This is a genomic window from Amycolatopsis sp. NPDC026612 (assembly GCF_040638285.1).
Classification (GTDB): domain Bacteria; phylum Actinomycetota; class Actinomycetes; order Mycobacteriales; family Pseudonocardiaceae; genus Amycolatopsis.
In genome coordinates, this window is sequence record NZ_JBEZYB010000001.1 from 108,830 (window position 1) to 164,272 (window position 55,443).

General features: G+C 69.6%; 59 protein-coding genes and 3 tRNA genes (2 of these 62 only partly in view). 43 read left to right on the top strand and 19 right to left on the bottom strand.

The window, feature by feature from the left end; genetic code table 11:
- Positions 1-900: the 3' portion of an alginate lyase family protein gene (locus AB0F15_RS00610; RefSeq protein WP_360263018.1), read on the top strand. The gene continues 405 nt to the left of window position 1, outside the view; the window shows 900 of its 1,305 coding nt (coding positions 406-1,305); the start codon falls outside the window, past its left edge; it ends in the stop codon at positions 898-900.
- Between the two features lie 50 nt (positions 901-950).
- On the opposite strand, the gene AB0F15_RS00615 is transcribed toward AB0F15_RS00610, so the two are convergent.
- The 3 genes from AB0F15_RS00615 to AB0F15_RS00625 form a co-directional block, all read right to left on the bottom strand.
- Positions 951-1,667 carry a trypsin-like serine protease gene (locus AB0F15_RS00615; RefSeq protein ID WP_360263021.1) on the bottom strand — a complete coding sequence of 239 codons (717 nt, stop codon included), beginning with the start codon at positions 1,665-1,667 and terminating at the stop codon, positions 951-953.
- A 118-nt stretch (positions 1,668-1,785) separates the two neighbouring features.
- Entirely contained in the window at positions 1,786-2,157 is a 372-nt protein-coding gene (locus tag AB0F15_RS00620) for a hypothetical protein (protein ID WP_360263833.1), read from the bottom strand.
- Positions 2,158-2,179: 22 nt separating this feature from the next.
- Complete coding sequence (locus AB0F15_RS00625; RefSeq protein WP_360263024.1) at positions 2,180-2,545, bottom strand: hypothetical protein; 366 nt, start codon at positions 2,543-2,545, stop codon at positions 2,180-2,182.
- A 445-nt stretch (positions 2,546-2,990) separates the two neighbouring features.
- Here AB0F15_RS00625 and lanKC point away from each other — a divergent pair, with 445 nt between their 5' ends.
- Positions 2,991-5,576: a class III lanthionine synthetase LanKC gene (gene lanKC / locus AB0F15_RS00630; RefSeq protein ID WP_360263027.1), complete on the top strand. Its 2,586-nt coding sequence runs from the start codon at positions 2,991-2,993 to the stop codon at positions 5,574-5,576.
- A gap of 571 nt (positions 5,577-6,147) precedes the next feature.
- On the opposite strand, the gene AB0F15_RS00635 is transcribed toward lanKC, so the two are convergent.
- A complete protein-coding gene (locus AB0F15_RS00635) occupies positions 6,148-6,561 on the bottom strand; it encodes a thioesterase family protein (protein WP_360263030.1) in 414 nt (137 codons plus the stop codon).
- A complete protein-coding gene (locus tag AB0F15_RS00640; protein ID WP_360263032.1) occupies positions 6,555-7,835 on the bottom strand; it encodes a hydroxyacid-oxoacid transhydrogenase in 1,281 nt (426 codons plus the stop codon). The genes AB0F15_RS00635 and AB0F15_RS00640 overlap by 7 nt, the downstream gene beginning before the upstream one ends.
- 135 nt (positions 7,836-7,970) lie before the next feature.
- On the opposite strand from AB0F15_RS00640, the gene AB0F15_RS00645 reads away from it, so the two are divergent.
- The 10 genes from AB0F15_RS00645 to AB0F15_RS00690 all read left to right on the top strand — a co-directional run bounded on the left by AB0F15_RS00645 (position 7,971) and on the right by AB0F15_RS00690 (position 19,519).
- Positions 7,971-9,629, top strand: coding sequence for a thiamine pyrophosphate-dependent enzyme (locus AB0F15_RS00645; protein WP_360263835.1), 1,659 nt, complete (start codon positions 7,971-7,973; stop codon positions 9,627-9,629).
- A gap of 213 nt (positions 9,630-9,842) precedes the next feature.
- Positions 9,843-10,016: a hypothetical protein gene (locus AB0F15_RS00650; RefSeq protein WP_360263035.1), complete on the top strand. Its 174-nt coding sequence runs from the start codon at positions 9,843-9,845 to the stop codon at positions 10,014-10,016.
- A 205-nt stretch (positions 10,017-10,221) separates the two neighbouring features.
- Positions 10,222-10,425 carry a cold-shock protein gene (locus AB0F15_RS00655; RefSeq protein WP_013222289.1) on the top strand — a complete coding sequence of 68 codons (204 nt, stop codon included), beginning with the start codon at positions 10,222-10,224 and terminating at the stop codon, positions 10,423-10,425.
- 93 nt (positions 10,426-10,518) lie between these two features.
- Entirely contained in the window at positions 10,519-10,644 is a 126-nt protein-coding gene (locus tag AB0F15_RS00660) for a hypothetical protein (RefSeq protein ID WP_360263038.1), read from the top strand.
- Positions 10,645-10,850: 206 nt separating this feature from the next.
- Positions 10,851-11,885: an NAD(+)/NADH kinase gene (locus tag AB0F15_RS00665; protein WP_360263041.1), complete on the top strand. Its 1,035-nt coding sequence runs from the start codon at positions 10,851-10,853 to the stop codon at positions 11,883-11,885.
- The gene (locus AB0F15_RS00670) at positions 11,882-12,724 is read left to right on the top strand and encodes a thiamine pyrophosphate-dependent dehydrogenase E1 component subunit alpha (protein ID WP_360263044.1); all 843 of its coding nucleotides are present in this window, start codon (positions 11,882-11,884) and stop codon (positions 12,722-12,724) included. The genes AB0F15_RS00665 and AB0F15_RS00670 overlap by 4 nt, the downstream gene beginning before the upstream one ends.
- Positions 12,725-12,819: 95 nt before the next feature.
- Positions 12,820-14,082 (top strand): GAF domain-containing protein, encoded by a 1,263-nt coding sequence (locus tag AB0F15_RS00675; RefSeq protein ID WP_360263047.1) that lies wholly within the window; start codon positions 12,820-12,822, stop codon positions 14,080-14,082.
- A 340-nt stretch (positions 14,083-14,422) separates the two neighbouring features.
- Entirely contained in the window at positions 14,423-15,841 is a 1,419-nt protein-coding gene (locus tag AB0F15_RS00680; protein WP_360263050.1) for a hypothetical protein, read from the top strand.
- Entirely contained in the window at positions 15,838-16,812 is a 975-nt protein-coding gene (locus AB0F15_RS00685; protein ID WP_360263052.1) for a glutamate ABC transporter substrate-binding protein, read from the top strand. Before AB0F15_RS00680 ends, AB0F15_RS00685 begins: the two co-directional genes overlap by 4 nt.
- A gap of 55 nt (positions 16,813-16,867) precedes the next feature.
- Positions 16,868-19,519 (top strand): tetratricopeptide repeat protein, encoded by a 2,652-nt coding sequence (locus AB0F15_RS00690; protein ID WP_360263055.1) that lies wholly within the window; start codon positions 16,868-16,870, stop codon positions 19,517-19,519.
- Here AB0F15_RS00690 and AB0F15_RS00695 read toward each other — a convergent pair whose 3' ends face one another.
- A complete protein-coding gene (locus AB0F15_RS00695; protein ID WP_360263058.1) occupies positions 19,520-20,113 on the bottom strand; it encodes a PaaI family thioesterase in 594 nt (197 codons plus the stop codon).
- A 237-nt stretch (positions 20,114-20,350) separates the two neighbouring features.
- Between AB0F15_RS00695 and AB0F15_RS00700 the strand changes: the two genes are divergently transcribed.
- Complete coding sequence (locus tag AB0F15_RS00700) at positions 20,351-21,688, top strand: MFS transporter (RefSeq protein WP_360263837.1); 1,338 nt, start codon at positions 20,351-20,353, stop codon at positions 21,686-21,688.
- A gap of 71 nt (positions 21,689-21,759) precedes the next feature.
- On the opposite strand, the gene AB0F15_RS00705 is transcribed toward AB0F15_RS00700, so the two are convergent.
- The 4 genes from AB0F15_RS00705 to AB0F15_RS00720 all read right to left on the bottom strand — a co-directional run bounded on the left by AB0F15_RS00705 (position 21,760) and on the right by AB0F15_RS00720 (position 24,482).
- Positions 21,760-22,236 carry a hypothetical protein gene (locus AB0F15_RS00705; RefSeq protein WP_360263061.1) on the bottom strand — a complete coding sequence of 159 codons (477 nt, stop codon included), beginning with the start codon at positions 22,234-22,236 and terminating at the stop codon, positions 21,760-21,762.
- Between the two features lie 5 nt (positions 22,237-22,241).
- Positions 22,242-22,796 carry a SigE family RNA polymerase sigma factor gene (locus tag AB0F15_RS00710; RefSeq protein WP_360263064.1) on the bottom strand — a complete coding sequence of 185 codons (555 nt, stop codon included), beginning with the start codon at positions 22,794-22,796 and terminating at the stop codon, positions 22,242-22,244.
- 4 nt (positions 22,797-22,800) lie between these two features.
- A complete protein-coding gene (locus AB0F15_RS00715) occupies positions 22,801-23,115 on the bottom strand; it encodes a hypothetical protein (protein WP_360263066.1) in 315 nt (104 codons plus the stop codon).
- Positions 23,116-23,282: 167 nt separating this feature from the next.
- Entirely contained in the window at positions 23,283-24,482 is a 1,200-nt protein-coding gene (locus AB0F15_RS00720) for an Ig-like domain-containing protein (RefSeq protein WP_360263069.1), read from the bottom strand.
- A gap of 468 nt (positions 24,483-24,950) precedes the next feature.
- On the opposite strand from AB0F15_RS00720, the gene AB0F15_RS00725 reads away from it, so the two are divergent.
- Positions 24,951-25,154: a cold-shock protein gene (locus AB0F15_RS00725; RefSeq protein ID WP_003097368.1), complete on the top strand. Its 204-nt coding sequence runs from the start codon at positions 24,951-24,953 to the stop codon at positions 25,152-25,154.
- Positions 25,155-25,268: 114 nt separating this feature from the next.
- On the opposite strand, the gene AB0F15_RS00730 is transcribed toward AB0F15_RS00725, so the two are convergent.
- Positions 25,269-25,709: a hypothetical protein gene (locus AB0F15_RS00730; RefSeq protein WP_360263072.1), complete on the bottom strand. Its 441-nt coding sequence runs from the start codon at positions 25,707-25,709 to the stop codon at positions 25,269-25,271.
- A 722-nt stretch (positions 25,710-26,431) separates the two neighbouring features.
- On the opposite strand from AB0F15_RS00730, the gene AB0F15_RS00735 reads away from it, so the two are divergent.
- From AB0F15_RS00735 to AB0F15_RS00770, 8 genes are all read left to right on the top strand, one after another.
- Entirely contained in the window at positions 26,432-26,686 is a 255-nt protein-coding gene (locus AB0F15_RS00735) for a hypothetical protein (RefSeq protein WP_360263074.1), read from the top strand.
- A gap of 168 nt (positions 26,687-26,854) precedes the next feature.
- Entirely contained in the window at positions 26,855-27,649 is a 795-nt protein-coding gene (locus tag AB0F15_RS00740; protein ID WP_360263076.1) for a hypothetical protein, read from the top strand.
- A 99-nt stretch (positions 27,650-27,748) separates the two neighbouring features.
- Positions 27,749-27,821, top strand: a tRNA-Glu gene (locus AB0F15_RS00745).
- Positions 27,822-27,842: 21 nt separating this feature from the next.
- Positions 27,843-27,916, top strand: a tRNA-Asp gene (locus AB0F15_RS00750).
- Between the two features lie 31 nt (positions 27,917-27,947).
- Positions 27,948-28,021 (top strand) — tRNA-Phe (locus AB0F15_RS00755).
- Positions 28,022-28,857: 836 nt separating this feature from the next.
- Entirely contained in the window at positions 28,858-29,343 is a 486-nt protein-coding gene (locus tag AB0F15_RS00760; RefSeq protein WP_360263078.1) for a hypothetical protein, read from the top strand.
- A complete protein-coding gene (locus AB0F15_RS00765; RefSeq protein ID WP_360263080.1) occupies positions 29,340-30,158 on the top strand; it encodes a hypothetical protein in 819 nt (272 codons plus the stop codon). The genes AB0F15_RS00760 and AB0F15_RS00765 overlap by 4 nt, the downstream gene beginning before the upstream one ends.
- Positions 30,159-30,335: 177 nt before the next feature.
- On the top strand, positions 30,336-30,719 hold the full coding sequence (locus tag AB0F15_RS00770) for an SCO5389 family protein (protein WP_360263082.1): 384 nt from the start codon (positions 30,336-30,338) through the stop codon (positions 30,717-30,719).
- 62 nt (positions 30,720-30,781) lie between these two features.
- Here the strand turns inward: AB0F15_RS00770 and AB0F15_RS00775 are convergent, their stop codons facing one another.
- Positions 30,782-31,531, bottom strand: a complete 750-nt coding sequence (locus AB0F15_RS00775; protein WP_360263084.1) for a GntR family transcriptional regulator — start codon at positions 31,529-31,531, stop codon at positions 30,782-30,784.
- 138 nt (positions 31,532-31,669) lie between these two features.
- Between AB0F15_RS00775 and AB0F15_RS00780 the strand changes: the two genes are divergently transcribed.
- The 9 genes from AB0F15_RS00780 (at position 31,670) to AB0F15_RS00820 (ending at position 38,834) form a co-directional block, all read left to right on the top strand.
- Complete coding sequence (locus AB0F15_RS00780) at positions 31,670-32,131, top strand: hypothetical protein (protein ID WP_360263087.1); 462 nt, start codon at positions 31,670-31,672, stop codon at positions 32,129-32,131.
- 288 nt (positions 32,132-32,419) lie between these two features.
- Positions 32,420-32,695, top strand: a complete 276-nt coding sequence (locus AB0F15_RS00785) for a hypothetical protein (RefSeq protein WP_360263090.1) — start codon at positions 32,420-32,422, stop codon at positions 32,693-32,695.
- Complete coding sequence (locus AB0F15_RS00790; RefSeq protein WP_360263093.1) at positions 32,679-32,927, top strand: AMED_5909 family protein; 249 nt, start codon at positions 32,679-32,681, stop codon at positions 32,925-32,927. The genes AB0F15_RS00785 and AB0F15_RS00790 overlap by 17 nt, the downstream gene beginning before the upstream one ends.
- 337 nt (positions 32,928-33,264) lie before the next feature.
- Complete coding sequence (locus tag AB0F15_RS00795) at positions 33,265-34,833, top strand: FtsK/SpoIIIE domain-containing protein (protein ID WP_360263096.1); 1,569 nt, start codon at positions 33,265-33,267, stop codon at positions 34,831-34,833.
- A complete protein-coding gene (locus AB0F15_RS00800) occupies positions 34,830-35,219 on the top strand; it encodes a hypothetical protein (RefSeq protein WP_360263098.1) in 390 nt (129 codons plus the stop codon). The genes AB0F15_RS00795 and AB0F15_RS00800 overlap by 4 nt, the downstream gene beginning before the upstream one ends.
- Positions 35,219-36,844, top strand: coding sequence for a replication initiator (locus tag AB0F15_RS00805; RefSeq protein WP_360263101.1), 1,626 nt, complete (start codon positions 35,219-35,221; stop codon positions 36,842-36,844). Before AB0F15_RS00800 ends, AB0F15_RS00805 begins: the two co-directional genes overlap by 1 nt.
- 20 nt (positions 36,845-36,864) lie before the next feature.
- A complete protein-coding gene (locus tag AB0F15_RS00810) occupies positions 36,865-37,077 on the top strand; it encodes a helix-turn-helix domain-containing protein (RefSeq protein ID WP_360263104.1) in 213 nt (70 codons plus the stop codon).
- On the top strand, positions 37,077-38,210 hold the full coding sequence (locus tag AB0F15_RS00815) for a site-specific integrase (RefSeq protein WP_360263107.1): 1,134 nt from the start codon (positions 37,077-37,079) through the stop codon (positions 38,208-38,210). The genes AB0F15_RS00810 and AB0F15_RS00815 overlap by 1 nt, the downstream gene beginning before the upstream one ends.
- Positions 38,211-38,231: 21 nt before the next feature.
- Positions 38,232-38,834, top strand: a complete 603-nt coding sequence (locus tag AB0F15_RS00820; protein ID WP_360263110.1) for a class I SAM-dependent methyltransferase — start codon at positions 38,232-38,234, stop codon at positions 38,832-38,834.
- Positions 38,835-39,037: 203 nt separating this feature from the next.
- Here the strand turns inward: AB0F15_RS00820 and AB0F15_RS00825 are convergent, their stop codons facing one another.
- A complete protein-coding gene (locus AB0F15_RS00825; protein ID WP_360263113.1) occupies positions 39,038-39,361 on the bottom strand; it encodes a hypothetical protein in 324 nt (107 codons plus the stop codon).
- Between the two features lie 55 nt (positions 39,362-39,416).
- On the opposite strand from AB0F15_RS00825, the gene AB0F15_RS00830 reads away from it, so the two are divergent.
- From AB0F15_RS00830 to AB0F15_RS00845, 4 genes are read left to right on the top strand one after another with little or no spacing between them, the layout of a single operon-like run.
- Positions 39,417-39,818: a methyltransferase domain-containing protein gene (locus AB0F15_RS00830; RefSeq protein ID WP_360263115.1), complete on the top strand. Its 402-nt coding sequence runs from the start codon at positions 39,417-39,419 to the stop codon at positions 39,816-39,818.
- A gap of 24 nt (positions 39,819-39,842) precedes the next feature.
- Positions 39,843-39,965: a hypothetical protein gene (locus tag AB0F15_RS00835; protein ID WP_360263118.1), complete on the top strand. Its 123-nt coding sequence runs from the start codon at positions 39,843-39,845 to the stop codon at positions 39,963-39,965.
- Between the two features lie 49 nt (positions 39,966-40,014).
- Positions 40,015-40,365 (top strand): YciI family protein, encoded by a 351-nt coding sequence (locus AB0F15_RS00840; protein ID WP_360263120.1) that lies wholly within the window; start codon positions 40,015-40,017, stop codon positions 40,363-40,365.
- Positions 40,366-40,399: 34 nt separating this feature from the next.
- Positions 40,400-41,188: an arylamine N-acetyltransferase gene (locus AB0F15_RS00845; RefSeq protein WP_360263123.1), complete on the top strand. Its 789-nt coding sequence runs from the start codon at positions 40,400-40,402 to the stop codon at positions 41,186-41,188.
- On the opposite strand, the gene AB0F15_RS00850 is transcribed toward AB0F15_RS00845, so the two are convergent.
- Entirely contained in the window at positions 41,182-43,503 is a 2,322-nt protein-coding gene (locus AB0F15_RS00850) for an EAL domain-containing protein (protein WP_360263125.1), read from the bottom strand. The genes AB0F15_RS00845 and AB0F15_RS00850 overlap by 7 nt on opposite strands.
- A gap of 40 nt (positions 43,504-43,543) precedes the next feature.
- On the bottom strand, positions 43,544-44,296 hold the full coding sequence (locus tag AB0F15_RS00855) for a rhomboid-like protein (RefSeq protein ID WP_360263128.1): 753 nt from the start codon (positions 44,294-44,296) through the stop codon (positions 43,544-43,546).
- A 168-nt stretch (positions 44,297-44,464) separates the two neighbouring features.
- Here AB0F15_RS00855 and AB0F15_RS00860 point away from each other — a divergent pair, with 168 nt between their 5' ends.
- Positions 44,465-44,998, top strand: coding sequence for a hypothetical protein (locus AB0F15_RS00860; protein WP_360263131.1), 534 nt, complete (start codon positions 44,465-44,467; stop codon positions 44,996-44,998).
- Here the strand turns inward: AB0F15_RS00860 and AB0F15_RS00865 are convergent, their stop codons facing one another.
- Positions 44,999-45,445, bottom strand: a complete 447-nt coding sequence (locus tag AB0F15_RS00865; RefSeq protein WP_360263133.1) for a pyridoxamine 5'-phosphate oxidase family protein — start codon at positions 45,443-45,445, stop codon at positions 44,999-45,001.
- A gap of 87 nt (positions 45,446-45,532) precedes the next feature.
- Between AB0F15_RS00865 and AB0F15_RS00870 the strand changes: the two genes are divergently transcribed.
- A complete protein-coding gene (locus tag AB0F15_RS00870; RefSeq protein WP_360263136.1) occupies positions 45,533-46,108 on the top strand; it encodes a TetR/AcrR family transcriptional regulator in 576 nt (191 codons plus the stop codon).
- Here AB0F15_RS00870 and AB0F15_RS00875 read toward each other — a convergent pair.
- Positions 46,059-47,390: a nucleobase:cation symporter-2 family protein gene (locus AB0F15_RS00875; protein WP_360263139.1), complete on the bottom strand. Its 1,332-nt coding sequence runs from the start codon at positions 47,388-47,390 to the stop codon at positions 46,059-46,061. The two genes, AB0F15_RS00870 and AB0F15_RS00875, sit on opposite strands and share 50 nt — an antisense overlap.
- Positions 47,391-47,523: 133 nt before the next feature.
- Here AB0F15_RS00875 and AB0F15_RS00880 point away from each other — a divergent pair, with 133 nt between their 5' ends.
- From AB0F15_RS00880 to AB0F15_RS00905, 6 genes are all read left to right on the top strand, one after another.
- Positions 47,524-48,663, top strand: coding sequence for a 5-methyltetrahydropteroyltriglutamate--homocysteine S-methyltransferase (locus tag AB0F15_RS00880; RefSeq protein ID WP_360263141.1), 1,140 nt, complete (start codon positions 47,524-47,526; stop codon positions 48,661-48,663).
- A gap of 91 nt (positions 48,664-48,754) precedes the next feature.
- On the top strand, positions 48,755-49,075 hold the full coding sequence (locus AB0F15_RS00885) for an NIPSNAP family protein (RefSeq protein WP_103354911.1): 321 nt from the start codon (positions 48,755-48,757) through the stop codon (positions 49,073-49,075).
- A complete protein-coding gene (locus AB0F15_RS00890) occupies positions 49,072-49,854 on the top strand; it encodes an IclR family transcriptional regulator (protein ID WP_360263145.1) in 783 nt (260 codons plus the stop codon). Before AB0F15_RS00885 ends, AB0F15_RS00890 begins: the two co-directional genes overlap by 4 nt.
- 58 nt (positions 49,855-49,912) lie before the next feature.
- On the top strand, positions 49,913-51,127 hold the full coding sequence (locus AB0F15_RS00895) for an FAD-dependent oxidoreductase (protein ID WP_360263147.1): 1,215 nt from the start codon (positions 49,913-49,915) through the stop codon (positions 51,125-51,127).
- Positions 51,124-52,299: a 4-hydroxybenzoate 3-monooxygenase gene (locus tag AB0F15_RS00900; RefSeq protein WP_360263150.1), complete on the top strand. Its 1,176-nt coding sequence runs from the start codon at positions 51,124-51,126 to the stop codon at positions 52,297-52,299. Before AB0F15_RS00895 ends, AB0F15_RS00900 begins: the two co-directional genes overlap by 4 nt.
- A 52-nt stretch (positions 52,300-52,351) precedes the next feature.
- Positions 52,352-53,089 carry a Clp protease N-terminal domain-containing protein gene (locus tag AB0F15_RS00905; RefSeq protein WP_360263153.1) on the top strand — a complete coding sequence of 246 codons (738 nt, stop codon included), beginning with the start codon at positions 52,352-52,354 and terminating at the stop codon, positions 53,087-53,089.
- Positions 53,090-53,214: 125 nt separating this feature from the next.
- On the opposite strand, the gene gndA is transcribed toward AB0F15_RS00905, so the two are convergent.
- Together gndA and AB0F15_RS00915 are read right to left on the bottom strand one after the other, a co-directional pair.
- Positions 53,215-54,654 carry an NADP-dependent phosphogluconate dehydrogenase gene (gene gndA / locus AB0F15_RS00910; protein ID WP_360263157.1) on the bottom strand — a complete coding sequence of 480 codons (1,440 nt, stop codon included), beginning with the start codon at positions 54,652-54,654 and terminating at the stop codon, positions 53,215-53,217.
- A gap of 85 nt (positions 54,655-54,739) precedes the next feature.
- Positions 54,740-55,443, bottom strand: the 3' portion of a protein-coding gene (locus AB0F15_RS00915) for an MBL fold metallo-hydrolase (protein WP_360263160.1). The gene runs 217 nt beyond the window's last position; the window shows 704 of its 921 coding nt (coding positions 218-921); its start codon lies beyond the right edge, outside the window; the stop codon is at positions 54,740-54,742.

A 55,443-nucleotide genomic window follows, 5' to 3' on the forward strand; every position in this document is an offset into this window, starting at 1 on the left:
CGCAACCCGATCGTCGACGAGATCACCGACCACGCCTACCGCGGCGAGGCGTTCGCCGCGATCTACCGGCTCGCGCTCGCCTGGTACTACACCGGGGACGCGCGGTACGCCCAGCGCGCGGCCCTCGACCTGCGCACGTGGTTCCTCGACGCGGCCACGAAGATGAACCCGAACATGAACTTCGCCCAGGGCATCCCGTGCAAGGTGGACGGCCGCGGCATCGGCATCATCGAGTTCTCCTACACGCTGAGCCAGGTCGTCGACGCCACCGCCATCCTGGCCACCGGCGCTCCCGGCTGGACGAAGACCGACCAGGCCGACATGACGGGTTGGTACACGCAGTTCCTGGACTGGCTGCGCACCAGCAAGAACGGCACGGACGAAGCGAAGGCCCAGAACAACCACGGCAGCTTCTACGACATGCTCGTCGCTGCGCTCGCCCTCGGCACGGGGCAGCGGGACCTGGCCGCGGCCATCGCGCGGGACGCCGGGCCGCAGCGGATCGCGCCGCAGATCCAGGCCGGTGGCCTGCAACCCCAGGAGACGAGCCGGACGCGCAGCTGGCACTACTCGGCGTTCAACCTGGTCGCCCTGACCCGGCTGGCGCAGATCGGCCAGCACGTCGGCGTCGACCTGTGGCACTACACCGCGCCCAGCGGTGCGACGCTGTTCTCCGCGATCGACTTCCTGATCCCGGGCGCCACGCAGGGGCCGTCCGCCTGGCCGTACCCCGAGCTGGACTTCCGGCAGTACGCGGCCCTCGACGTCCTGCACGCAGCGGCCGACGCGGGCGACAAAGCGGCGCGGACGGCCTTGCCGCGAGTGCCGGTGGAGCCGGGCGGAGATCTCTACCCGGTGCGGCCCGGCGCCGAACAGCTCGACGACATTTCGACGTCCTGACGGCAAAGGGCCCGGCCACGCGGCCGGGCCCTTTCCGGGAGCACCGGGAATCAGACCCCGGCCACCTGGGAAATCCAGCTGCGATAACGCGTGATGTTCGTGTATGCGGTGTTGTTCGACCGGTCGCTGGTCGACGCCACGCCGACCTGGCGGCCGGAAGCGAACATCGGACCGCCGGAGTCGCCGCCGGCGGTGATGCCGTTGACGCGGTTCGCGCACACCGCGACGCCGCCGGTGTGGTCGCTGCAGCCGATCGAGTTCACCCGCACCGTCGCGACCTTCAGGTATCGCGACTGGCAGTTGATCTCGGAGCCGCACTGGCTGGTCGCGCCCCAGCCGTAGACCGAGACGTTCTGGCCGACCGAGACGTCACCGACGCTGCCGAGTGGCGAGTAGGTGGCGTTCACCGAGGTGGTGAGCCGGACGATCGCCAGGTCGGCGGAGCCCGGGTAGCGCGTGATGGTGGAGCCGGTGGCCGTCGTCCCGCCGCTCGACTGGTCCAGGCTGCCGATGCGGAACGTGTAGGTGCCGGAGCTGCTGACGCAGTGCTTGGCGGTGAGGATGTACTGCGGCGCGATGATCGTCGCGGTGCAGTTCTGCTGGCCGTTGACGAACAGCCGGGCCGCCCAGGGGCCGCTCGTGGCGGTGCTGCCGCCGATGATCGACGGCTGGGCTTGCGGGGTGCTGTCGGCGGCCGCCGGACCGCCGAGGCCGACGACGGCCAGTGCGGTGCTCGCGGCGAGCAGGACGAAGTTGCCGAATTTCACGGCGAATGTCCGGAACCGACGAAAGTCGCCGGTCGAATCCGTATTCAATCCCGGAGGTGGACTACGTGCAGTTCCCGTACTGTTCCGCGCTCAACCCGGGGCTCGGGGAGTCCGGCGGTCAGACGGCGATCTTCGCCGGAGCCGTCTTCCGCAGCCAGTACAGTCCGACGACCGGCAGCACGAGCGGGATGAACAGGTAGCCCTCGCCGTAGACCGACCAGACGGTCGGGTGCCGGAAGGCGGCGGCGTCGACGAGGCTCAGCGTGCCGATCGTCAGGACACCCAGCAGTTCGATCGAGCAGGCCGTGAGGGCCACGCGCCACCAGCCGTCGCCCCGGCGGGCCAGCGCGATCGTCGCGACGATGTAGACGGCCGCGGCGAACGCCGACAGCAGGTAGGCGAGCGGGGCTTCGTGGAACTTCGTGCCGATCTGGACGCCGGCTCGCGACGTCGCGGCCAGCGCGAAGATCGCGTACACGGCGACGAGCACCCGTCCGGGGCCGCTGGCCGTCCTACGCTGTTGCTCCACTCCACACCTCGTTCAGTCGCAGCACCATCACCGGGATGGCCAGGCAGGCGATGCCGAGCACCGCGGTGCTCGACCGGCTCCGCTCGGCCAATGCCCAGACGGCGCCGACGGGCAGCACGACCAGGCAGCCGATCAGGTAGGCCAGGTAGGTCGCCAAGCTGCCCGGCCGGTCACCGCCGGCGAGCAGCACGATCCCGATCACCAGCTGCGCGACCAGCAGCAGTTCGAGGACCGCGAGCGCGACCAGGAGCGGGTTGTCCGGAAGCCGGTTTCGAGCCGACTGGACGAAGCTCCAGAGCGCTACGAGCGTGGCAGCCACGGCGACCGTCACGGCGAATCCGAAGACCACCCGTTCCTCCTTCCGGTCCGCCGGTCGTCAACTTACTCCGGGGTACCGGCGGCCCTGCCGGCCGAGGTGCCGCGTGCGTGGCGCGGGCCACTACGGGGTCCGGTGCCGATGGCGCGTCCTACGTGAACAGTGTCTATCGAGAAAATTGATCACGAGTCAGCTTGATGGCATTCTGCCAATTCGACGAAACATTTCAGCCGGATCCGTCGGTGGACCTGCGAGAATGCTGAAAAGATCTTCGTGTTACACCACTATGGTGTGGTAACTCGGCCGCGGAAAATCACCCTGGGTTCGACTACCGACTGGTAAGTGTCCTTTTTGCCTACCTCGGATAGCCCAGTTGAACCGCCGGGTTGGCGGATTGGCGCAGGGCCGTTCGGCATGGGGGAATATTCATCTTCCCAGGGCCGTGGTGTCCGGGGCATCGCACGGAGGGGTATCTCGGATGGACCTGCGCTACGAAGCGTTTTGCTTCGCCGATCCGCTGTTCTACGACGAACAGCAGGAAAACGGCACGCCGGTCGACGATTTTACGGCGGCGTTTCCCACGCCGGACAGCGGCTGGACCACCACCGACCGCGGGCCTTGGCGCACGGTGCACCCCGAGGGTCGTGTTCTCCCCGGCCAGGGCTGGCAGATCCACGTTTCGGCGGGTCTGGACAACGCGGATCGCGTGCTCGCGCAGGTGCGCGAGTGCTGTGTCGAGCACCGGGTCTCCTCCAAGCACCTCCGCTCGGCGGTGACCCTGCTCACGCGAAATTCGAAATACGCGTCCGGCTTCGACGGTGTCGAGCTGGCCACGATTTACCCGGTCGACCACAACGAACTCGAGCAGGTGCTCGCGGACCTGTCGGTGCGGCTCGAGGGCGAACACGGCCCCGGCATTCCCGGTGGCTTGCGGTACGGCGACGGACCCCTCTACGTGCGTTATGGCGGATTCGCCGAACAGTGGGTCGAACACGAGGGCAATCGCGTCTCGGCGATCCGTAAGCCGGACGGCAGGCTGGTGCCGGACAAGCGGGAACCGACGTTCTCTGTGCCCGGCTGGGTGAGAATCCCGCCCTGTATGCAAGGGATCATCTCCGCGCGTCAACGAGGTGCGCCGACCCAGTTTCCCTACCGGACGGCGAGCACCCTGCAGGTCTCGAACGGCGGTGCCAGCTACGTCGCCGCCCTCAGGGCGGGCGGCGATCAGGTCGTCGTCAAGGAGGCCCGCCCGCACGCCGGTCTCGACGAGGCACGGGTCGACGCCGTCGAACGACTGCGTCGCGAGCACGAGGTGCTCGACCGGCTCGCCGGCGTCCCGGGTGTGCCGCGGGTCTTCGAGCGGTTCACCGTCGAGGACCGACACTACCTGGCCCGGGAGTACGTGCCGGGCATCTCGCTGGCCACCTGGCTGACCCGCAACTATCCGCTGACCAGGCACAGCACGACAGCCGTCGACCTCGACACCTACGCTCGGCGCGCGCTGGCCATCATCGCGGGAGTGGAAAAGGCGATCGATGGGGTCCACGCTCGCGGCATCGTCGTAGGCGATCTTCACCCGCGGAACATCCTCATCGACGAAGACCACGAAGACGACGACGGCCGGATTTCCCTGGTCGACTTCGAGACAGCGTTCGACGCCGAGTCCGGCGACCGCCCGGCACCGGGCACGCCCGGCTTCCGTGCTCCGGCCGACCGCACCGGCTTCGAGATCGACCAGTACGCGGTCGCGACGCTCCGGCTGTGGTTGTTCCTGCCGCTCTCCCCGCTGACAGAGCTCGCACCGGCGAACCTGCGCCGGATGGCTGACTTCGTCGAGCGTCGGTTCGCGCTGCCCGAGGGGTACACCGACGCCGCAGTCGCGGTGCTGTTCCCCCGTGAAGGCCCCGCGGCGCCGGAGCAGGAGCAGGCACCGGTCCACACCGCGCTCGACGAGGAGAAACCGGACTGGTCGCTGGTCCGCAAACAGGTCGCCGAAGCCATCCTGGCCAGCGCTAGTCCCGCGCGTCACGATCGGCTGTTCCCGGGCGACATCGAGCAGTTCAGTGTCGGCGGTGCCTGCTTCGGCGTCGGTGCCGCGGGCGTGCTGCACGCTCTCGACGTCGCCGGTGCCGGCCGCTTCCCCGAGTACGAACGCTGGCTGATCGAATCGGTCCGTCGCGACCCGCCGACCCGACCAGGCTTCTACGACGGCAGCTCCGGCGTCGCCTACGTGCTGGAGAACTTCGGGCACCACGACGAGGCGGCCAAGCTGCTGGCGTCGGCCGCGCGGCACGTCGAGCAGACGACCGACCATTCCCTGGAGAGCGGCCTGGCCGGCATCGGGCTGACCATGCTGCACTTCGCGACGGTCCGCCAGGACAACGAGTTCGGCCGCCAGGCGCTGACCGCGGCCGTCCGGCTGGCCGAGGCACTGGAGACCGCGGCGCCGCCGGGGAACTCCGCCCGCGCCGGCCTGCTGTTCGGCTGGTCCGGACCCGCGCTCCTGTTCGTCCGGCTCTTCGAGCGCACCGGCGAGCCGGCCTGGCTGTCGTTCGCCGACCAGGCGCTGTGCCGCGACCTCGAAGAGTGCATCGAGGCCGCCGACGGCTCCCTGCAGGTCCGCGACGGCGCGGCTCACACGTTGCCCTACGCCGGCGTCGGCAGTGCCGGGATCCTCCTGGTCGCCGAGCAGCTGGCGCGGCACCGCCCCGACGCCGAGGCCTGCGAGAGCCTCACCGCCCTGCGCGAGTCGTGCCGCGGCGAGTTCGTCGCTCACCCGGGCCTGCTCAACGGCCGGTGCGGGCTGGCGGTGGCGCTGGGCACGAACCCGGACGCGGAGCAGCCGACCCGCGTGGTGATCGACCAGCACCTGGCCTGGCTGGCCTGGTACGCGGTGCCGTACAAGTGCGGCCTCGCGTTCCCGGGCAGCCGGCTGCTCCGCCTCTCGATGGACGTCAAGACCGGCAGCGCGGGGATCCTCCTTTCTCTCGCAGCGCTCTTTGACGGCAAAGAGGTGTTGCCCTTCCTGGGTGGTACGCCATCCCACCTGGCCACGGGCCGCTGACCGGCACCCACACGACGGCCGGCGAAGTCAGCGAGCCCCCGGTACCAGGGGCTCGCTGACTTCGGTAGGGGTGAGGTCGTCGGCGGGGCGCCTTCCGGCGACGAACCGCAATCCCCAGGACACATGGGGCAGTGGCGCGTCCGCTCGCGGGGCGCCTGCCGGGAGCGGACGCGCGACCACTGTTTGGTCCACTTCTGTGCATGGCTTCCGAGCCCGTGGCAGGGACGCCCTGCCACGGGTTCGGCACCACTCCCGAGCCGTCTGCTCGCCGCTTTGCTGCCGCAACCGGATCGACGCCTAGGCCGCCATCCGTGTTACGAGCGCTCGGGGTGAGGAGACTGCTCGTCCACTGTGGACCGATCTCATGTGCTTTCCAGCTTATCGCCGTCGAGGGGCAGCGGAACCCCTCGATGCGAATCTGTGGACAACTCGCCGATGTTTGCGCGGCCTGTGGACAACTCGAGTCGACCGGCCGGTTCTGTCGCCGTCGTGGTGCATGATCGGAAGCGCACGAAGAACACGGCCTGGAGCCGGCGCTGTCGGAAGGGAGGTGACACCACGGCGGTGCAGGTCATCCGGGTTGCAGTGCTTCCAGTGCCTCGCGCAGTTTGCCGGAGACCGGTGTCGGCCGGCGGGACTCGCGGTCCACGAAGACGTGCACGAAGTGCCCTTCCGCGACCAGGGACTCGTCGGGTGCGTACATCCCGATCTCGTAGCGGACGCTGGACTTCCCGAGGTGCGCCACCCGCAAGCCGACCCGCAGTGAACCAGGAAAGGAAACCGATGCGTGATACCCGCAGTGCGACTCGACGCACAGTCCGATCACCGCCCCGGCTTCGATGTCGAGGCCACCCTGCTCGATGAGCCACGTGTTGATCACGGTGTCCATCAACGAGTAGTGCACGACGTTGTTGACGTGCCCGTAGACGTCGTTGTCCTTCCAGCGCAACGGAACCGTCTGCCAGTGCGGATACCCGTTCACCACAGGGACACCGACTCGCGCAGGATGCCCGAAAGGTCGTCCGCGGACGCCTCGCGGGGCGCGGTGGCCAGCAACCGCTGCTGCTTGAGGGTTCCCTCCATCAGGGAGTCCACATCGGACTCCGTGTAGCCGACGGCACCGATGCCGTCCGGGATGCCGATCTGCCGCATCAGGTCGATCAGCACCGCCGGCAGGTGATCGGCGAAATCGCCGGGCCACTCGAAGTCGGGCGCCAGCAGGCGCGCGACGCGCAGGTGGCGGTCCGGCGCGGCGTCGAAGGTGAAGCGGAACGCGGCGGGCGCGGTCAGCGAGACGGCCATGCCGTGCGGCACCATGGGTTCTTCGCCCGGGTAACCGTCCGGGTGGAAATCCCTGACCTGTCCGGCGATCGGGTAGGCGTTCGCGTGCGGGATGTGCACGCCGGCGTTGCCGAACCCGAGCCCGGCGAACGTCGCGGCCAGCGCCATGGCCTCACGGGCCTTGAGGTCGGAACCGTCGCGCACGGCGGCTGGGAGGGCCCATGACAGCAGGCGCAGCGACTGCTCGGCGAACATGTCGGCCAGGGGGTTGGCGCCGCAGTACGGCACGCGCTGTTCGGGACGCTTGCGCTCGAACTCGGTGTACGGCTTGGCGGTGTAGCTCTCCGCGGCGTGGCACAGGATGTCCATGCCGCTGGCGGCCGTCACCCCGGACGGCTGGCTGACGGTGAGCCGCGGGTCGACGACGGCCAGGGTCGGGCGCAGCCGCAGGTGGCTGATCCCGCTCTTGACGCGCAGCGACAACACGTCCAGGACGCAGACCGTGGTGCTCTCGGAACCGGTGCCGGTGGTGGTGGGCACCGCGACCAGCGGCTTCAGCGGGCGGGCCGGCGCGCGGCCGCCGCCGACGGGCGCGTTGACGTAGTCCATCAGCTCGCCGTCGTTGCTCGTCAGCAGGTTCGCCGCCTTGGCGGTGTCGATGGCGGACCCGCCGCCGACCGCGACGAAGGCGTCGTACGGGCCGGTTCCGCGTGCGAAGTCAACCGCCTTTTGCATGCTGACATCGGTGGGTTCGACGTGTACGCCGTCGAAGACCTCGGTCTCGATGCCGTAGCCCGCGATGCCGTCGGCGATGCGGCGCGGCCAGCCGGTCGCGGCCACCTGCGGGTCGGTCACGACCAGCACGCGGTGTGCGCCGTACTGGGTCAGGTCGTAGCCGATCTCGTCGCTGGCGCCGGTGCCGTACTTCAACGCCGGTGCGCCATAAGTAAAAACAGTTTCACGTTCGGTCGCGGCCAAGTCTGCGGTCCTCGCTCCCTTGATCGGCTACCAGTCAGCCAAAGCGGACATTCAGCCCATCCTTACCGGGTTTCGGCGAAGATCACTTGACTGCACTGAACGGTGCCCGCCTAAGCTCTCCTCATTAGATACCAACTGGGAGCGACCGTCGCCCAGACGGCCGTGCGGATCCTGACCGAGGCGCGTGTCCGCCGCGTGTACGCGGTGGTCGGTGAGTCCTTCCTGGAACTGCTCGACGCCTTGCAGCGCGAGCGGGAGATCACGCTGGTCTCGGCGCGCCACGACGCCGGTGCGGCCTTCATGGCGGAGGCGGAGGGAAAGCTCACCGAACGTCCCGCCGTGCTGCTCGCCAGCCGGGGGCCGAGTGCGGCGAGCCTCGCCATCGGTGTCCAGACGGCGTACCAGGACGAGACGCCGATGGTCGTGCTGCTGGAGACGCCAGCGACCGAGCCGATGCCGTCGTGGTCGGGGGAGCTGCCGACGTCGGACCTCACGGCCATGTTCGAGTCGATCGCCAAGTCGACCGTGCGGGTGACCGACCCGGACGGCGTACCGGCACTGCTGGCGCACGCGCTGACGACGTCGCAGGAAGGACGGCCGGGGCCGGTCGTGCTCGGCGTGCCCTGCGACATCTGGGGGATGCCCTACGACGCGGCAAAGCCGATGGCGCGGGTTCGGCCGCCGGCGTCCGGCACGCTGGGCCGTTCGGCGGATGCCGTGGCGCAATTGGTGGACGAGGCCAAGTACCCCGTGGTCATCGTCGGCGGCCGGGCGCGGGCGGCGCGCGACGAGCTGATCGCGGTGGCCGACGAGCTCGCGCTGCCCGTCTACAACGCCTTCCGGCGGCAGGACGCCTTCCCGGAGAACCACGCCCGCTACGCCGGTCACCTCGGGCTCGGCATCCCGGCCCGGCAGCTGGACGCGCTGGAGCGCGCCGACCTGGTGCTGGCGCTCGGCACCCAGCTCGACGAGGTCACGACGCAGGCTTATCGCTACCCGACGGCGCAGCAGACGCTGGTCATGGTCGGGACCGGCATCGACGTCAGCCCGAAGCGGCGGGGGCTGACGTTCCGCGTCGACTCCGAGGTCGAGCCGTTCCTGCGGGAGCTGCGGGAGGTCGCGTCGCCGCGGACGAGGCGGGCTTCGGCGGCGAACGCGGCCGTCCACACCTTCATGACCCCGCCCGACACCAGCGGGAACACCCGGGTGCACCCGGTCGACGTCGTCCGCGCGCTGCGCAAGCTGGCGCCGGAGGACACCATCGTGACCAGCGACGCGGGCAACTTCGCGCAGTTCATGCACCGCTACTGGTGCTTCACGGCGCCGCGCAGCCAGCTCGGCCCGAGCAACGCCGCGATGGGCTACGCCGTGCCGGCCGCCGTGGCGGCGAAACTGGCCGAGCCGCGGCGGACCGTCGTGGCCATGGTGGGGGACGCCGGGACGCTCATGACGGGCCAGGAGATCGAAACGGCCGTCCGGTACCGGGCGCCGGTGGTGGTGGTCGTCTTCCAGAACGGCGTGCACGGCGCGCTCGCGATGCACCAGGCCCGCACTTACGGCAGGCTCACCGGGGTCTCCATCCCGTTGACCGACTTCGCTTCGTGGGCGCGTGGACTGGGCGCGGCGGGGTACACGGTGGACGATCGCGAAGAGCTCGAGCCCATCATCGCCAGTGCGCTGGTGCGGCAGCGGCCGTGTGTCATCGACGTGCGCACCGATCCCGACGTCGTGACTCCTGACGTGCGGCTTTCGGCCCTGCTCAGCCAGGCGCGCCCGCAACCACCCGCCCAGTAAGGGTTTTGCTCTGTTTCGTTCCGGAAAAGCTGGGAATGTCGTGTGGTAGCAGGTCGTTGGCTCGGGTAACCTGGCGGTGTTCCGGTGGTGGTTCGCCGCTGAACCTTCCCGGCCGGGTCCTGGCGGGAGCCAACCGGTTTCTGTCGGTGCCGCCTGGCACCATCACGGTCATGACCCGCGTGGAAGCGGGCAGGGAACGAGGGGAGTTTCGACGTGACCGATCACCAGCACGCATCCGAACCGGCACGGAAGGCCTCCGGCGTCGTACCCGTGCTGTTCAGCGCGAGTGCGGAAACTCACGACGACGCGGTGGTGGCCGCGGACCGGGACGCGACCTGGCGTTCGCCGTTCTCCAGCGAGGGGCTGCGCCCGGCGAGTGGCGAATAGCTCACCCCGCCCGGGTGAAGAGAGCTTGTCCGCCCCGGTCGAAGTGTGCTTTACTGCTTATGGTCTCGATTTTTGTGTTCGTGTTGAGTCACGCTCGCAGAATTCAGCGGGCGTAGTGTCTCCTCGCCGAGGAAGCAAACCGCTCGGGTGTTGACCCGGGTTGCCGAAGTGGCTTCCTGTTTTTTTGTTACATATGGAGATTTTGATGACTCAGGGCACCGTGAAGTGGTTCAACTCCGAGAAGGGGTTCGGCTTCATCACCCCCGACAACGGTGGCGGCGACGTCTTCGTTCACTACAGCGAGATCCAGGGTAACGGCTTCAAGAGCCTGGAAGAGAACGCTCGCGTCGAGTTCGAGATCGGCCAGGGCCAGAAGGGTCCGCAGGCCACGTCGGTCACCGTGATCTGACTTTGATCTTGGGAAAGGGCCGTCACCCGTTCAGGGTGGCGGCCCTTTTCGTAGGCGGCGCACCATGATCGGGCGCGGTTACACCGTTTCGGGATGAGCTGCGGGCACTGTGCCCAGTCGGTGGCCGAAGAACTCACTGCGCCGGCGGCGGACGATGTCCGCGCCGCGGTCGGGGAAGCGGGCTTCCTCTTCGAGGGTGCGGCCGACCTGATCCCGTAGCCCGGTGCCGGAACCTCGGTCCGGTTGGTTCTTTCCCCGCCTGCCACTCCAGGTTGGACTGTCCACTGGAGATCACTGGGTGGGACGCGCGATGTGATCTGCGTCGCTTCGAGCACGTGCGAATGCACACTGCAACGCCCTGCAACCCTTCCCCTCCCGCCGGATCGCGGCGTCTCCTGGTCTCCGATGACGGATCGGGAGGTCAGGTGGGTGAAACGGTGGCGGGGATCGTCGCGAACCCCGCTTCGGGGCGCGACATCCGCCGGCTGGTCGCGCAGGCGTCGGTGTTCCCCACCTCGGAAAAGGCGAACATGGTCCAGCGGGTGCTGGCGGCGTTCGCCGTCACCGGCCTCGACCGGGCCCTCCTTTCGACCGACCTCGGCGGGATTTCCGCCACGGTCCTGCGCGCGCTCGGCCGCGGCGGCACCTGGCCGAAGGTCGACTTCTGCGAGGACGACCCGCTCACCGGCACCGCCGCGGACACGACGAACGCGGTGCGCCGGATGGTCGAGGCCGGCGCCGGAGTCATCGTCGTCCTCGGTGGGGACGGGACGGCCCGGGTCGCGGCCGCGGCCTGCGATGACGTGCCGCTCCTCGCCCTCTCGACCGGGACCAACAACGCCTTTCCGCAGGTGCGGGAGGCGACCGTGGCCGGCCTGGCCGCGGGGCTGATCGCCACCGGGCAGATCGATCCCGACCTCGTCACCCACCGCGTCAGCGTGCTGGAAGTCGTCACGAAAGCACGCCGGGAGATCGCGCTCGTCGACGTCTGCGTGTCGCTGAGCAGGCACATCGGGGCACGGGCGCTGTGGGACCCGTCGTCGCTCACCGAGCTGTACTGCACCTTCGCCGAGCCGGACGGCATCGGTCTGTCGAGCGTGCCCGGCCAGCTCTGCCCGAGCCCGCGGTCGAGCCCGGACGGTGTCGCGCTCCAGCTCGGACCCGTCGGGGAGACGCCGTACGTCGTGCAGGCGCCGATCGCGCCCGGGCTCGTGCGGCCGGTCGGAGTGCGTGGCTGGGGTCTCCTCCGGCCCGGCGTGCGCGTCGAACTCGCCGCGGCGGGCGGGGTCATCGCGCTCGACGGCGAGCGTGAGCTCGAGCTGAAGACCGGAGAGAGCGCTTTCGTCGAGCTCAAGCCGGACGGGCCGTGGGTCGTCGACGTCCGGGCGGCGATGGCGGAGGCGGCGCGGAAAGGGCTGTTGCGCATCGAAACCGAACTGGGGAAGGAGCGTCGAAGATGACGGACGCCCTGCGGGGTGCGTACCGCGTGATGCGCACCATCCGGGTCTTCGAAGAGCGCCTACGCCAGGAATTCACGACCGGCGAATTCACTACCGGCGAACTCCCGGCGTCCGGACACCGGTACGCCGGCGAAGAGGCCCTGGCCACCGGCGTCTGCCTCCACCTCGACGCCCGTGACGCCATCGCCGGCACCCACCGCCGACACGACCACCGCATCGCCAAGGGCGCCGACGTCAAGGCCGTGCTGGCCGAAATCCACGGCCGCCAGATTGGCTCCAGACACCCCCCCGGCCTCGCGAACGGCGCGCTCGGCGGCGTCCCGATGCTGATCTGTGGCACGGCGCTCGCCGCGAAACAGCAGGACACCGGCGGTGTCGGCGTGGCTTTCCTCGGAGACGACGCGGCCAACCCCGGGACGACGCTGGAGGCGCTGCACCTCGCGTCGGCTTGGCACCTCCCCGTGATTTTCGTCGCGGAGGACATCGGTTACGCCGATCGGGTCGTCGGCTTCGGCGTGCCGGGGGTGATCGTCGACGGAGCCGACTTCTTCGCGGTGCACGAGGTCGCGGGCGAGGCGATCGACCGCGCCCGCGGAGGCGGTGGCCCGACGCTGCTCGAGGTCGGCTTCACCCGCCACCGCGGGCCCGTCGGCGGCGACCACGACTGCCTCCAGCGCTTTCGCGCCCGCGTCACCGGCAGCGGTGAGCTGGCCGAACAGGTCCTCGACGACATCGACGCCGAAGTCGCGAAGCTCATCGAGGAGTCCGTCGCCGAGGCGAAGACCGCGCCGAAATCGGCCTGGTACGACTCGGCGGCCGACGTTTACGTCTCGTACTGACCAGACCGAGACAAACCGACCGCGATGTGCGCCACCTTCCGATCACCGGATCGAAAAGGCAGACTCCGAGGAGGGCACAGCACAAGGAGCGGCAGTTGGGGCAACGAGACCTCGAGGCGGCGTTGCCGGCCGGGGCGGATCCCCGGCGGCACGCGCGTGTCCTCGCACAGGTGCACGAGGCGGCCCTGAGCGGCCAGGCGCTACCCAGCCGTCCGCGGGCCGTCATCGGCGCGTCCTGGCAGCGGATGCGCCGCCTCGGCGTGGATCCGGACGGCCGGGCCGCCGCGCCCGTCCTGACCTTCGAACAGCTGGAAGCGCGCCGCCGCGCCAGCGGGCTGGCCGAGGCACTGCCGATCCTGCGTGGCGGGCTGATCAGCGTCGCCGAGCAGGCCGCGCACATCATGGTGATCGCCGACGCGGGCGGCAAGGTCCTCTGGCGTGACGGCAGCGCCGCGGTCCGGCGCCGCGCCGACGGGCTCGGCTTCGTCGAAGGCGTCGATTGGCAGGAGGAGTCCGTCGGCACGAACGCGATCGGCACCGCGCTGGTCGCGCGCAGTCCGGTGCAGGTGTACTCCGCCGAGCACTACGTCCGGGCCCAGCACTCCTGGACGTGTGCGGCCGCGCCGCTGCACGACCCGCGCGACGGCAGGCTGCTCGGCGTCGTCGACCTCTCCGGATCGGCTTCGACCGTCCACGCGGCGACGTTGGCGCTGGTCGACGCCGTGACGCGGCTCGCGGAAGCCCAGCTGCGCACCACCCACCGCACTGAGCTCGAACGCCTTCGCGGCTTCGCGGTCCCGATCCTCGCGAAGGTCGGTGGCCCCGCGGTGGTCGCCGACGAGCACGGATGGGTCGCCGCGGCCGCCGGGCTCGCGCCGGTCGACCGGATCGTGCTGCCCACCGGCTTCGGACCCGGCCGGGTCTGGCTGCCGGCGTACGGCGGCTGCGCGGTCGAGCCGGTGCCCGGCGGCTGGCTGATCCGGCTGGCCGGGACCGAGGCCGCCCCGCCCACCCGCGTCGTGCTCGACGTCCGGTCGCCGCGCGAGCCCGAGCTCACCGTGGCCAGTGCGGCCGGGATCTGGGCGCACCGGCTCAGCCCGCGCCACGCCGAGGTGCTGTACGTGCTGGCCAGCCACCGCGAGGGCCGGTCGGCGTCCGAACTGTCGGCCGACCTGTTCGGCGACGCCGGCCGCACGGTCACCGTCCGCGCCGAAATGTCCCGGCTGCGGCGCCACTTCGGCGGCATCCTCGGCGCGAAGCCGTACCGCTTCGCCGACGACGTCGAGGTGGTGGTCCGGCGGCCGCCGGACCCCGAAGCCGTGCTCCCGCACTCGCTCGCCCCGGCCATCCGCGGCTGACGTCCCGACGGGGAACGGGTGCTCGGCACGCGCTCGCCGAGCTGTCCGATGTGGACGGTGCGCCGCGCTCGTCCGGCTCGACGCCCGCCACCGCCTCGGTGCTGTCACCTGGACAGGTGATGGCCACCGGTGAGGGCGGCCCGGCCTCCCCGGTGGCACGCCGAGCTCGAGCCCGAAAGCCGGCGGCGGCCGCGTGCCGGCGGCGGCAGGGGGTCGACGCACCGGCGGCCGGAGCCGGTCCGCCGAGATCACGTGCTGGTGACAGCGGGCGGTGCCGGTGGCTGCGCACACGGCGACTCGGCTACCTTCTGCGAGTACGGCTTTCGGGGAGGAATCGGGGATGACCAGCACTGCGACGGCCCCGGGTCCCACGGCGCCCGCGCCGGGACCCCCACCGTCGCCACCGGACGGCCGCGACCGCGCCGGGGGCCGCAGTGGTCTGCTGGGGCTGCTGGACCTGCCGGGCCAGGGGGTTCGCGCGGTCATCCGGTCCGCCGCGACCACTCCCGGCAGGCTCACCGTGATCGCCGTCGGGCTCGTGCTGCTCTCGCTGGTGGCCGGGCTGGCCGCGACGCTGTCGGTGCAGAACCGCGACGACACGATCAGCGGCGTCATCGACCACCGCGAGCCCCTCGCCGCCGCGGCGCAGCAGGTCTACCGCTCGCTGTCCGACGCCGACGCGACCGCCGCCAGCGCGTTCCTCTCCATCGGCACCGAACCGCCCGAACTCCGCCAGCGCTACGAGCGTGACATCGCCGAAGCCGGCGCCGCGCTCGCCAAGGCCGCGTCCGATGCCTCGGACGTCGCCGACGCGGCCGCTCCGGTCGACGTCCTCAACCAGTCGCTGCCCGTCTACACCGGGCTCGTCGAGACGGCCCGGGCGAACAACCGGCTCGGCTACCCGGTCGGCGCCTCCTACCTCCGCGAGGCGTCGGAGCTGATGCGGGCGAAGATCCTCCCCGCCGCCCAGGACCTCTACCGCGTAGACACCGAGCGGCTGATCGCCGAGCAGGACAGCGCCACCGATTTCCCGTGGCTCGCCACGGTCCTGATGGTCGCCCTGCTGGCCGCGCTCGTCGCCGCGCAGATCTACCTGACCCGGCGCACCAACCGGCTGCTCAACGTCGGGCTCGTCGTCGCGACGGCCGCCGTCGTGGTGTCGCTGCTGTGGGGCGCGGTCGCGCTGATCCTGCAGGGCAGCCTGGTCGGCGACGGCCAGGCTGACGGCTCGCACCGCGTCGACGTGCTGGTCCGGGCGCGGATCGCCGCGCTGCAGGCCCGCGCGGACGAAACGCTCACCCTGGTCGCCCGCGGCGACGGCGCGGCGTACGAGAAGGACTTCGGCGCCAACGCGGGCCAGCTCGTCGGCCCGGACGGCCGGGGCGGGCTGCTCGGCGAAGCCCGCGGCCTGATCAAGGACGGCGACGGCGTCGCGAAGGTCGCCGACGCGGCGAAAGCCGCGAACGACTGGCTCAAGGCGCACCAGGAAGTCCGTGCACAGGACAACGCCGGCCAGTACCAGGAAGCCGTCGACTTCGCCGTGCTGGAGGACAAGACCGACGGCTCGGCCCCGGCGTTCCGGCGGCTCGACGACAGCCTGCAGGCGGCCATCGACGTCGGCAGGCAGGAATTCCTCGACGACACCCACAGCGGTGACCGCGCGCTGACGTTCCTCGCGCCCGGCTTGGCCGTGCTGGCGATCGTCGCCGCGGCGGGTGTCACCATGGGAATCCGGGAACGACTGAGGGAGTACCGGTGAGCAGGCGGGGGATTACGGTCCGGGCGGGCGTGCTGGCGGTCGTCGCGCTGCTGGCGGCGTCCTGCGGCAGCCCCGGGAAACCGGTCGACCCGGCCCCGGTCGGCTCCGCCGCCTGGCCGCAGCCCGCGCACGTCGGCGGCCCGGACGCCGCGGCCGGCGGCGGGAGCGACACCAGTTGCAACCCGCTGGCCAGCCTGGCGCCGGACCGGGGCACGTCGATGCCCGACGGCTCGACCATGGCGAAGATCAAGGAACGCGGCAAGCTCATCGCCGGCGTCGACCAGACGACCTACCTCTTCGGCTTCCGCAACCCCACCTCGGGCAACCTCGAGGGCTTCGACATCGACCTGGTCAACGAGATCGCCCGGTCGATCTTCGGCGCGCCCGAGGGCCACGTCCAGTTCCGCGCGATCACCTCGTCGCAGCGCCAGGACGTCCTGGCGCAGCACCAGGTCGACATCGTGGTCCGGACCTACAGCATCACCTGCGCGCGCAGGAAGGACGTCCAGTTCTCGTCCGTGTACTACGTCGCCGGCCAGCGGCTGCTGGTCACGAAGGAGTCGAAGGCGACCAAGCTGGCCGACCTGAGCGGCAAGAGGGTGTGCGCGGCGAAGAAGTCGACGTCGCTGGCGAAGATCGCGACGGACCCGGCGAAGCCGGTGGCGATCTCCGTGGACAACTGGTCGGACTGCCTGGTGATGCTCCAGCAGGGCCAGGTCGAGGCGGTCTCGACCGACGACACCATCCTCGCCGGCATGGCCGCGCAGGACCCGACGCTGCAGGTCGTCGGCGATCAGTTCACCCAGGAGAACTACGGCATCGGCGTGCCGAAGGACAACGAAGACATGGTCAAGTTCGTCAACGCCGTGCTCGAGAACATCCGCACCAGCGGCGCCTGGCAGAACAGCTACCACCACTGGGTGGAGCCTTCACTGGGGCCGGCTTCGCCGCCGCAGCCGCAGTACCAGTGAGCCGGTCGCGACTAGGATCGATTCCCGCACGTCGTCGGGGATCTGGGAGGTAGCAGTGTCGGAGGAGCCGCGCCGTCCTCGGCACGCCGCGCCGGACGACGAGCAGCCGAAGGTGGCCGCGCCGAGCTGGCAGCCGCCGCCACCGGTGCGGTGGGAGACGCCGGAGCCGTCGATCTCGGGGCGCCTCGACGACGGCGAGCCGTCCGGTGGGCAGGAGACCGTCTTCCACGCTCCCGTGCGCCGCCCGCCCACGCCGCCGCGTGGGCAGCCGCCCGCCGCCCGCGCGCCGATCTCGGGCGCGGAAGACCCGACCCGCCCGCCGGGCACCATCGCCCCCGTCGCGCCGCCGGTCCAGCCGACGCAGGCGCTCCGCCCGGACCCCGGGGCACCGCAGCCGACGAGCGTGCTCGCGTCGCCGGCCCCGGAAACCCAGAGCATCATGCCGCCGGCGCCGCGGCCGGACACCGGCCCCGGTGCGCCCCTGCCGGACCCGGGCACCGAAAGCGTCCTGCCCGAGCGCACCAGCGAAGGCCGGCACACCGGCACCGGCACCGGCGCGGGGACCGGCAGCGGCTCGGACTCCCGGTCCGGCTCGTTCCCCGGCACTTCGCGGCGGACGTCGTCACGGACGTCGCGGTCGCGGCGCGGCCGGCTCGGCGCCGGGCTGGTCGAGGTTCCGCCGGTACCCGCACGCGACCCCGCGTCCGCGGTGCTGACGAACCCGGTGGTGTCGGAGGACAAACGGTTCTGCAGCAGCTGCAACGCGAAGGTCGGCCGCGGCAAGGACGGGGAACCCGGTTCGCCGGAAGGGAAGTGCGAGAACTGCGGTGCGCCGTTCTCGTTCGTCCCGAAGCTGCAGCCGAACGAGCTCGTCGGCGGCCAGTACGAGGTCCTCGGCGCGATCGCCTACGGCGGGCTGGGCTGGATCTACCTCGCGCAGGACCACAACGTCAGCGACCGCTGGGTCGTCCTCAAAGGACTGATCGACACCGGTGACGCGACGGCGATGGCGGCCGCGGCCAACGAACAGCGGTTCCTCGCCGAGGTCGAGCACCCGAACATCGTCAAGATCCACAACTTCGTGCAGCATCCGGACGCGCACAGCGGCACGACCGTCGGCTACATCGTCATGGAGTACGTCGGCGGCCAGTCGCTGCGGCAGCTCGCGCTGGCGCACCACCGGGAAAGCCGCCGCCCGGAACCGCTGCCGATCGGCCAGGTCATCGCGTACGGGCTGGAGATCCTGCCCGCGCTCGGCTACCTGCACAGCCAGGGGCTGCTCTACTGCGACCTCAAGCCCGACAACGTCATCCAGACCAACGAGCAGCTGAAACTGATCGACCTCGGCGCGGTCCGCCGGACCGACGACTACGAGAGCCCGCTGTTCTTCACCACCGGCTACAGCGCGCCGGAACTGCCGACGCAGGGCGCGTCGATCGCGTCGGACCTGTTCACCGTCGGGCGCACGCTCGCCGTGCTGAGCTTCGAATTCACCGGCTACACCACCAAGTTCAAGACGACCCTGCCCGGCCCGGACGCGGTCCCGCTGTTCGCGCTGTTCGGTTCGTACTACCGGTTCCTGCGGCGCGCGACACACGCCGACCCGGACCGGCGGTTCCTCTCCGCCGAGGAGATGGCCGACCAGCTCACCGGGGTGCTGCGCGAAATCATGGCGCTCGGCACCGGCAAGCCACGGCCCGGCGCGTCCACCGTCTTCGGCCCGGAGAGCCGCACGTTCGGCGTGCAGCTGGTGGTGCCGGAGGCGGGCGCCAGCGTGCCGCTGCCGGGCGCGGACGAGGTCGTCGCCGGGCTGCCGATCCCGCAGGTGGACACCGACGACCCGGCGGCGGGCGTGCTCGCCACCACGATCGCCCTCGACCCGCGCGCGGCCATCGAGGCGCTGGCCGGCGCGCCGCGTGAGTCGATCGAGGTCCGGCTGCGGATCGTGCGTGCCCGGATCGAGCTGGGCGAGCTCGCAGAGGCCCAGCGGCAGCTGCAGGCGGCGCAGTACCTGGCGATCAAGAACGGTTTCCCACACGACTGGCGGATCGACTGGTACCGCGGCCTGATCGAGCTGGCCGGCGGCCGTTCGCGGGTGGCGCACGTCGCCTTCGAGGCGGTGTACGACGACCTGCCGGGCGAAATCGCCCCGAAGCTCGCCTTGGGCATCAGCGCCGAAGGCGTCGGCGACTACTTCGCCGCGGCCCGGTTCTACGAACTGGTCTGGCGGACCGATCGCACCTACGTCAGCGCCGCCTTCGGCCTCGCCCGCGTGTACCTCGCGCAGGGCGCGCGGGCGAGCGCGGTCGAGGTGCTCGAGACCGTGCCGCCGTCCTCGACCCACTACGTCGACGCGCAGGTCGCGGCGATCAAGATCAAGACGACCGCGACCAAGGCGAACGGCCGCGAGACCCCGGTCACCGAGCACGACCTGCTGGACGCGTCGGCCCGGCTCGAGCGGCTCCGGCTGGACGTCGAACGCCAGACGCGGCTCAGCGCGAACGTGCTCGAAGCCGCGCACGAGTGGCTCAAGCAGGGCAAGCCGACTCCGGGAGCGCGGGTGCTCGGGTGCCCGCTCGAGGAGCGCGGCCTGCGGTTCGGCCTCGAGCGGTGCTACCGGGCGCTGGCGCGGCTCGCGGGCACGATGGAACAGCGCGTCGAGCTGGTGGACCGGGCGAACGCCATCCGGCCCCGGACCCTCACCTGATCAGGGGTTGATCTCCCAGTCGCGTTCGCTGCGCTCCCGCTGGTTCTTCTCGTGCTGCGCGGCCAGCTTCTCCAGCGCCTCGGGGTCGCCGTGCGTGCTGAAGTGCTCGAACCCGACGATGACGAACAGTGCCCGCGCGCTCACCGCGATCCGGCCGTCCTCCGCGTCGAGGCGGCCGTCCGCGCTGACGTAGATCTTGCGGCCCGCGATGCCGTCCAGCCGGGCCTCGATGAACAGCGTCGAGCCGACCGGGACCGGCCGCCGGAAGTCCGTCTCGAGCTTGCCGGTCACCGCCGGGCGGTGCAGGAGGTTGCCGACCGTCGAGCCGAGCGCCTCGTCGAACGCGCAGGCCAGCAGGCCGCCGTGGGCGAGCCCGGGCGCGCCCTGGTGGGCGGCGGTGACGGTGAACCGCGAGTGCACGACGTGGCCCTCGCCGACGGTCGAGCGCAGGTGCAGCCCGGCGTCGGCCTCGTCGCCGCACCCGAAGCACTCGGTGAAGTGCACGCCGAGCTCGGTGCCCGGCGCCGGCGCGTTGGGGTGCGGGACCGCGGGCTCCACCGCCACCGGCGGCCAGGGTTGAGAAACACGACTCATGCGCTGACGTTAACCGGCGAGTAGCCGGCGGCCGCGCCCGACCCGGGACGTCGGCGAGGCACCCACCTCTCTCAGTAGCCGGAAAGTTCCCCACCGTAGACAATTTCCGGCTCAGACTGCCAACCTCCGGGACCCGGTCAAGACTGGTCCGATGAGCTCGAACGGCCCAATGGGCACTGCACGGAGGAGGTCGTCGCCGGCATGAGCGAACCAGCAGCAACGACGAGCGAACCGGCAGTGGACGAGAGAACCGTCAAGCGCGCCGTCTGGGCGTCCGCGATGGGGAACGCCACCGAGTGGTACGACTACGGCGTCTTCACCTCGGGCGCGATCGCCGTCAGCATCGGCACGCAGTTCTTCCCCGGCGAAGGCAACGCGGTCCTCAAGTCGCTGGCGCTGCTCGCGGTCGGGTTCATCGTGCGGCCGTTCGGCGGGGCGTTCTTCGGGCCGCTCGGCGACAAGATCGGCCGCAAGCAGGTCCTCGCCATCACGATCCTGCTGATGTCCGGCTGCACCTTCCTGGTCGGCGTCCTGCCGACGTATTCCGGCGCGTACAGCATGGGCATCCTGGCCCCGATCGCGATCCTGCTGCTGCGGATCATCCAGGGCTTCTCCACCGGTGGTGAATACGGCGGAGCGGCGACGTTCATCGCCGAGTACTCGCCGACGAAGCGCCGTGGCTTCTTCGGCAGCTTCCTCGAACTCGGCACGCTGGCCGGCTACGTGCTCGGCAACCTCGTGGTGCTCTCCGTGACGCTCTCCCTGTCGGCCGACCAGGTCGGCGCCTGGGGCTGGCGGATCCCGTTCTTCGTCGCGCTGCCGCTCGGCCTGATCGGGCTCTACCTGCGGAACAAGCTCGAGGACACCCCCGAGTTCCGGCGGCTGGAGGCCGCGGGCGAGGCACCGAAGAAGGCGCCGCTGAAGGAGATCTTCGTCCGGAACTGGCGGATGATCCTCAACCTGATCGGCATCGTCCTGCTGCTGAACGTCGCGGACTACCTGCTGCTGACCACGATGCCGACGTACTTCACGGACACGTTGAAGATCAACGACAACACCTCGACGTTGATCATCATCGCGGTCGAGGTCATCCAGATGGCGATCATCATCCCGCTCGGCGCGCTGTCCGACCGGATCGGCCGGAAGCCGCTGCTGCTCACCGCGGCCATCGGGTTCCTGGTGCTGAGCTGGCCCTGCCTCAAGCTGATGCAGTCCGGCAGCATCTTCTGGTTGTTCGTCGGCTTCCTGATCGTGGCGATCCTGCTGGTGTTCATGCTCGCGGTGATCGGGTCGACGTTCCCGGCGATGTTCCCGACACGGGTGCGCTACGGCTCGTTCGCGATCGGCTACAACATCTCGACGTCGCTGTTCGGTGGTACCTGCGGGGTCATCGTGACGGCGTTGATCAAGAGCACCGGCAACGAAGACTGGCCGGCGTACTACCTGATGGCGGCGGCGGTGATCGCGATCCTGCCGATCCTCCGCATCCCGGAGACGTCGCAGGTGCCGATGGAGCAGATCGACACCGAGGACGCCGGGGGCAAACCCCTGACCGGCGCGGCCACTCAGCGCTGAGCGGCTCGCGTTCGAAATGCGTGTGCCCCGTCCGGATCACCGGGCGGGGCACACGTGCGACCTGGGAACGGCTAGCGCGAAGTCACCGGTGTCGGCGAGCCGGGCCGGGTTTCGACCGGAACCGAGCTGGGCTGGGTCGTCAGCGACGGGCGTACGGGGGAATTGCCGACCGACGGCGGCCGGGGGACGGTCGTCCGCCGCGTCCGTGACGGGACCTGGTCCGGTGCGGCCGTCGGCGGCGGGATCGACGTCGCCGGGACTTCGGGCTCCATCGACGACGGAACGGGGGAAGTGGTGCCGATCGTGGACAGGCCGGGGCCGGCGGGCTGCACCGGTTCCGGCGGCCCGGCGCGGTGACCGGCCAGGAAGCCGGCCACCGCGAGGACGACCGCCGTCGCGGTCGAGGTGCCCGCGACCGCCAGCCGCTTGCGTCGTCGCCGGATCCGGCCGCCGCGCTCGATCAGGTCGGCGGCTTCGAGGCGCATCGCCGGCTGCGCGCCACCGGCTGCGCCGGTCAGGAACGCGCGGACGTCGTCTTCGGGGTCCATCTTCGTCACCTCCTTCCCTCCGTGGGTGCGCTGAACGTCAGCGCACCGTAGTGCGGGCCGAGCCGGTTGCGCAGCGTGGCCAGGCCGCGGGAGGCCTGGCTCTTCACCGTGCCGGTGCTGCAGCCGAGGGCCTGTGCCGTCTCTTCGACGCTCAGGTCCTCGAAGTACCGCAGCACCAGCACGGCACGTTGCTTGGGTGCCAGGACCGCCAGCGCCTGCCGGACGAGCAGGTCCTGGTCGCTCGTGGGTTCCGCCGGGAGTTCCGGCGGGGTGTCGGTGAGCCGCTCCCGTTTCCACCTGCTGCGCCGGTGCTCGGCGAGGAACGTGCGCAGGACGACCTTGCGCGCGTAGGCGTCCAGCGCGTCGTGCCGCGACAGCCTCGGCCAGGCGAGGTAGAGCTTGAGCAGCGCGGCCTGCGTGAGGTCCTCGGCCTGGTGCCAGTCCCCGCAGAGCAGGAAGGCGGTCGATCGCAGGCTGTGCGCGCGCTCGCCGAAGTACCGGGCGAACTCGCCGTCCCACGGCGAGCCCGGCCCGGTCGCCGGACGGGAGCGGGAAATCACCTGGTTACCGGGTCTCCCACACGGCCGGCAGGTGCAGGTCGCCGGTCGGGCCGGCCGGGACCGCGCGCGGGACGCGCGGAGCCGGGCCCGTGCGGGCGGGCCGGGTCGTCTCGCGCGGCGCGGGAACGGCGGACGGCGCCTGGGAGCGTGGCCGGCTGGTGGTCGGGACGGGGGCCACGGTCGGCTCGCCCGGCCGGGTCACCTGGGTCGTGGTCGGGGCGACCGGCGCCTGCGCCTCCGAAGCCAGCGCGATGCCACCGGTCAGGGCGCCACCGGCGAGCACGAGCGCGCCGAGGGTCAGGGCGATGCGGATACGCAAGACAGCTCCTCATTCTCGTGGCGCGGCAGGGGATCGCCGCGCCTCTGCCCTTAGTCATGCGGCGGGTGATCACCGGGGTTGCATCGGATTTCGGGAGTTCGCGGTGAAACACGAACGGCCGGGAAGCCCGTGCTGGACTTCCCGGCCGCCCGGTGTTCCCGATGGTCTCAGCCGGCGAGCGCCGACAGCTTCTGCCAGCTCGCCCAGTCGTACGTCCAGTCGCTGTAGTCGCCGTCCTTCGCGGTCAGCGTCTGCGTGCTGCCGGTGACCTCGACCGGATCGCCGGTGAGCACGCCGTCGTAGTACTCCTTGGCGCGCGCGGGCGACAGGTTCAGGCAGCCGTGCGAGATGTTCTTCTTGCCCTGCGCCCAGACGGAGGCGGCCAGGCCGTGGATGAACTCGCCGTTGTTGGAGATCCGGACCGCCCACGGCACCACGACGTTCTCGTAGTGGTACTTCGGGTTGCTCATCGCGTACGTCGCCTGCTTGCCCATGACGACGTGCACGCCGCTGTGGGTGACGCGGCCGGGGTCGGAGTCGAGGCCGTAGCTCACCGGGTAGTCGGCGATCTGCTGGCCGTCACGGATCACCTGCATGGTGTGCTGCGTGGTGTTGCCCTTGACGATCTGCGAGCGCCCGATGGCGAAGCTGGCCGAGACGTCCTGCTTGCCGTACACGCCGTCACCGATCTTGACGCCGTAGATCTTGGCGTTGACCTTCACCTGCGTGTTGGGCTTGAAGTACTCCTTCGGCCGCCAGTGCACCGTGGTGTCGCCGTTCAGCCAGGCCCAGGAGCCCTCGGTCTTCGGCGTGGTCTCGACCGACAGCGCCTTCTCGACGGAGGCCTTGTCGGTGACGCGGCCCGGGAAGGTCAGCGCGATCGGCATCGCGATGCCGTAGGTCTGGCCGTCACCGACGTTCAGGCTGGCCGACTGCTGGCGCTTCGGCTTGACGGTGGTGAACGCGCCGGCGATGGGCACGTTCTTGCCGTCGGCGCCCTGCGCCTGGCCGGACCAGGTGTAGGTCTTGCCGTAGCCGAGCTGCTCGGTGGTGCTCCAGCTCTTCTTGTCCGCCGACGTCTGCCCCTGGACCTGCTTGCCCTCCGGGTTGGTCAGCGTGACCGACGTGATCGTGCCTTCGGTGATCTGGACACCGGCCGGTTCGCCGGGCGCGACGTCCTGGGCGCCGCCGGCCGGCGTCACCGTCAGTTTCGCGGGCTGCGCGGTGGGGGCAGGCGAGTGGGTCGGGCCGCCTCCCGAGGTGCCGCTCGCCGAGACCGTCGGTTCGCTGCTGCACGCCCCCAGCGTCAGCACGGCTACCAAGCCCAGTGCCACGGCAGCGCCCCGGCGCCGCGTGGAAATCCTCACCGTCACACTTATTCCCCTTTGCCCCTTTGGTGCTTCCCCTCTTCGAGACGCCTCACGGACCGTGCACGTTGAGCAACCATGACGTGACGCGCGTCACACTGGTCGGTGAGGTCTTTCACGGAGGGGGCACGACCGACTCCGAGCCGTATCCGGTGATCACGGTGTCGATCTGGTGCGCAAGACTAGCCGGTGGGTCCGACAGAACCGGGCGCGAGCCCTACGACGTTCCGGTGACCTTGGTGCGCAGAGCCGGTTTTCGCCTCGATCACGGGGTTCAACTTTGGCCAGATCCCGGTAGTCTGCTCTCAGGCCGTCGTTTTGCGTGTTCGTGGCTTCACACTCGCGGAACTTCTGACGCGAGCCATGGAGCCGACCCGCTCTTGACTCGTCTCGTTGGAACCGCCCGGGACGGTCGGGGTGCCGCTTCGGTGGCATTCGAAGCGGATCTGTGTAACGAGGAGTACAGCGGTGGCGCAAGGCACTGTGAAGTGGTTCAACGCGGAGAAGGGCTTCGGCTTCATCGCGCAGGACGGCGGCGAAGGCGACGTGTTCGTTCACTACTCGGAGATCGAGGGCCGCGGCTTCCGCACCCTCGAGGAGAACCAGCGGGTGGAGTTCGAGGTCGGCCAGGGCCAGAAGGGTCCGCAGGCCCAGAAGGTCCGCGCGATCTGAAACTGAGGCTGCACAAGCCTCACAGGCCCTTTGCGCGTCTTAAGGCCTGAGTGAAGGGCCCCCGGCGATTCCCGCCGGGGGCCCTTTCTCGTGTGGTCTTAGTGGCGGGCGCGCTCAGCGCTGCGCGACGGCCGGCGCGTCGAAGGCGTCGGCGGGGAAGCGGAACTCGTCGGTGAGGTCGCTGACCTCACCGACGGCCTGCTGCCGCTGGTCGTGCAGCGACGAGGCCTGGCCTTCCCAGTTGAGCCGCTCGAGGATCCACTCCTGAGCGAGCGCCTGGGGCGAAATCTGCCGCTCGGCGGCGATGTCCTTGAGCTGCTGGCTGGCCACCAGGCTCATCCGCAGCTGGATGACCTGAGCCTCACCGAACCGCTTGCCGGAGCCGGTGCTCTCGAGGTCGTTGTCGGGAGCCAGCGCTGCGAGGTACGACGTGAGCTCGGTGTCCTCGACAACACCGTCGTCCGCGAGCTTCGCGGCACCACGATGACGCCCAGAAGACGCGGCGGCTTTCAGGTTCGTGCGGCTGCTCAAGCGGCCAAGGGAGGGAAGGGGCACGAACGCCACGATAACGTTTGGATCTCGCCACACAAACCACTGTGAGCCACGACACGCCCCCAACTTTCCCCATTCAGCCCAACCACCCCCCAAACAGCCCAATCAACCCCACCCACAGCAACCTCCCAATAACCCAAAGAATCGATCACCAATCCCCCCAACAATCAGGACGGCGACTGAAGCGGCGTCCGGGCTCGCGCAGGCGCTCCTAGCCCTCACTCACCGTCGCCCCTCGCCCCTCGCCCCTCGCCTCGCTCACCCCTCGCCAGGGCGCTCCGCGCCCGAGGCGAAGCCGGACAAGGCTGGAAGCTGCGCATGCCGCACCGTGGGGGTTCCGGGGGCTCGGCCCCCGGGCAATACGCCGAAATGCTGGGCCCGCGGAGGGCGAAGCCCGAGCAGGGCCCAGAAATGGAGGACCCCCGCGCCAGGGGGAGGAACGCGGGGGTCGGAGGGGATCTCCACAGGCGCTGACCGGGGGTGTGTCAGCACTTCGATTGTTGCACGAGTTGGGGGGTTGGGCGAGTGCAGAGCGGGAAATTTCGCTGTGTGGTGTCACTTTGCCCCGGGGGTGACGATCGTTCGGGTGGGTTTCTTCTTCGGGGTTGCTGATTGCGCTGCGTTGAGCGGAGCGTGGCCTCAGGTTCACTCTCCGGGGGGCTGTGTGTGGTGGCCGGCGCTGGTTAGCCTCGCGGCCAAGTTGTTGTGAGCCGTATGGAGGGGCTATGAGCGGGTCTGTTGAAGTGCGGCAGTTCCTCCTTCGGTACGAAGGTGCCGATGGGGGGAGTGCGCCGTTTGCCGGGGCGTTGCCGGCGCAGCGCAGTGGGGCGTCGGATGCGCAGCGGGTGTCGGATGATCAGGTTCGGCGGGCTCGGCTGGCGGTGGCGAATGGTGCGCTGGGGGTCGCGGACTGTGTTCGGTTGCTGGAGATGCTGGGTCTGAATCTGGACGAGGACGGGCAGGCGCCGGTTCAGCGTTGAGCGGGTGGTGGCTGGGGGGTCCGGTGGACGGGGTGTGTTCCGCCGGGCCTGTCCGGTGATATTTCCGCAGGTTGTGCCTCTTTCCGGGAAGTAATTGCCAGGCTGGCGGCCGTTGGTTGACGCAGGTTTAATAACAGTGTTACGGTCGCGGTGTCGAAAGGGGATGGCATGACGACGATCGAGAGTGCGGCGGACCTGGCGAACCGGATCAGGCCGGTGGTGCAGGTGCTGGGTGGGAAGTTCATGACGTCGCCGGAGCTGGTGGCGGTCGAGGCGGAGGTGGGGCTGCCGCCGCGTTCGCTGTACGTGCGGGGGCGGTCGGCGGTGCTCGGCGACGTCCCGCCGAAGGTGGCCGCGGAGCTGTTCGGCATCTTCCCGCACTGGCTGTTCGACTTCGTCCTGCCGCCGGCCACGGCAGCTCTCGACGCCCCCGCCGCGGTCCGCGCCTACGCGGAGTCATCGGCTCGGTGGTCGCGCGTCAACCTTTCGGCCGTACCGGACGCCGCCCGCCTGGCGGAGCTGCTCTTCCGCGTGGTCGACACCGCGGACGCCAGCGGGCTGGCGCTCTTCGCGGGGTGGAAGAACGCCGAGCGCCCCTCGGGTGACGTCGAGCGCCTCGGCTTCGCGCTGATGGTCTTCCGCGAGCTGCGCGGCGGGCTGCACTTCGCGGCACTGCGGGCGGTGGGCCTGTCGGTGCCGGAGGCGGTGATCGCGGACCCCGAGGGCGGCCGCACGCGCCTGCTGCGCACGGCGTGGCCTGAGGACGCGGCGGACGCGCTGACGGCGGCGGCAGAGCGCAAACCGGACCTGCGCGACCGCTGGCACCGCGCGGAGGCCCTGACCGACGACCGGATCGGCGAACTCCTCGCGTCGGCGCTGACCGAGCCCGAGCGAGCCGAGCTCGCTCGCCGCGTGGCCGACCTGACGTCGTTTGTGCAGGTCCAAGCCGCGCCGATGGCTTAAGGAACCCCCGGTGCAAAGCGGTGGCGGCGTGCCCTATGCTTGTAATCGCTCCCAGGGGAACCTGGAAGCGCGGTCGGTCGGTCACCCGAAACCGACCGGGCTCCCATCGTTCAGTGGCCTAGGACTCCGCCCTTTCAAGGCGGCAACGCGGGTTCGAATCCCGTTGGGAGTACGCAGTACAGTAGTAAAGCAAGGCCCTGTGGCGCAGTTGGTTAGCGCGTCGCCCTGTCACGGCGAAGGTCGCGGGTTCGAGTCCCGTCAGGGTCGCAAGATCGTTCGGCTGCTTGCCGGCGTTCCCGGCCAGGTAGCTCAGTTGGTACGAGCGTCCGCCTGAAAAGCGGAAGGTCGCCGGTTCGACCCCGGCCCTGGCCACGCTGGTAGAAACCGCCTTGACCCAGGTCAGGGCGGTTTTCTCATGTCTGGGGTCGATCTTGGCCGTGGCCGTTGTTGACCTTGGTTGACCGCCGTTGGCCGTCGCTAGTTGCACGTGTGTTGCACGGCGAGTCTGGTGCTCGGCGAGCTCGTAGCGACTCCACATGCTGAGCTGGTGTGGGCTCCATACATCCGGCGCATGGTGTCCTCACCTTCCGCGTGGCGGTGGCTGTCTGCCCCCGTCTTCCTCGCCTCTGCCGCAGTTAGCGCCGGATCGTCGGTGTCAAGGGTGAGCGCAGCTCATCGCGCAGCGACGCCGTAGGCGCCCTTGATGGCGGCGGGCCGGTGTTAAACGATCGCCTGCGAGGGAGCGGCCACCGCCTGCCTGTCGCCGTTCCAGTCTGGAACGCCTCCTGTGTCGGCTCTGCTGGTCGGCTTCGCCCGAACCGGTCATCGATCTTGCGGAGGCTCGTTAGTACGGCCGTAGAGTGCAGGGCGCGGCACTCGGGAGCATCCGCGTTGAGCAGGGCCAAACTCCGCGCGCGATGTGACCGGGTGTCGCGTTCTAGCTCATGGGGTGTCGCCGTCGGCGGCGCTGCGCAAAAGGTGACCTCCGGCGGCCCGCCCGCGGCCGGCGGCCGGAGCGGAGCGGCAGGCCGTCCGTGCCGCACTTGGGCGGGGCCGCCGCGCGGCCCCGAGGTGCGCCGCCGACGGCGGCGCCTTGATCCCATAGAGCCAAGTTCGGCAGCCTGTTCGTTGTCTCCTGCTCGGGTCGGCACTCGCCTAGCGATGAAGTGTGACCGGTATCATGCCTGGGACGTGACGGGAGCATGGAGATGGCCGAGATCGTACGGCGGGAAGGTCCGGCCGCCAGTCCCACAGGTAGGAGACAGAAGACAGGCGCCGTAGTGCCGCACCTTGATCCTCCAACAGGACACATCGTCGTTCCGTTCACTGAGCGAGGTATGACGGAGGCAGCTCGGCAGAAATTCGCCGAGGCTGTTGAGGATTTTTCCGCCGCTCTCGAACGCGAGACTGCCCGGCTTGAGGAGGCAGAGCGAGATGAAGACGTCCGCGAACCTGAAATAACAGCAACCATGGTAATTCGGGCGAACGAAGTCGTTCGGCGCGGACCCCTGCCCGAGTCCGAAAGGGACAGGAGCGTACTGGCTACTTCGATTCAGGTTGTTGGACTAGCAAGTCTTGCCGCTGTCGGCGTGCTAGGTAGCTACTTGCGTGGCCCTCTCCTTGTGTCCATATTTATTGTGCTCGCGGTGATTGCATTAGTTGCAAATGGATATGCAATAAGGAGGCGACTGTGACTAGCGCGGAAGACTTAGGCGACGAGCGTAACGGTGCTAGTAATGCGTCGATTCCAGTGACTGGTGCCGCGGAAGAGCTCATCGAGAAATTCGCTGATGATCAGCGGCTCATACTGCTTGGAGAAATCGAGCGCTCGAAGTCTCGTGATAGGCCTGCTGATAGTCGAATTAGTGCAGATGAAGTCCAGTCAGCAATAGGTCGCTTGAGATGGGCTGAATCAGGGCAAGATCGTGGCCCCTACAGTCTGGGGCGCAGTACCTTCGATGTGGTGGATTCATGGATTCGAGATACCCGCATCCGCCGCATGGTACTTGTTATTCTTTCGGTGGCCCTTTTAGTCATCTTCGCTATTATTTTTGTGGTGGCGTTCGCTGCGCAATTTGCTGATTGGATTCCATTATTTGCCTCGCTGATCCTGGGCGTGTTGGCGGGATCGGTCTTTTCGGTCGTCGGCTTGGGCGTTGGCAGAAGGAAGGGTGCAGTCGCCTCGGCGCATCGTGGCATGGCTCTGGCGTTCGCAAGACGTGTCGAAGCCGTGGAGGCGCTCGCACGTGCGGTTATATTTACTAAATCCGAGACTGTACAGCTTAATGCCCCGCTGGGATCGGTTTTGGATTGGCTGGTCGAGTCGAATATATGGTCCACGGAAGATGTGGCCAACTTCAGGCACTTATTACGTGTTCGAAACGCTATAGTTCATGAAGACACTTACCTGATTCCGTTGAGTGAATCTAGGGACCTGGGCAAGGTGGCCAATGTGCTGTCCGAAAAGCTGCGTAAGGTTGCGGATCCCGACGGCAAAATAGCAGAATAATTTCTGTGGAATAAAATTCGTCGGCGGCGCGGGTCGGCAAATATATGGCCGCTTATGCATACTATTACTCGGCTGACATGTTGTTAGAGTGAAATTCACGCTTCTGGGGGTCGCGCTCGGTCGCGTCGAGGCGTTAACTGGACTGCGGCAGTGTTGACGCTGAGAGGAAGTGCCGCGATGTCCTTGACGGTCCCGGAAGAATTGGTCAGGAAGGCGCAGGCGGGCGCGATGACCGATGACGAATTCCTGGCCTGCGTTCAGAACTCGCTTCCCTACGCCTGGTCGGTGGTCGAGCGGCTGGTCAAGCAGTACGAGAGCGGGGCGACGGTCGCCGAGGACGGTACCGTGCCGCCGGATGACCAGGCGTGGGGTGAGCTGCTGCGCTTCGCTGCCAGCGACTCGATGCGCGGGGCGGTCGAGCGGAAGTACGGCGTCCGGCTGGCCTTCCAGAACTGCTGCAAGACGGGCCTCTTCGCCCCGTCGGCGGTGAAGGAGTACGAGGAGTTCGTCTCGCCGCGCGCGCAGATCCTCAATCAGAAGCCCGAACTGATCAACTGCTAGGCATACGACAAAGGCGCCCGTCGCGAACCAACGCGGCGGGCGCCTTTCGTATTTTCATGCTCCTATTGCAATGGGTCTACGCGGAGCACGTATTCAAGCTCGAACCTATGTGCATCCAACAATATGTCGGCGGTTTCCACTGGCGTCTCGTTTGAGTACGTGGTCCGTACGATGATCACGACCGGCGTGCCCTTGCGGAGCTTCAGGGCCTCGGTCTCTGACGGTCGGGGCATCCGCGAACGAAGTCTCTCGACGACCCGCGTCGGCCGCATGTCGATAGCCGTGAAGCGGTCCACCAGGCCGGCGGTCATCATGACGCCTTCTTCGGGGCGCTCGATGACCGTTCCCTTGGTGATCTCCAGTGGCTCGTACGAGTGCGTGAGCATCATCGGCTCGTCGTTCGCGTACGACGTGTAGTCGGTGCGCATGACGTCGGCTCCGACCGGGATCTCAAGTCGGTGGGCAATGTCGGCGCTCGCGCGATCCGGGTACGTCTCGTGGCCGTACCGGGGGACGCGCTCGGCGGCTAGTGCCTCCTCGGCGAACGGGGCGCCGGGGTTGGTGCGGTAATGCTGCTCCGACCTGCGGATGAGCGGCTGATACCGGCGGACGAACGCGCCGAGTCGCTGGACGCGATCGATCAGCCCTTCACTCTCCAGCAGGTCCAGTGCCTCGCGGGCGACGATGCGCGACACGTCGAACTGCTCGCTGAGCGCCTCCTGTGATGGCAGCCGATCGCCTGGTGCGAGATCTCCGCTGACGATCCGCTCTCGCAGCACCTCAGCAACCCGTTCGTACATGTGCTCGGGCACGGTCGCTCTCCTGCCTGGTTGGGCTTGCTTGATCAGCTTAGTTGACTTGGCATGCCAAGTCTTGGTATACCTAGATGGACCTTGGCATACCAAGGGGGCGGCGACAAGGCCGCAAACGGCTGAGAAAGGGCCTCTGACATGGCGATCATGAAGGGACACCGGTTCCCGATCGAGTTCGACAGCGCGTTTCCGCAGGGCTTGGTGCTGGTCGGCGAGGTGGCACCCGACAACGAATACCAGTCCCGGGAAGACCGGGCAGCTGGTCGTCCGACGCGGCAGCGGGTCGATGAAGCCACCGGCAAGCGGCAGTGGAAGGCCACCGTCACCGACCCGGACGAGACCAAGGCGAAGCGCGCTTCGTTCGAGATCACGCTTCTGGCCGACGTCCAGCCGGTTCCGCTGACGTCGGAGGCGCTGCCGGGCATGCGCCCGATTGAGCTGGAGGGTTTGACCGCCGAAGCGAAGGTGGCCGGGCAGGGGGAGTTCAAGTACCTGTCCTACGCCTTCCGTGCGACCGGCTTCAAGGCGGCCGGAAGCGGTTCCGGGTCCAAGTCGGCGCGGTCGACCGCGACCGGTGAAGCGTCGGCCAAGGCGGCGTGAGCGACATGAACACGTCCGGGCCGGTTCGTAATGCTGCGGCGTTTCACGAGCTGGTCCGGGTGTGGGAGCAGGCGTACCGCGACTACATGGCGGCCTGGGAGCACGGGTCTGCGGTGCTGTCGTCGACGAACGCCGAGAACACGGCAAGTGCGGCACAGCGGGTGTCGCGAGCATGGCATGAGCTGGCCAAGTCGCGGGGTCTGCCCTGGTGGTGCGTCGCGGCTCTTGAGTCGGCTGCCGAGGGGTTCGAAGAGCTGGCGAAGGAATGGGCAAGCAAGGCAGGGCGGCATGACGGCCAACTGGGACGGGCTCGGCGTGACGTGGATCGTCGGGCGGGAAGCGGAACTGACGGTCGAGGAGACTGGTTCGGACCCGACGCATCCACCGATGCTGGTGCTCGCGGGGGCGCCGTGCGTGGTGATGCTGCGGCCGCCGGACGACCCGGCGATGTGGCCGGCCTGCGTGAAGTTCCTTCGCCAGCTCCGCGACGGCGCCGAGGACCTGGCGGCACTTCTCGAAGCTCGCGCGGCGGCTCGGCTGGTGCGTGATGAGCAAGCCGGTTGAGCCGCGCACACTGCGGGACGCGCACGAGATCGCAACGGAGCGTCTTCCGGCGCCCGACGCGAACCCGGCAGTGTGGCTGGCTTTCCGGCAGGCGAACGCGCGGATGTACGAGAAGGTTGCCGACGTTGACCGGGGGCATCACCACGAGGCGTTGTACTGGGCGGGTTACGAGCGGCGGAAGGCGGGGGAGGTGTCAGCGCAGATCCAGGGCGGCAAGTCGGAGTCCAAATAGTCCTGTGTAGACACCCGGACAGTCAAACTCTGTAACGAAAAACGCGCGCTATGTCGTGCGGCGATGAAACGCGTCCTCTTCCGGCGACGCGGAACCGTAAGGCGCAGAAGCGGAAACTCGGCTACCAACCATGCCGCTCCTGCGCTGTCCACAACCGCGAGGTGTGAACAATGCAAACGCTAGACGATAGCAACAACCGTGCGCCAGTGGGGGTCACCCGCTCGCGCTGCGCGGACTGCAAGCGGTTCGCTCGGCTGCTGCCGGGTGAGACCAAGTGCGCCCCCTGCTTGGGCGCGTTGCCGCTGGATCTTTCGGCGGTGTTGCGGGGTGGCCGGTGATGAACCTGTCTCCGGGATTCCTCGTGGTGGCCCTGGGTGTGCTGGGGCTGGGTGTCTGGGTGCTGCACAAGATCGGTCGCGCGTTGGCGTCGGTGGTCGAGGCGCTGGCCGCGATGGTGGTCGTGTTCATCGCCCTTTGGTGGGCCTGCAAGGCGGCGTTCTGGCTGCTGGCGCAGGTGGTGACGCGGTGGCGGACCAGCCTGGCCGTGGTCGTGGCCTACCTGTGGTGCGTGTGGCTGGGCTGGCTGTCGCTCGTGCTCGTCCTCGGTGGCCTGGCACTGATCCTCGCCCTGTGGCGACTGGTCGACATCGTGTCGTTCGATCAGTGGTGCTGGCGGTTCCTGCGCTCGTGGTGGGCTCGTTGGGCGGTCTACGGGCGCAAGCTCCCCGGCTGGCTGCACGCCTGCGGCCTGAGCGTCCGCGATGACGTGCTGCCGGTGGAAGTGACGGTGAACCTGGTAGGTCGCCGGAAGGCCTCCCGGGCGACCGCTCGGCAAGCTGGAGTGCAGATGCCGAAGGTCCTCGGCGTCCGGTCGGGGCCCTCGTGGGATGAGGTGCGGGTTCAGCTGGTGGCCGGCCAGAAGCCGGAGGACTTCGACGAGGCCGCTCGTGCGCTGGCGTCGGCGCGGAGGGTCGCCCGCTGCCAGGTGCGGGAGCTGGAGCCCAACGTGGTGTCGGTCGACTTCCAGCGGCGGGACCTGCTCGGCTCGGTCGTGCACTCGCTGCCGGTGCCCGATCTGCTGGCGGTGGACGCGGCCGGTGTGGATCTGCGGCGCGTGTGGTCCGGCCACACCGAGTACGGGCACGACTGGCGAGTCCCGCTGTCCGGCTCCGGCGCGCACTGCCTGACGGCTGGTGCCTCGGGCGCGGGGAAGAACTCGGTGATGTGGTGCCCACTGGTGTCGGCTGCCTCGGCGATCCGCTCGGGCGTGATCCGTATGTCCGGGATCGACCCGAAGGGCATGGAGCTGGCCTACGGGCGCGGGATCTTCGCCCGGTACGCGGTGTCCGGTAAGGACGCGATCGAGGTCCTGGACGACCTCGTGGGCACGATGGACGCTCGCAAAGCCGAGTTCGCCGGACGCCTCCGGACGGTTCCGATCAGCACCGAACACCCGCTCGAGCTGCTCGAGTTCGACGAGATCGGCGCCCTGACCAAGTACACGGACCGCAAGACCCGCGATCAGATCGTCGAACGAGTCGCGCTGCTGACCACCCAGGGGCGGGCGCTCGGGATCACCGTGCGGGGCTACGTCCAAGAACCGACGAAGGACACGGTCCCGGTCCGCGAGCTGTTCACCCGCCGCGTGTGCCTGCGGGTGACCTCGAAGACGCACGTCCCGATGGTCCTCGGGGACGGCGCCTATGAACGAGGCGCGTGGGCCAACCGCATCGGCGACTCCGAAGCCGGGGTCGGCTACGTGTGGGGTGAGGGCATCCGCGAACCGCTGCGCATCCGGGCCGGGTGGGTCGGCGACGACGCGGTGAAGGCGCTGGAGCACTACGTCACAAACGGCGGCGTGGTCGATCTGGCCGCTCGGCGCGGCGCTGAGGGGGTCGCGGCGTGAACACGACCATGGTCTTTCTCGACGCGATCCGCGATCACCTCGACTTGCACGTGTTGGGTCCGGTGGCGTCGGTGAACGTGACGTCTGGCTCGGACCCGATCTGGGTGCAGCTCGGCGCCGCTCGAAAGCTGCCCGAAGTGGCCTCGGGACTGGTGACCTGGGCCGAGACGCTGGATGAGGTCTCCGCGCAGATCTGGCGGACACCCGCTGGAACGTCGGTGCATCTGATCGTCAGCGGCCGGATGCCCTGCGGGGTCCCGGTCCGCGTCTACGGCGCGGTCGACTTCTCCGAGGACGTGTTCCCGGACCTGCCCGCCAGGTCGCGGCAGGACATGCCCGTGTTTGTACTCCGGCAATGGACCCGCCCCGGGGAGGTGGCTGCCTGATGACCGACGAACAGACCTCACCGGCCGGGACGCGGGCTGAGCGGATGCGCACGCCTCTTGCTGCGGACGTGATCCGGGCGACGGCGGAGAAGCACGGCGTCTGCGTCCGGCCCTTCACCATGGAGGTCGGCGACACGGAGACCGGCGAACTCCGCTACGTCCCCGTGCCGTGCGGCTCCACGGTGGAGTCGGTGTGCCTTCCGTGTGCTCGGAAGGCGAAGGCGCTGCGGCAGGCCCAGTGCCGCGAAGGCTGGCACATGACCGAAGAACCCAACCTCACCGCCGAACCGCCCTCGGAGGATCACAAGGAGCTGCTGACCTACCGGGCGGACCTGGTGGCGGCGTATCGGGAGGTGGTCGAGCACGACCAGGCCGAAGCCGAGGAGCTGCGGGAGGAGGTCGCCGGGGTCGACGCGGAACTTCGGCAACTCGGGATGCGGGGCCGGCTGCCCGCCCTCGACGTCCCGACCAAGCGTGCCGTGAAGCGGTCGACCCGTCGGCGGCAGGACGCGCCGAACCTGCCTCGGCAGAAGGTCGCGAAGACCACCGTCGGCAGGGAGTTCGCCGGGAAGTTCCGGCCGTCCATGTTTGTGACGCTGACGTGCGACACCTACGGCCCCGTCCGCGATGGGGCGCCGGTCGACCCGTCGCGGTATGACTACCGGCGGGCGGCCCGGGATGCGGTGCACTTTTCGGCGTTGGTGGATCGGTGGTGGCAGAACCTCCGGCGGGTCGTGGGCTGGGATGCGCAGTACTTCGCGACGGTGGAGCCGCAGAAGCGGACGGCTCCGCACCTGCACGCGGCGATCCGCGGGGCGATCCCGCACGACGTGATCCGCCAGGTCACCGAAGCCACCTATCACCAGGTCTGGTGGCCCAACCATGACCAGATTGTCTACACAGAGCGGCTGCCGGTCTGGGATCCGGACACCCGGGCATTCCTGGACCCGGACACCCGCGAGCCGCTGACCAACTGGGACGACGCCGTGGAAGAGGTCGAGGATCCGGCGCATGTGGTGACCTTCGGGCGGCAGGTGCACTCGAAGGGCATCCTCGGCGGCACCGAAGAGGCCGGCCGCCACATCGGCTACCTCACGAAATACCTGACCAAGTCCACCGGCGAGGTGGTCGAGGCGGACACGGCACGGCTGCGGGATCACCACGACCGGCTCCACGCCGAACTGTCGGTCACCCCGTGCTCGCCGCGCTGCGCGGTCTGGCTGCTCTACGGGATCCAACCGAAGGGCGCGGGCAGCAAGACCACCCCGGGCCACTGCAAGGGCCGGGCTCATCGCCGGACCACCCTCGGGCTGCCGGGGCGGCGGGTGCTGGTGTCGCGCAAGTGGTCGGGCAAGACCCTCGACGACCACAAAGCCGACCGGAAAGCCTTCGTGCAGCAGGCGTTGGCGGCGATCGGGATCGAGAAGCCACAACCGGATCCGGCCCGGCTGGTCTGGCGGAAGGTCGAGCCCGGCGACCCGCAGGTCCCGCCTCGGCCGCACCTGGTCATGCGGGCCATCGCGGAGCGGATCACGTGGAAGGCCGAGTATGACCGGGCGCTACTCGCTGCCGCCGGACCACCAGGGGACGGTCCGGAAACTTCGGCAACTCAGCTCGCAGCCTGATCAACACGGGGGAGAAGCACATGAACACGCAGTACTTGAACGTCAAGGAAGCCGCTGCCTACCTGGGCACCACGGAGCGGTTCATCCGGCGGCTGGTCGCGGAACGGCGCATCGCGTTCCACAAGCTCGGCGCGCATGTCCGGCTTGCTCTCGGGGACCTGGACGCGTTCGCGCAGGCCGGACGAGTCGAGCCGGTCCAGGTGAACTGGTCGGCCGGCCGGGCGGTGGCGTGATGGCGAAGAAGCAAGGTCGTCGCCGGTTCGGCTCGGTGCGCAAGCTGCCGTCCGGCCAGTTCCAGGCGTCGTTCATCGGACCGAACAGCCAGCGGCAGTACGCGCCAAACACCTTCCGGACGAAGACGGACGCGGACCGCTGGCTGGTCGGGGTTGAGGCCGATCTCGCCAAGGGGGCTTGGCTGGACGACAAACTCGGCCGGGAAACGTTCGGCAACTACGCCAGTGAGTACCTGCGCACCAACCCGGAGATCGGGGAGCGCTGGGAGGAGACGTGTCGGCGGAACATGCGACTTCACATGGTCGAGCTGCTGGACCGGCCGCTGATCGCGATCACCCCGCCCGTGGTCCGGAGCTGGTACGCCAAGGCACTAGCCGGGACCGGCGGGAAGACCTCCATCGCCCAGTCGTACCGGTTCCTCCGGGCCGTCATGAACTCGGCGAAGCGTGATGGGGCGATCGCGGTCAACCCGTGTCAGATCCCCGGCGCGGGCTCGGACAAGGCGAAGGAACGGGGGATTGCCACGCCCAAGCAGGTCGTGGAGGTCGTCGAGGCGATCACTCCGCGATATCGGGCAGCTGTGCTCCTGGCGGCCTGGTGTGGTCTTCGCCGAGGAGAGGTGTGTGGGCTGCGAACGGAGGACGTCGACTTGGCCGACCGCGTCGTCTGGGTGCGGAAGAGCCGCGTGGAACTTCTGGAGAGCCCAAAGAAGTACGACAAGGACCCCAAGACGGATGCGGGGCGTCGGCCGGTGTCGGTTCCTCCGCATGTCATGCCGTACCTCCGGGAGCACATGAAGGAGTGGGCCGGTCGGGAGCGCTTCTTTGTCGGCAAGGACGGGCGGCCGATGAACGGCAACGCGGTCTACCAGGCGTTCGTCCGGGCTCGCGTCAAGGCCGGCATCGGCGTCAGCTTCCACGACCTGCGGCACACCGGCCAGACGCTCGCCGCCAGTGCGGGGGCAACGCTGGCCGACCTGAAGAAGCGGCTCGGGCACGCTTCGGCCGCTGCCTCGCTGCGGTACCTCCACGCGGTGGAAGGGAGAGACCGGGAAGTGGCCGACGAACTGAGCAAGCTCGCCGCACACGGTGATGCTGCCAAGCTGCCCAAGTCGATCGTCGTCAAGCACTGAAAGTGGGTGGTCGCTGAGAGGATGACCAGCGTGACGGAACGAATGAAAGAGATCTGGGATGCTGAGGCGGCAGCGTTCGACGAGCAGCCCGATCATGGCCTGAGAGACCCTTCAGTGCGGGCAGCGTGGTCGGATCTTCTTCTGCCATTGATGCCTGTGTGCCCCGCTTCGGTGGTCGACCTCGGTTGCGGGACGGGCAGTCTCGCCGTGCTGCTGGCCCAGGCCGGGTACGCCGTGGACGGGGTGGATCTGTCCAGCCGGATGCTCGCTGTAGCCGAGGAGAAGGCCGAAGCGGCAGGGGTGAGTGTGGAACTCCGCGAGGGGGATGCCGCCAATCCTCCCTGCTCGCCAGGCGCGTATGACGTCGTTCTCGCGCGGCACGTGCTGTGGGCCATGCCCGACCCGGCCGCCGCTTTAGGCAAGTGGGTGGGCCTTCTGAAACCAGGTGGTCGTCTGGTGCTCGTCGAAGGTCGCTGGTTCACCGGGGCCGGGATCTCGGCGGACGAGTGCGAGCGACTCGCGCGTGCTCGTCGAGAGGACGCGACGGTGACGCCGCTGAACGATCCCGCTTTGTGGGGCGCTCCGATCAAAGACGAGCGATACCTGCTCGTCAGCCGACGCTGAACGGTCGCCAGACACCGGTGTTCAAGGGAGCGGGATGTTGCACGGGGGTTGCACGTGGCGGCAGTACAACCCCCGTGACCTGCGAAAACGTCTGCGCCTGAAAAGCGGAAGGTCGCCGGTTCGACCCCGGCCCTGGCCACCGGAACGAAAACCGCCCTGATCACCAGGGCGGTTTTTTCGTGTCTGCGGTCTCGGTTCCAGGCTCAGCCGGCTTCTTCGACGTGGAAGTACCCGACCGGCTTGGGGCCTTCCGTGATCACGACGACCGCGCCCGGCCGGATTCGGTGGGGGCCGGAGTTCTCGACCGTCAGCCAGCGTCCTTTCGCCGGCGAGACCCATGCTTCTGGTGCGAAACCGCGGAGCACGAACGACGCGAGGCCGAAGCGGAGTGTGTGCGGCGGCACGAAGGCATTGGCGGCGTAGTCGTCCGCTCGCGGTGGCCCGGTGGTGCGGCCGCCTTGCTCGGGGGTCAGCCAGACGACTCGCCCGTGGAACGGAAACGGCACGTCGTGCGGGAGCTTGGTCACCGGCCCGAGTATGCAGCCTCCGAAACTGTCGGTCGTGGTCGGCAGGATGGGTCCGGTGACCTCCGACCTCTGGGACGCCCAAGCCGAAACCTTCGACGACCAGCCCGACCACGGCCTCCGGGACGCCGCCGTCCGCGACGCCTGGGCGGATCTTCTTCTCCCGCTGCTGCCGCCCGCTCCGGCGGCCGTCGTCGATCTCGGGTGTGGGACCGGGAGCCTTTCGCTCCTTCTCGCCGAGGCCGGCCACGACGTCTGCGGGGCCGACTTCTCGACCGCCATGCTCGGCCAGGCCAGGCGGAAAGCCGCCGGGCTCGAGGTCGACTTCCGGCACGGCGATGCCGCCGATCCGCCGTGTCCCGACCGCCTACGACGTCGTTCTCGTGCGGCACGTCCTCTGGGCCATGCCCGATCCCGCCGTCGCCCTGGCGAGGTGGGCCGGCTTGCTCAAGTCCGGTAGGCGGCTGATCCTCGTCGAGGGGCGGTGGTTCACCGGCGCCGGGCCCTTGTCGAAGCGCAGGGGTTCCGGATGCTGACCGATCCCGCGCTGTGGGGAAAGGACATCGACGACCAGCGCTTCCTCGTCGTGGCTAGGCCGAACGAGTGAACCGCGAATCCTCGTGTCCGGACCAGGGGACAGGCTCCGACCACCGGGCATGAAATACCTCCTCACGCTCCACATGAATCCCACCCTCTGGGCCACCCTCACCGACGAGCAGAAGAACGCCGTCTACGAAGGGCACGGCGCCTTCATCGAGCTCATCACCGGCTCCGGCGAGATGGTCGAGACCAAAGCCCTCGCCGAGCCCGCCGACACCAAGACCGTCCGCGTCGAGAACGGCCGGCCGCAGACCCGGACCGGCCCCTTCGTCGAGTCCGACGCCTTCCTCTGCGGCTACTACGTCGTCGACGTCGAAACCGAAGCGCGCGCTGTCGAACTCGCCGCGAAGATCCCGGACGCCCAGTACACCGCCGTCGAGGTGCGGAAGGTCGTGCACGAAGGTTGACCTCGATCGAGGTCGAGGTTTCATCATGGCTCCCATGACCACTGGGGAATGGGACATCGACGCCGTCGACCTCGACGCGTACCTGGCGCGGATCGGGCAGGAACGGCGTGCGCCGTCCGAAGGGGCGCTCCGGGACCTCATGCGCGCGCACGTTCAGGCCATCCCGTTCGAGAACGTCGACGTCGTTCTCGGGCAGCACCAAGGGATTTCGCTCGACGTCGTGAGCGCCAAGCTCGTCGGGCGGCGGCGGGGCGGCTACTGCTACGAACAGAGTGGCCTCTTCGCCGCCGTCCTCGAACGGCTCGGCTACCCCGTGCGGCGGCTGGCCGCGCGCGTGCAGCCGCGGCGGCCGGGGCCCGCCACGCACATGACGCTCGTCGTCGAGCTCGACGAGCGGGAGTTCCTCGCCGACGTCGGGTTCGGGGCCGGGATCCTCGCTCCGATGCCGCTCGTCGACGGGCACGAGGTCGACCAAGCCGGGTGGCCGCACCGCCTCACGCACCACGACGGCCGGTGGACCCTGCGGAAGGGCGACGACGACCTCTTCGAGTTCCGGCTCGACGAGATGCACCGGGTCGACTACGAGGTCTACCACCACTACGCCTCGACGCACCCGAAGTCGCCCTTCACCGGACGGCTGGTGATCATGACGCTCGAACCGGGCATCAGCCGGCAGGTGCTGGGGCGCGAGCTCACCGTCGAAAAACCCGGTGGCCACCGGGAAACCACGACGATCGCGCCGGACGAGCTCGACGCCACCCTCAAGGACCTCGGCATCGAGCTGACCCCGGACGAACTGAGCCGGCTCCGCGAGACCTACTGACCGAACAGCTCGGCCGCCGGCACCGGACGGCCGAGGTAGTAGCCCTGGGCCTGGTCGCAGCCGAGCGTGCGGAGCAGCTCCAGCTGCTCCGCCGACTCGACGCCTTCGGCGATCACCGTCAGGTCCACCGCGTGGGCCATCGCGATGATGCTCGTGACGATCGCCTCCGCGTCGCGTGACTCGGCGATCCCCGTGATGAACGAGCGGTCGATCTTGAGCGTGTCCAGCGTCAGCCGGCGCAGCTGCGCGAGCGACGAATAGCCGGTGCCGAAGTCGTCGATCGCCAGCAGCACACCCAGGGAACGCAGGGACGCCAGCACTTCCGCGGCCGCGGCCTGGTCGCGCATCAACGCGCTTTCGGTGACTTCCAGGCACAGCGCGGCGGGCGGCAGCCCCGTGCTCGCCAGCGCGTCCTGGACCGCGGGCACCAGGTGCGGGTCGTCGAGCTGGCGGGCGGAGAGGTTGACCTTCAGCGTCAGGTCCAGACCCTGACCGGTGCGTCGCGCGGCGAGTTCGCGGGTGGTCGCGCGCAGCATCTCCTTGCCGATGACGTTGATCAGGTCGCTTTCCTCGGCGAGCGGGATGAACTCCGCGGGCGCGATCGCGCCGTGCCGGGGGTGCGTCCACCGCAGCAGTGCCTCGACCGCGACCATCTCGCCGGTCCGCAGGTCGACCACCGGCTGGTACGCGGGCCAGAGCTGGCCATCGCGGACCGCGTCGCGCAGGTCCTGCTCCATCCGCAGCCGCCGCTGCATCCGCTCGCGCAGACCGACGTCGAAGAAGTGGTGCCGGGCCCGCCCGAGCGTCTTCGCCTGGTACATCGCGACATCCGCGTCGCGCAGCAGGTCCTCGGCGCTGCGGCGGTCGTCGCGGCCGACGAGCACGACGCCGATGCTCGCGTCGAGGTGCAGCTGCCTGCCGAGCACGCCGATCGGCTCGGCCAGCGCCGCCCGCAGGTGCTCGGCCAGCGCGCGGACCTCGGCGGGGTCGGTGACCTCGGCGGTGACGACGACGAACTCGTCGCCGCCCAGCCTGCCCACCAGGTCGTCGCGGCCCGAGCTGCGGCGCAGGCGTTCGCCGACGATCCGCAGCACCTGGTCGCCGACCGAGTGCCCGAGCGAGTCGTTGATGACCTTGAACTTGTCGAGGTCGAGGAACAGCACGGTGACCGCTCCCCGCTCGCGGACGTCGAGCCTGCCCAGCACCAGGGTCCGGTTCGCCAGCCGGGTCAGCGGGTCGTGGGTGGCGTCGTGCGCCAGCCGCGCGCTGATCGCGCGGGTCTCGGTGATGTCGGTGAACGACGTGACCACGGCCATCGCCGCCGGGTCCTCCTGGTTGAGCAGGCGCGAGGTCAGCGACACCCAGACGTCGCGGCCGTCCGGCCGGCGCAGGCGGACGACCAGGCCGTTGTGCGTGACCCCGGTCCGCCGGGTCTGCACCGACGGCAGCTCGTCCGGCGGGATCCAGCGCCCGGACTCGGTGAACAGCACCAGTGTGTGGCACGGGACGCCGACCAGGTCGGCTTCGGCGACGCCGAGGATCCGGCAGGCCGCCGGGTTCGCCGCTTCGATGAGCCCGCCCGCGCCCATCACGAGGACGCCTTCGTCGAGGGACGCGACGACCGTGCGGTAGTTCTGCTCGGCCCGCCGCCGCGCGGTTTCGTCGGCGCAGACCAGCACGTAGCCGTCGTTCATCTCGGCTGCCGAGACGCGGATCGCCAGGGGAGCGCCGTCGCGCCGCCGGTGGACCGCTTCCGCGACGCCGCCACCGCGCCGGATGGCCGGCAGGTCGAGCGGTGCGCCGACGAGCTCACCGGCGCGCCGGCCGACGGCTTCGGCCGCGGTCCAGCCGTACACCGCCTCGGCGGCCGGGTTCCAGCTGGTCACGACGCCTTCGCCGGTGGTCGCGATCAGCGCGTCGCTGACGTGCGACACCAGTGCGGCCTGGTAGCGGAGGGCTTCGGCGGCCGCTTTCTTCGCCGTGATGTCGCGCATGACGACCTGGTACGCGGCTTGGCCGAGGTGCACCACCACCGTCTCGACGGCGAACTTGCTGCCGTCCAGCCGGGACATCAGCACTTCGACGGGCTCGCTCGCCTGCCCCGGCTCGGTCAGCCGGGCGAGCTTTTCGACCAGCACGGCTCGCGTGTCCTCGGCGACGAAGTCGGTGAACCGGCGGCCGACGACCTCGTCGGCCGAGCGCGCGGCGAACGCTTCGAGGGCCGCGCGGTTGGCGTAGGTGAGCAGGCCGCGCTCGTGGACGCAGATCGCATCGGGACTCAGCTCGACCAGTTCGGCGAGCGAGTCGGGCTCCATGTGCGTCCGTCCCCCGTCAAGTCGGCGTGTGGCCCGTCGATTACACCACCGACCCCGGCTCGTGCCTACCGCCGGAATTCCGGCCCGGCCTGCGGATGCTCGCCCGCAGCCGCGGGCCCCAGAACCACAGCCCGAAGTGCGCGGCGAACGCGTGGCCGAGCAGCGTGACGACCGAGTCGAGGCCGGCCGGGTCGTCGCCGAGCCAGATCACCGCGATGAACGCCTCCATCGTGACCAACGCCACCAGGCGGGCGCGGCCGCGGAGCAGGAACACCAGGGCGCCGCCGGTGGTGAAGAAGCCGTAGCTGACCCCGATGTCGAGCCAGTGCCCGGCCGAGTTCGGCAGCACGTGGGCGCTGATCAGGACCATCACCGGCAGTTCGGTGACGAGCGTGGCCAGCACGTGGCCGGAGAAGAACACCAGCGCCGCGCGGCGGGCGCCGAACCGGCGTTCCAGCGGGGCGACGGCGACCGCGAAGATCACCGCGTACACCAGCCAGCTCTGGTCGGACAGCCAGATCGCGCTGGTCAGCAGCGACGTCATCGGGCGCCGCCACAAGTTGTGGGCGTCGGTGCTGGACAGCTGGAGCAGCCGGGTGGTCACCGCCGGGTCGGCGAACCGCAGCAGCAGCGTCGTGCCCAGCAGCACGACCAGGTAGCCGAAGGTGAACGGCGTCGACTTGGGGTTGGGGACGAACCGGAGCGCCGACCACCGGCTGCGGGGGCGCGCAACGGCGATCGCGGGGATCGGCCGTTCCGCTCTCAGCAGCATGGATCGAGCTTCGACGGTCATGCTGGGAGTATCGCGAGCGCCAGCTTAGAAAACGCTGTGGATGTCACTCACCGTCGGACCTTGCATTACGTGACGAATTTTTGCCGTTTCTTCACCCGTTCGTGGGCCATTTGGGGTAAGAATACGGCCACGATGTCGGCCGAAAGGCCTCTCGGGAAGGTCTGTCGGGTGAACGACGAAGTCTCGGTCGCCGAGTTGCTCGTCCGCGAGGGCTGGGGCGATCGGCCGCCGTCGGCCGGCTCGCGGTGGCGGGTGGTCGCGGTGATGCTCGCCGTCGTCGTCGGCTGCGGTGCCGCCGCGGTGCTGGTCGCCTTCGGCGGCCACGAACGCCAGGACGCCTCCCCGGTCGACCGGATCCAGGTCATTCCCTTCCCGCAGCGGTCCACCGGGCTCGGTGGCGCCGACCAGGCGACGGACTCGCCGCTCGACGGCGGCATCGGCGGTGGCACCGGCGGCGACGTCGTCCCGGCGTCCGGCGAACACCGCGGCACCGTCACCGAGGTACCGGGCCGCACCGCGGCCACGGAGACCAGCGGCACCGGCACCGCGCCGTCGTCCACCACGCCGTCCGGCGCCGGTTCGTCCACGCCGCCCACGGCCACGGGGACGACGACGGGAACTCCGCCGCCAACCGGGAGCCGCCCGCCGACCACGACCCCGGCGCCACCCCGGACGTCGTGTTTCCTGATCATCTGCTGGTGATCAGGACAGCTGCTCGGCGATGTCGCTGAAGTCCGAGGTGTTCCAGCGTTCCGGGCGCATCGCGATCGAGATGTTGTTCCCGTGCTTGTCCTCCATCGCGTCGGTGTAGGCCTCGCTCACGCCCGGCGGCAGGTAGCGGGCCGCGATCTCGTGCCGCTCCGCCTTGGTCATCGGCCGCGACTCCACCACCGGACCCTCGACCGAGACGTACTTGTAGACGCCGTCCTGCTGCTGGACGCACAGCGCGAACCGGCCGGCCGCCTCGATCAGCCGGGTCTTGCGCAGGCCGGGTGACGTCATCACGACGACGTCGCCGCCCGGCTCGTAGCGGTACCAGATCGGCGTGGTCAGCGGCGCCCGTCCGGGCTCGGCCGTCACGCTGAGCACGCCGACCTGCGGCTCGGCGAGGAACTGCTCGCGCTCTTCCCGGGTCATCTTGCGGGCCATCTCGAGCTCCTTAAAGCCATTGGATTTGACTTAAGCCTAGCCATGACCGCACTGCTAAAGCAAGGGGCTTTGCTTTAGAATGAACCCATGACCCGACCCGGTGGCCGCAGCGCCCGTGTCCGCGACGCGGTGCACGACGCCGTCGTCGAACTGCTGGCCGCCGGGGAGATCGACGCGGCGATCCCGAAGATCGCCGAACGCGCGGGCGTGAACCCGACCAGCATCTACCGGCGCTGGGGCAGCCGCGACGCACTGCTGCTCGACGCGGCGGTGACGCGCCTGCGCTCGACGTCGCCGATCCCGGACACCGGTTCGCTGCGCGGCGACCTGCTCGGCTGGGCCGACGGCGTCGAACGCGCGATGCGCGACCGGCACGGCCAGATCCTGCTGCGCGCGCTCGTCGCCACCTTGCGGCCGGACGAGAAGCCGCTCGAGTACCTCCGGGCCCGCGGCGACGACCTGCAGGCCACCCTCGACAAGGCGGAGGCGCGCGGTGAGCCCGTGCCGTCGGTCGACGAGGTGCTGGACTTCGTCCTCGCCCCGTTCTACCTGCGCGTGCTGTTCCGGCGCCCGGTCGAGCCGGGCACCGGCACCGTGCTCGTCGACCGGCTGCTCACGGCGCGTCGAGCAGATCCGGCTCCGAGCGCCGGCCGAGGTGGTTGAACAGCAGGTTCAGCGCGAAGGCGAGCACCGCGGCCACCGTGATCGAGCTGCCGCAGATCGTCTGCAGCCAGGCCGGGAAGTGCTTGAAGAAGTCCGGTGCGAACGCCGGCAGCAGACCGGCGCCGAGCGCCACCGCGACGACGAAGGTGTTGTGGTTCCCGGAAAACTCGACCGTCCGGAGGTTCTGGGCGCCGACGGCGGCGACCATCGCGAACATCACGACCGCGACCCCGCCGATCACCGGTTCCGGGATGGCCGCGATGAACGCGCCGACCTTCGGCACCAGGCCCATCACCACCAGGATTCCGCCGGTCACCGCGACCACCCAGCGACTGCGCACGCCCGTCATCCGCACCAGGCCGACGTTCTGCGCGAACGCCGTGTCGGGGAAGGAGTTCATCACCCCGCCGAGCACGGCCGAGACGCCGTCGGTGGCCAGGCCGCGCGCCAGGTCGGCGTCGGTCGGCGGGCGCCCGGTGATCTCGCCGACGGCGATCATGTCCGCCGTCGACTCGGTGAAAGTCACCAGCATGACCACGCACATCGACAGGATCGCGGCGACCGGGAACGTCGGTGCGCCGAAGTGGAACGGCGACGCCAGCCCGAACCAGCCGGCCGCGCGCAGGCCGTCCCAGTGCACCAGCCCCATCGGGATCGCGACGACCAGCCCGATCGCCAGCGCGAGGAGCGGCCCGATCTGGTTGGCGAACCCGCGCAGCACGCGGGTGAACAGCACGAGCAGCGCCAGGACGCCGAACGCCAGCCCGATGTGCGACGGCGCCGCGTAGTCCGCCGACGCTGGGTCGTGGCCCGCGATCATCGCCGCGCCCGGGCCCAGCAGCGAGACGCCGATGACCAGCAGCAGCGTCCCGGTCACCAGCGGCGGGAAGAACCGGATCAGCTTCGCGAACGGCCGCGCGATGAGCAGCCCGAACACGCCGGACGCGATCATCGCGCCGTAGACCGCGGTCAGGCCGTACTGGGACGCGATGAGGATCATCGGGTTGACGACGGTGAACGTCGCCCCCGCGACCACGGGCAGCCGGATGCCGAGCAGCTTCCCGATGCCGATGGCCTGAATGAGCGTCGCGATGCCCGCGACCAGCAGATCGGCGTTGACCAGCAGCCCGATCGTCGCGGCGTCGAGCTTCAGCGCGCTGCCGACGATCAGCGGCACCGCCACCGAGCCGGCGTACATGATCGACATGTGCTGGAGGCCGAGCAGCGCCAGCCGGCCGGCGGGCAGGCCCTGGTCGACCGGGTGGACCACGGATTCCGTCATGAGCGCCCCCTGGTGCGGCTGCCTGGTTCGATGGCCCCAGCCAATGCGGTGACGGTGACGGTAGCAAGTCCCGGTTGTGATGATCATGTTTCGGGGGGCGGCGCGAAGGCCGGGAATGTGTGACCATCGGTGCATGACTTCGGGTGGCATTTCCCAGGTGGGCCCGCCGTTTCGCGCCGATCACGTGGGGAGCCTGCTGCGGCCCCCGGTGTTGCGTGATGCGCGACGACGGCACGAGAGCGGCGAGATCAACGCGGAGCAGCTCCGCGCGGTCGAGGACGACGCGATCCGTGACGTGATCAAGATGCAGAAGGCGGCCGGGCTGAGCTCGGCGACCGACGGCGAGTTCCGGCGCGCTTCGTGGCACATGGACTTCATCTACTCGCTCGGCGGCATCTCGAAGAGCGACCAGCGGCTGCACGTCAAGTTCCACAACCTGGCGGGCGACCTCGAGTTCAGCCCGCCGGGGCTGCAGGTCGACGGCAAGGTGCGGCTCGACGAACCGATCTTCGCCGACCACTTCCGGTTCCTGCAGTCCCATGTGGACCCCGGCGTGACGCCGAAGCTGACCATCCCGTCGCCGAGCATGGTCTACTACCGCGGCGGCCGGGCCGCGGTCAGCGAGACCGTCTACCCGGACCTCGAGGAGTTCTTCACCGACCTCAGCGCGGCCTACTCCGCGCAGGTCACCGCGGTCCACGACCTCGGCTGCCGGTACCTGCAGCTGGACGACACCAGCCTCGCCTACCTGAACGACCCGGCGCAGCGGGAGCTCGTCGCGCGGATGGGCGGCGACCCGGACCGCCAGCACCTGCGCAACATCGCGACGATGAACGCGGCGCTGGCCGGCCGGCCCGACGACCTCACGGTGACGACCCACCTGTGCCGCGGCAACTTCCGGTCGTCGTGGGCCGCGGAGGGCAGCTACGAGTTCGTCGCGGAGGCGCTGTTCGGCGAGCTCGCCGTCGACGGGTTCTTCCTGGAGTACGACGACGAACGCTCTGGCGGCTTCGAGCCGCTGCGGTTCGTGCCGAAGGACAAGAAGGTGGTGCTCGGCCTGGTCACGACCAAGCGGGCGGAGCTGGAGGACCCGGACGTGCTGGTGCGGCGGATCGAGGAGGCCTCGCGGTACGTCGACATCGACCGGCTCTGCCTGTCCCCGCAGTGCGGCTTCTCCTCGACCGAGGAGGGCAACGACCTGACCACGGACGACCAGCTGCGCAAACTCGAGCTGCTCGTCGCGACGGCCGACCGCGTCTGGGGCGGCCACTGAACCTTGTTCAGCCGTCGGCCGGCGCGAGAGTCACCGTAGGATCGCGCCCGGCGGTCCCGTAGCGCCGGCCTAACCAGAATAAGGTTCACTGATGATCACGTGCGTCGTCGACTACGTCATCGACCCCGCCAAGCTGCCCGACTTCGAACGCTTCGCCGCCGCGTGGATGCGGCTGGTCCAGCGCGAAGGCGGCATCCACCACGGCTACTTCCTGCCGTCGGAGGGGGCGAGCGACGAAGCCCGGGCGCTGTTCAGCTTCGAGAGCCTCGCCGCGTACGAGCGCTACCGGACGCTCTTCGGCGTCGACCCGGACTTCATCGAAGCGGACAAGATCCGCGACGAGAGCGGCTGCGTGGTGCGGTACCGGCGGACGTTCATGCGCCCGCTGCTACCGGACGACGAAGAGGGGTGAGACACAGCGCGCGGCGGCCGCCGTCGGTCGTCGATCGGGTGCTCGACCTGCTCGGCGCCTTCTCCGCCGAGCGGCCGCGGCTGACGCTGTCGGAGCTCAGCCGCCGCGCCGGGCTGCCGCTGTCGACCACGCACCGGCTGGCAGGCGAGCTCACCCGGCGCGGGGCGCTCGTGCGCGACGAAACGGGCGGCTACCGCGTCGGGCTCTGGCTGTGGGAAGTCGCTTCGCTTGCCCCGCACGGCGCGGAACTGCGGGAGAGCGCGATGCCGTTCCTCGAGGACCTCTACGAGGCCACGCACCAGAACGTGCAGCTCGCGGTGCTCGACGGGCCGGAGGTGGTCTACGTCGAGCGCATCTCCGGCCGCGGCGCGGTCAACGTCCTGACCCGCGTCGGCGGCCGGCTGCCCGCGCACGCGACCGGCGTCGGCCAGGTGCTGCTCGCCCACGCCCGGGCCGAAGCCCAGGAGGCGGTCCTGGCCGGCCCGCTGAAGACGTTCACGGCCAAGACGATCGCCTCGCCCGAGCAGCTGCGGCGGGTGCTGGCGGACGTGCGCCGGGACGGGTACGCCATCTGCGACGGCCAGATCGAGCTGATCTCGTTGTCCGTGGCGGCGCCGGTCCGGGACGCCACGGACGAGGTGGTGGCGGCGATTTCGGTGGTCGTCCCGGCCGAGGGGACGGACCCACGGACACTGGTCCCGGCGGTACGGGCCGCGGCGCGGGGTATTTCGCGGGTGCTCGGCGCCCCGCGGTCGTCCGGCCGGCCGCGCCTCGACTGACCGGGCCCGCTGTGGTCGGATGAGGACCGAGGGTTGCCGGATGGGGTGAGGAGCAAGAATGACCACCGTTCTCGTCGTCGGTGCTGGTCAAAGCGGGTTCCAGGCCGTGGCTTCGCTGCGGGACCGGGGCTTTGGCGGCCGGATCGTGCTGGTCGGGGACGAGCCGGGGGTGCCGTACCAGCGGCCGCCGCTGTCGAAGGCCTACCTGGCCGGGACAGCCGGGGTCGACCAGCTGCACCTGCGCGGGGAAGACTTCTTCGCCGAGAAAGACATCGAGCTGGTCGCCGGGCGGGCCGCGAAGATCGACCGTGCGGTGTCGAAGGTCCACCTCGAAGACGGCCGCGAGCTCGGCTACGACTTCCTCGTCCTGGCCACCGGCGCCCGCAACCGGACGCTGCCCGTGCCCGGCGCCGAGCTGCCCGGCGTGCTGACCCTGCGCACCCGCGACGACGCCGACCGGCTCCGCGCGTCCCTCGCCCAGGCCGCCGACGTCGTCGTGGCCGGCGGCGGGTTCATCGGGCTTGAGTTCGCTTCGCACGCCGGCCGTCCGGTGACGATCGTCGAGGCGCAGGACCGGCTGCTCAACCGGGTCGCGACGCCGGAAATCTCCGCCTACTTCGCCGACCTGCACCGCAAGGCCGGGCACACGGTGGTGCTCGGCCAGGGCGTCACGGCACTGCACGGCGACTCGCGGGTGCGGGAAGTCGAGCTGTCCGACGGCACCCGGCTGCCCGCCGACCTGGTCGTCGTCGCCGTCGGGGTGGTGCCCGAAACCATCCTCGCCGAGGCCGCCGGGCTGCCGGTGCGCAACGGTGTCGTCGTCGACGCGCACCTGCGCACGGCGGACGAAAAGATCTTCGCCATCGGCGACTGCGCCACCTTCCCGTGCGTGCAAGCCGGCGCCGAGACCCGGCTGGAGTCGGTGCAGAACGCCGTCGACCAGGCCCGGTGCGTGGCCGCGGCGATCACCGGCACGCCCACGCCGTACGCCAGCCTGCCGTGGTTCTGGACCGACCAGGCCGGTGCCAAGCTGCAGATCGCCGGGCTTCTCGCGGGGGCCGACCGGACCGTGGTCGCGGGCGACCCGGCGGAGGGCAAGTTCTCCGTACTGTCCTTCCGCGACGACGTCCTCATCGCCGTCGAGTCGGTGAACCGCCCGGCCGACCACATCGCCGCGCGGCGCCTGTTCACCGCCGAGCCGAAGCCCGCGTACGCCGACCTCGAAGCGAGCGCCTTCGACCTCAAGGCGCACCTGAAGTCGCGAGCGGCGTGATGCGCACGCAGGTGGCCGTGATCGGCGCCGGCCCGGCCGGGCTGCTGCTGTCGTTCCTCCTGCACTCCGCGGGAATCGACTGCGTTGTGCTCGAGGCCCGCGACCGCGAGTACGTCCGGCAGCGCGTGCGGGCCGGGGTGTGCGAGCAGCCGACCGTCGAGCTGCTGACGTCGCTGGGCCTCGGCGACCGGCTGGCCGCCGAGGGAATGCCGCACGAAGGGCTGTCGCTGCGGTTCGACCGCGCCGACCACCGGATCGCGCTGACCGAGCTGACCGGCCGGGCGATCACGGTGTACGGGCAGCAGGAGATCGTCAAGGACCTCATCGACGCGCACGAGGCTCGCGGGTACCCGATCTCGTTCGAGGTCGCGGGCGTCGAGTTGTCCGATGTGGACACCGAGCGTCCGCGGGTGCGTTACCGCGACAGCGAAGGCAACGCGCAGGTCATCGAGTGCGACGCCGTCGCGGGCTGCGACGGCTTCCACGGCATCTGCCGTCCGTCCATTCCGGACAGTGCGCTGACGGTGTACGAGCGTGAGTATCCGTTCGCGTGGCTGGGGGTTCTCGCGCAGACTCCGCCGTCACACCACGAGCTCATCTACACCCACCACGAACGCGGGTTCGCGCTGCACAGCATGCGGACCCCGGAGATCACGCGGCTCTACCTCCAGGTCGATCCCGCGGGGTCCCTCGAAGCCTGGTCCGACGACCGGATCTGGGCTGAGCTGACCGCGCGGCTCGAGGTCGAGGGCGACTTCACGCTCCGGGAAGGCCCGATCCTCGACAAGGGCATCACGCCGATGCGCAGCTTCGTCGCCGAGCCGCTGCGGCACGGGCGGCTGTTCCTGGCGGGCGACGCCGCGCACATCGTGCCGCCGACCGGCGCGAAGGGCATGAACCTGGCGATCGCCGACGTCCGCGTGCTGTCGCGAGCGCTGGAAGCGTTGCTGCGCGGCGACGAGTCGCTCGCCGCGGCCTACTCGGACACCTGCCTGCGCCGGGTGTGGCGGGCGGAGCACTTCTCCTGGTTCATGACGACGATGCTGCACACCGACCCGCACGCGGACGGCTTCGCGCGGCAGTTGCAGCTCGCGCAGCTGCGCTACACGACGTCGTCACGCGCGGCGGCGACCAGCCTGGCCGAAAACTACGTCGGGCTGCCGTTCGCCTAAGATCGTCAACTCGTGGTTGACGCTTGCTGATCGTCAACCTACAGTTGACGGCATGACCTTACCGAACAACATCAAGCTCGACGACCTCATCAACGCCATCAAGAGCAACAACGACACGGACGCCCTCGCCCAGCTCACCGACGCGGTGTACGTGGGTCAGCACCTCGGCGAAGTGGCGGACCACCTGATCGGCCACTTCGTCGACCAGGCCCGGCGGTCCGGGGCGTCCTGGACCGAGATCGGCGCCAGCATGGGCGTCACGAAACAGGCCGCCCAGAAGCGGTTCGTGCCGAAGGTCGATCCCGGCGGCGACCCGAGCGGGGCCATCGAGCGCCTCTACGGCCGCTACACCGACCGGGCGCGGCACGTCGTCGTCGAGGCGCAGAAGGCGGCCGTCGACCACGCCAGCCCGTACATCGACACCGTGCACATCGTCCTGGGCCTGCTCACCGAGCCGGCCGCGCTGGCGGCCGGGGCGATCCTGGCCCAGGGCGTCTCGCTGGACGCCGTCCGTGAAGCCGCCGAAGCGCGGCTGCCCGAGCCGGTCGACGCGATGCCGAACGTGGTCCCGTTCTCCGGGGCCGCGAAGAAGACCCTCGAGCTGACCATGCGCGAAGGCCTGCGGCTGGGGCACAACTACATCGGCACCGAGCACCTGCTGCTGGCGCTGCTGGAACAGGGCGAAGGCAGCGGCTTCGAGGTGCTCGACGGCTTGGGCGTCAAGAAGGACAAGGCCGAGGCGAAGATCCTGGAGGTGCTGGCGGAGATCCTCGCCGCCCGGGGGCAGTGAGGCCGCTCTGGTGGGCCGTCGTGCTCGCGGTGGTCCTCGTGACGCTGCTCTGATCGGGGAGGACCAGGGGGTCTTCCCGGCCGCGCGGGCCCTCACCGAGGGGGGAGGGCCCGCGCGTGGGGCTGTCAGGCGTCGGACTCCGGGCGGCCGTCGGCGGCCCAGGCCGTGTGGAACGAGCCTTCGCGGTCCACCCGCCGGTAGGTGTGGGCACCGAAGAAGTCCCGCTGGCCCTGGACCAGCGCGGCCGGCAACCGATCAGCCCGCAGGCCGTCGTAGTAGGCCAGCGCCGTCGAGAAGCCCGGCGTCGGGATGCCGAGCTTGACCGCCGTCGAGATCACCGAGCGCCACGAGTCCTGCGCGTCCTCGACGGCCTTCCGGAAGCCGCCCGAGGTGAGCAGCGTCGGCAGGGCCGGCTCGTCGGCGTAGGCCGCGGTGATGTCGTTCAGGAACTTCGCGCGGATGATGCAGCCGCCGCGCCAGATCGAAGCGACCTTGCCGAGGTCGATGTCCCAGCCGTACTCCGTCGCGCCCGCCTGGATCTGGTTGAAGCCCTGGGCGTACGCGACCACCTTCGACGCGTACAGCGCCTGCTCGACGTCGTCGGCGAACCGCTCCAGGGAAGCGCCCGACAGCGGCGCCGCCGACGGACCACCGAGACCGCGGGCGGCCGCGCGCAGCGACTTGGAGCCGGACAGCGAACGCGCGAAGACGGCTTCGGCGATGCCCGAGATCGGCACGCCGAGGTCGAGGCCGATCTGCACGGTCCAGCGGCCGGTGCCCTTCTGCTCGGCGGCGTCCTCGACGATGTCGACGAACGGCTTGCCGGACGCCTTGTCGACGTGCGCGAGCACGTCGGCGGTGATCTCGATCAAGTAGGAATCGAGCCGCCCGGTGTTCCACGTGCGGAACACGTCGGCGATCTCGGCCGGTGCGTAGCCGCCCGCGTGCCGGAGCAGGTCGAACGACTCCGCGATCAGCTGCATGTCGGCGTACTCGATGCCGTTGTGCACCATCTTCACGAAGTGGCCGGCGCCGTCCGCGCCGATGTGCGTGCAGCACGGCTCGCCGTCGACCTTCGCCGAGATGTCCTCGAACAGCGGGCCGAGTGACTCGTACGACTCCTTCGAGCCGCCGGGCATGATGCTCGGCCCGTGCAGCGCGCCCTCCTCGCCGCCGGAGACACCGCTGCCGACGAAGTGCAGGCCACGCTCGCGAAGCGCCTTCTCACGGCGGCGCGTGTCGGCGAAGTGCGCGTTGCCGGCGTCGATGATGACGTCGCCCTCTTCGAGCAGCGGCGCGAACTCCTCGATGACGGCGTCCGTCGGGCCGCCGGCCTTGACCATGATCACGACCTGCCGGGGCCGCTCCAGCGCGTTCACGAACTCCTGCGCGGAGTACGCCGGGATGAAGTCGCCCTCGTCGCCGAACTGCTCCACCAGCGCGCGGGTCCGCTCCTCGGACCGGTTGTGCAGGGCCACCGTGTGCCCGTGCCGGGCCAGGTTGCGGGCCAGGTTGCGGCCCATGACCGCCAGGCCGGTGACCCCGATGCTCGCCTTCTTGCTCATCCGAATCCTTCCGAAGTCTCTCTCGATTCAGACACTAGTCCGATCGCGCGCTCAAGGAAGGGCACGGAGGAGCAGCTCACTCAGTTCAGGAGAAGCAGCGGATCGGACCTTTGTTGATCGCGAGCATGTCGGTGATCGCCGCCACCAGGTCGATCTCGGCGCCCCAATCCGCGTCGTCCAGCTCGGCGTACGCCCGGTGCAGGTTGCCCGGCAGCCGCTCCTGCTCGCTCAGCGACGCGAACTCGCCGAGATCCGTCTCCTTGGCCACTTCCAGCGGCGACTGCCCGGCGGCCTTCCCGTGCTCGGCCGTCTTCTGGACGAAGGCCAGGTAGCGGTCGACGGTGTCCACCACGTCCAGTCCGCACGGGCCGCCGTGGCCGGGCAGGATCACCTCCGGCTCGAGTTCGCGAATCACGTCGAGCCCGGCGCGCCAGCCGGCCACCGAGCCCATCAGCGCGAACGGGCTGCCGCCGTTGAAGACCAGGTCACCGGCGTAGAGCACGCGCTGCTCGGGCAGCCAGACCAGCACGTCGTTGGTCGTGTGGGCCGCGTGGCCGGGGTGGATCAGCTGGATCTCGACGTCCCCGGCGTACAGCGTGAGCCGGTCGTCGAACACGATCTCGGGCGGCCGCGACTTCAGTTCGCCCCAGTCGCTGCCGACGAAGACGCCCTCGAACGTCTGGATACCCTCGGCGGCCATCAGCTCGCGGGTCTTGCGGTGGCCGACCACGGCCGCGCTCGGGACGAGGTAGTTGCCGTTGGTGTGGTCGCCGTGGTGGTGGGTGTTCA

What these genes read in the sequence shown, in the direction of transcription:
- AB0F15_RS00655 (WP_013222289.1), top strand. Translation starts at nt 10,222, where the DNA reads ATGACTCAGGGCACCGTGAAGTGGTTCAACTCCGAGAAGGGGTTCGGC.
- AB0F15_RS00780 (WP_360263087.1), top strand. Translation starts at nt 31,670, where the DNA reads ATGGCGATCATGAAGGGACACCGGTTCCCGATCGAGTTCGACAGCGCG.
- AB0F15_RS00810 (WP_360263104.1), top strand. Translation starts at nt 36,865, where the DNA reads ATGAACACGCAGTACTTGAACGTCAAGGAAGCCGCTGCCTACCTGGGC.
- lanKC (WP_360263027.1), top strand. Translation starts at nt 2,991, where the DNA reads ATGGACCTGCGCTACGAAGCGTTTTGCTTCGCCGATCCGCTGTTCTAC.
- AB0F15_RS00815 (WP_360263107.1), top strand. Translation starts at nt 37,077, where the DNA reads ATGGCGAAGAAGCAAGGTCGTCGCCGGTTCGGCTCGGTGCGCAAGCTG.
- AB0F15_RS00850 (WP_360263125.1), bottom strand. Translation starts at nt 43,503, where the DNA reads ATGGAGCCCGACTCGCTCGCCGAACTGGTCGAGCTGAGTCCCGATGCG.
- AB0F15_RS00865 (WP_360263133.1), bottom strand. Translation starts at nt 45,445, where the DNA reads ATGGCCCGCAAGATGACCCGGGAAGAGCGCGAGCAGTTCCTCGCCGAG.
- AB0F15_RS00875 (WP_360263139.1), bottom strand. Translation starts at nt 47,390, where the DNA reads ATGACGGAATCCGTGGTCCACCCGGTCGACCAGGGCCTGCCCGCCGGC.
- AB0F15_RS00885 (WP_103354911.1), top strand. Translation starts at nt 48,755, where the DNA reads ATGATCACGTGCGTCGTCGACTACGTCATCGACCCCGCCAAGCTGCCC.
- AB0F15_RS00760 (WP_360263078.1), top strand. Translation starts at nt 28,858, where the DNA reads ATGGCCGAGATCGTACGGCGGGAAGGTCCGGCCGCCAGTCCCACAGGT.
- AB0F15_RS00880 (WP_360263141.1), top strand. Translation starts at nt 47,524, where the DNA reads ATGACTTCGGGTGGCATTTCCCAGGTGGGCCCGCCGTTTCGCGCCGAT.
- AB0F15_RS00840 (WP_360263120.1), top strand. Translation starts at nt 40,015, where the DNA reads ATGAAATACCTCCTCACGCTCCACATGAATCCCACCCTCTGGGCCACC.
- AB0F15_RS00820 (WP_360263110.1), top strand. Translation starts at nt 38,232, where the DNA reads ATGACCAGCGTGACGGAACGAATGAAAGAGATCTGGGATGCTGAGGCG.
- AB0F15_RS00905 (WP_360263153.1), top strand. Translation starts at nt 52,352, where the DNA reads ATGACCTTACCGAACAACATCAAGCTCGACGACCTCATCAACGCCATC.
- AB0F15_RS00735 (WP_360263074.1), top strand. Translation starts at nt 26,432, where the DNA reads ATGAGCGGGTCTGTTGAAGTGCGGCAGTTCCTCCTTCGGTACGAAGGT.
- AB0F15_RS00770 (WP_360263082.1), top strand. Translation starts at nt 30,336, where the DNA reads ATGTCCTTGACGGTCCCGGAAGAATTGGTCAGGAAGGCGCAGGCGGGC.
- AB0F15_RS00695 (WP_360263058.1), bottom strand. Translation starts at nt 20,113, where the DNA reads ATGAGTCGTGTTTCTCAACCCTGGCCGCCGGTGGCGGTGGAGCCCGCG.
- AB0F15_RS00845 (WP_360263123.1), top strand. Translation starts at nt 40,400, where the DNA reads ATGACCACTGGGGAATGGGACATCGACGCCGTCGACCTCGACGCGTAC.
- gndA (WP_360263157.1), bottom strand. Translation starts at nt 54,654, where the DNA reads ATGAGCAAGAAGGCGAGCATCGGGGTCACCGGCCTGGCGGTCATGGGC.
- AB0F15_RS00705 (WP_360263061.1), bottom strand. Translation starts at nt 22,236, where the DNA reads ATGGACCCCGAAGACGACGTCCGCGCGTTCCTGACCGGCGCAGCCGGT.
- AB0F15_RS00855 (WP_360263128.1), bottom strand. Translation starts at nt 44,296, where the DNA reads ATGACCGTCGAAGCTCGATCCATGCTGCTGAGAGCGGAACGGCCGATC.
- AB0F15_RS00680 (WP_360263050.1), top strand. Translation starts at nt 14,423, where the DNA reads ATGACCAGCACTGCGACGGCCCCGGGTCCCACGGCGCCCGCGCCGGGA.
- AB0F15_RS00870 (WP_360263136.1), top strand. Translation starts at nt 45,533, where the DNA reads ATGACCCGACCCGGTGGCCGCAGCGCCCGTGTCCGCGACGCGGTGCAC.
- AB0F15_RS00660 (WP_360263038.1), top strand. Translation starts at nt 10,519, where the DNA reads ATGAGCTGCGGGCACTGTGCCCAGTCGGTGGCCGAAGAACTCACTGCG.
- AB0F15_RS00785 (WP_360263090.1), top strand. Translation starts at nt 32,420, where the DNA reads ATGACGGCCAACTGGGACGGGCTCGGCGTGACGTGGATCGTCGGGCGG.
- AB0F15_RS00805 (WP_360263101.1), top strand. Translation starts at nt 35,219, where the DNA reads ATGACCGACGAACAGACCTCACCGGCCGGGACGCGGGCTGAGCGGATG.
- AB0F15_RS00790 (WP_360263093.1), top strand. Translation starts at nt 32,679, where the DNA reads ATGAGCAAGCCGGTTGAGCCGCGCACACTGCGGGACGCGCACGAGATC.
- AB0F15_RS00740 (WP_360263076.1), top strand. Translation starts at nt 26,855, where the DNA reads ATGACGACGATCGAGAGTGCGGCGGACCTGGCGAACCGGATCAGGCCG.
- AB0F15_RS00795 (WP_360263096.1), top strand. Translation starts at nt 33,265, where the DNA reads ATGAACCTGTCTCCGGGATTCCTCGTGGTGGCCCTGGGTGTGCTGGGG.
- AB0F15_RS00895 (WP_360263147.1), top strand. Translation starts at nt 49,913, where the DNA reads ATGACCACCGTTCTCGTCGTCGGTGCTGGTCAAAGCGGGTTCCAGGCC.
- AB0F15_RS00670 (WP_360263044.1), top strand. Translation starts at nt 11,882, where the DNA reads ATGACGGACGCCCTGCGGGGTGCGTACCGCGTGATGCGCACCATCCGG.